Here is a 55,988-nt window from a genome sequence, read left to right on the forward strand (position 1 = left end):
GGCCGCACCGGCTATGACGCGCATCTGGGCGAGCGGGGCGTGAAACTGTCGGGCGGGCAGCGCCAGCGGATCGCGCTGGCCCGCGCCATTCTGAAGGACGCGCCAATCCTGGTGCTGGACGAGGCGACCTCGGCGCTGGACAGCGAGGTCGAGGCGGCGATCCAGGCGGCGTTGGAGCGGGTGATGGAGGGCAAGACGGTGCTGGCGATCGCGCACCGTTTGTCGACGATTGCCCAGATGGACCGGATCCTGGTGATGGACCAGGGCCGGATCGTGGAACAGGGCAGCCATGACGCGTTGCTGGCGCGCGGCGGCATCTATGCCGGGCTGTGGGCGCGGCAATCGGGCGGTTTCCTGGGCGAGGCGGCGGAGTAGGCATGACCCTGCGCATGGCGGCGATGGTGGCGGGGCTGGGCCTGTTGGGCCTGAGCCTGATCCTGCCGCCGCCCGTGGGCATGGAGGTGCAAGCCTGGCGCGTGGCGGGCCTGGCCGCGCTGATGGCACTGTGGTGGCTGAGCGAGGCGGTGCCGCTGGCCGCGACCGCGTTGTTGCCGCTGGCGCTGGCGCCGCTGATGGGGCTCGCGGGGCTGGGATGGGTTGCGAGCTACTACAGCGATCCGCTGATTCTGCTGTTCCTGGGCGGGTTCCTGCTGGCGCGCGGGATCGAAGGCTGGGGGCTTCACCGGCGGATCGCCGGCGCGCTGGTCGGGATCGCGGGGCGCAACCCGACGGCGGTGCTGGGCGCGGTGATGGGGGCGACGGCATTCCTGAGCCTGTGGATCAGCAACACCGCCTCGGCCATGGTGATGGCGCCGATCGCGGCGGGCGTGGCGCGCGGTCAGGATGTGCGGTTTGGTGCGGCGCTGCTTCTGGGGGTGGCGTTTTCGGCCACGATCGGCGGCATGGGATCGCTGATCGGCACGCCGCCGAACGCGATTTTCGCGGCCTATGCGACGCGGTCGCTGGGCATCGAGGTGGGGTTTGCGCAATGGGCGGCGGTGGGCCTGCCGGTGGCGGTGGTTCTGCTGGTGTTGGCCTGGGCGGTGCTGGCCGGGGCAACGCCGGGCGTGCGCGGCGTGGCGGTGAACGTGCCCGAGCGGCGTGCCGCCGACTGGAGCCGTGGCGAGCGGCGCATGGCGGTTCTGGCCGGGCTGACCGCCGCCGCCTGGATCGCGCGGCCCTTCGTGGAGCGGCTCTGGCCCGGTCTGGGCCTGTCGGATGCCGGGATCGCCATGCTGGCGGCGGTGCTGATGTTCGTGCTGCCCTCGGGAGAGGGCGGGCGGCTTCTGACATGGGAGCGGGCGGCGGGGCTGCGCTGGGACATCCTGATCCTGGTGGGCGGTGGCCTGGCGCTGGCGGGGCTGATGGACGAAGCGGGTCTGGTCGCCTGGATCGGCGCGCGGGCCGAGGGGCTGGCGGGCTGGCCGGTGCCGGTGATCGTGCTGGTGATCGCGGCGCTGATCGTGGGGCTGGGCGAGCTGGCCAGCAATACCGCGATGGCAGCGATTTTCCTGCCGGTGGCGGGGGCGATGGCCGCGGCGATGGGGGTGGACCCGCTGCAGGTGCTGCTGCCGGTCGCTCTGGCGGCCTCGGTGGGGTTCATGCTGCCGGTGGCGACGCCGCCCAATGCCATCGTTTTCGGCCACGAGGCGGTGACCCGCGCGGCGATGCTGAAGGCGGGCGCGCCGCTTGACCTGATCGGGATCGTGGTAGCGGCGGGGCTGGGCCTGACGCTGGGGCCCCTGGTGTTCTGAGGCTTGCAGGCCACGCGGTGAGCGCGCATGATCGCCCAAAAGGGAGGAGCCCATGGCACGCAAGGTCATCATCACATGCGCCGTCACCGGCGCGATTCACACCCCTTCGATGTCGCCGCACCTGCCGGTGACGCCGGAGGAGATCACCGAGGCCGCGGTGGGTGCGGCCGAGGCCGGCGCCGCGGTGGTGCACCTGCACGCGCGCGACCCGCAGACCGGCAAACCCGACCAGAGCGCGGAAGCCTTCGAGCCCTTCCTGAAGGTGATCAAGCAGCGCTCGGACGCAGTGATCAACATCACCACCGGCGGGTCGCCCTTCATGACGGTCGAGGAGCGCGTGAAACCGGCCGAGACCTTCGCGCCCGAGGTCGCCTCGCTCAACATGGGGTCGATCAATTTCGGGCTATTCCCGATGCTGGAGCGGTTCACCGAGTTCGAACACGAGTGGGAGCGCGAGCATCTGGAGAACAGCCGCGACCTGGTGTTCCGCAATTCGTTCAAGGAAATCGAATACGTGCTGCGCACGCTGGGCGACAAAGGCACGCGATTCGAGTTCGAGTGCTATGACATCGCCCATCTCTACAACCTGGCGCATTTCCTCGATCGCGGGCTGGTCAAGCCGCCTTTGTTCGTGCAGTCGGTGTTCGGCATCCTGGGCGGGATCGGCGCGCATGAAGAAGACGTGCTGCACATGAAGCGCACCGCCGACCGCCTGTTCGGCGATCAGTACCAGTGGTCGGTGCTGGGCGCGGGCAAGAACCAGATGCGGATCGCCTCGCTGTCGGTTTCGATGGGGGGCAACCTGCGCGTGGGGCTTGAGGATTCGCTCTGGGCCGGGCCGGGCAAGCTGGCGGAGTCGAACGCCCAGCAGGTGCGCATCGCGCGCGAGATCGTCGAGCGCATGGGCCTGGAGATTGCCAGCCCCGACGAGGCGCGGGCGCTTCTGGGATTGAAGGGCGGGGACAAGGTGGCGTTCTGAAACCCGCTTGACGCCTGCGGTGATTCCGCCTAAAGACCGCGAACGGAATTCGGGGCGCTGCGCCAGCGGCGCCCGTTTGCATTGTCGGGGCCGGGGCCTCGGCCCCGAGACAAAATGAGGATGAACCCATGTCGCGCGTCTGCGAACTGACCGGTAAAGGCCCGATGACTGGCAACAATGTCAGCCACGCCAACAACAAGACCAAGCGCCGTTTCCTGCCGAACCTGAATGACGTGACGCTGCAGTCGGAAACGCTGAACCGCGGTATCAAGCTGCGCATTTCGGCATCGGCGCTGCGCTCGGTCGATCACCGTGGCGGGCTGGACGCCTACCTGATGAAAGCCAAGGATGGCGAGCTTTCGGCAAACGCGCTGAAAGTGAAGAAAGAGATCCTGAAGGCACAAGCCTCGGCCTGATCTTTTTCGGAACGGTTTGTTGAGCGGCCCTGCCTGACCGGCGGGGCCGTTTTTTGTGCTGCGGATTGCCCCCCTGGATGCCGCCCCCGGACGCCGCCCACCCACCCGCCCCGGCATCCGGGGGCGGCAGGGTGCCTTTGTCGATCGTTGATACGCTCCTGTCGCTGGGCCAATGAGTATTTTTGCCAAGAAAGAGCCTGAATCTGGCCGGTCTTTCTTGGGGAAAATACTCCGGGGGGAGCGTTCGAAATGCCTGGCATTTTGAACCTGGGGGGCTGGCCCCCCATGCGCCGGGCGAGGATGCGCGATCTGGCGGCGTTTTGTCACTTTATCCCATCGCAACAGGGGCATATATCGGCGCCATGAGACGGAGATTGCGCCCCATCCTGGGCCTCGTGCTGGCGCTGATGCTGGCATTGACGGGCCAGAGCATGGCGGTGGCGCGGGGCATGCCCGACGCCGCCGGCCAGATCGTGCTGTGCACGGGCGCGGGGCCGATCTCGGTCATGGTGGATGACGAGGGCAATCCCGTAGGCCCGTCGCATATCTGCCCCGATTGTGCGTTGTCGCTGTTCGCGATGGATGTGAGCCTGCCACTGGTGCCCGCACGTCCCCTGGGCAAGGGGGTCAGGCTGCGTCCGGATGGCGCTTACGGGACGGTATCGTTCGATGTGCCGGGTGCGCGGGCGCGGGGGCCGCCTGTTCGCGCCTGACTGCACCCAAGACACAAGAACCATCCCCATTATCCAAGTTTCAAAGGAGAGACGCGATGTCTTTCAAATCCCGTATGCTGGCGGCCGTGGCCGCTGCGAGTTTCGCCCTGCCGGCCTTTGCCGAGGGCATCATGGTCAATGATCCTTATGCGCGCGCATCGTCGATGATGTCGAACTCGGGCGCGGCGTTCATGACGATCATGAACCATACCGGCGCGGCCGACCGGCTGATCGACGCGAAATCGGACGTGGCCGAGCGCGTCGAGCTGCACACCCACCAGGAAGACGCCAATGGCGTGATGAAGATGATCCATGTCGAGGAGGGCTTCGAGCTGCCCGAGGGCGGGATGATCGAGATGAAGCGCGGCGGCAAGCATGTCATGTTCCTGGGCATTACCGATCCGTTCGAGCAGGGCGACATGATTCCGCTGACGCTGGTCTTCGAAAAGGCGGGCGAGGTGCAGGTCGAAGTGCCGGTCGACCTGGAGCGCAAGCCGATGCACGGGCAGATGGACCACAGCAACATGAACAAGGAAAACAGCTCGGACTGATCCCGGGTTCTGCTGACCGAGAGGGCGCGTCGGGCAGCTGGCGCGCCCTTTTTTATGGGGATAGCAGGCTGTCGACCCACGCGGGCACCACCTGCGAGGCCGGGCCGAAGCGGGTTTCGGCGAACGCGGAGACGACGGAGGAGGGTTCGAGATTGAGCTCGACCGTGTGGGCGCCGGCGCGGGTTGCGAGATCGACGAAGCCGGCAGCCGGGTAGACCTCACCGCTGGTGCCGATGGCGGCGAAGATGGCGCAGCCGGAAAGATGCGCCATGATCGCGTCCATGTGGTAGGGGATTTCGCCGAACCAGACCACGTCGGGCCGGGTGGCCGGGGCGGCGCAGGCCGGGCAGGGATCGGCGGTGTTCATCACCGCGGGCGCGGGCCAGCGGTGGCCGCAGGCGGCGCAGAGCGCCTGGTCGAGCTGGCCATGCATGTGAATGACGTGGGCCGCACCGCCGCGTTCATGCAGGTTGTCGACATTCTGGGTGACGATCACCACTTCGCCGGGATGGTCACGCTCCAGTCGGGCGAGCGCGGCATGCGCGGCGTTGGGCGCGGCCCCGGCGCAGTTGGCGCGCCGCGCGTTGTAGAATTCGTGCACGAAATCGGGATTGCGGGCGAAACCCTCGGGCGTGGCGACCTCTTCCAGATCGTATTTCGTCCAGAGGCCGTCGACATCGCGGAAGGTGCCCAGCCCGCTTTCGGCCGAAATGCCGGCGCCGGTGAGGATGACGATCTTGTCGTGCATGATCTGGTTCCCTTGTGCCTTGGCCAACAGTCTAGGCGGCGCGGAGCGGGAAGAAAACAGCGCCCTTGCCAGCGGGCGGGGTTTGGCAGAAGGTCGGCGCCATGTTGCAGACCGGGCCGATCCTGTTCAGTTTTCGCGGAGTTCTTGGCATCACCATCGAGGTAGGCCAGACCCTCGTCATGCTGATCGCTCTGCTGGCGGTTCTGACGCTGAGCGCGGGGGCGGATGCGGTTTGGGTGATCACGCTGCTGGCGATGATCCTGGCCATCATCTACCTGCATGAACTGGGCCACGCCTGGGCCTGCCTGGTCCAGGGCGTGCCGGTGCGGCGGATCGTGCTGCATGGCGGGGGCGGGTTCTGCGAGCAGGCCCGGGCGGGCAGCCGCCATGAGCAGGAACTGATCGTGGTAATGGGGCCGCTGACCAACCTGGCGCTGTGGGCCATTGCTTCGCTGGCGGCGCAGTGGGTCTGGGACAATGGAACCGGCGCCGGGGCGCTGGGCCATTACCTGTCGCTTTTCGCCGTGCTGAACCTAGCGTTTTTCATCTTCAACCTGATTCCGGTGCAGCCGCTCGATGGCGGGCGGCTGTTGTATCTGGTGCTGCTCAGGGCCGTTGCGCGGCCCCGCGCGGTGCGGATCACAGGGGCGGTGGGGCTGATCTTTGCGGTGCTGTGGTGGCCTGCCTTGCTTTATGTCTTTCTGAGCACGGGGTGGCTCTTGCTGTTCATGCCATCCATTGCATTGCACCTGCGGATGATGCGGGGCCAGATCACGATCTAGGAGGGGAAATGCGGGTTCTGTTTGTCTGTCTGGGAAACATTTGCCGGTCGCCGGCGGCCGAGGGTGTGTTTCGCGCCCAGGCGGGCGATGTGCACGAGATCGATAGCGCGGGTACGGCGGGCTGGCATGTGGGCAAGCCGCCCTACGGGCCGATGCAGGCCGCGGCGGGCGCACGCGGCATCGACCTGTCGGGCCTGCGCGCGCGCCAGGTCGGGCGCGCCGATTTCGACCGGTTCGACCTGATCATCGGCATGGATGACAGCAATATCGCCGATATCGAGAGGCTAAGGCCGGCAGGCAGCGAGACGGACGTGCGGCTGTTTACCGATTTCGCGCCGGAAACCGGGATGGGCGAGGTGCCTGATCCGTATTATACCCGCGATTTCGAAGGCGCGCTGGACCTGATCGAGGCGGCGGCGCGGGGATTGAAACAGGCATTGGAGGGGCGCGGATGAAACCGGTTGGAATCCTGGGGGGCATGGGCCCCGAGGCAACGATCCTTCTGATGCAGAAGGTCCTGGGCGCGGTGGATGCGAAGGACGACGCCGACCATGTCCCGCTGATCGTGCATCAGAACCCGCAGGTGCCAAGCCGCATCGCCGCGCTGATCGAGGGGACGGGCGAAAGCCCGGCGCCGGTGCTGGCGCAGATGGCGCGCGATCTGAAGGCCGCCGGTGCGCAGGCGCTGGCGATGCCCTGCAACACGGCGCATGCCTACAAGGACGCCCCGGCGGGCGAGGGGCTGCCGTTCCTCGACATGATCGAGTTGACGGCAGCGCGGCTGAAAGGCCGGGTGGGCATGCTGGCCTCGCCGGCGGTGCGGCGGGCGGGCGTGTTCGACGCAGCCTTTGCCGCGCGCGGGATCACCGCGCATTGGGCCGAGGAAGAGGCGCTGCTGCAGCTGATCCGCGACGTGAAGGCGGGCCGGGGCGAGGCGCGCGAACTGGTGCGGATCGCCCAGAGCATGCTGAGCGAATGCGACATGCTGCTGGTGGCCTGCACCGAGCTGTCGCTGATGACCGGCGCGCTGGAGGGGATGCCCTGGGTGGATAGCCTGGATTGCCTGGTGGACGAGATCGTGGGGTTTGCGCGCGGCTGACGCCTAGCCCAGCCAGACGTCGAGAAACATCATCAGCATGAAGCCGAAGAGCAGCCCATGGGTGGCGCGGCTCTGATGTCCGTGGCGATGGGTTTCGGGAATGATCTCGTGGCTGATGACATAGAGCATCGCGCCCGCGGCAAAGGCCATGCCCCAGGGCAGCAGCACGCCCGAGACACTGACCGCGACAGCGGCCAGCAGACCGGTGACCGGTTCGATCAGCCCGGTCAGGGTGGCCACCCAGAAGGCGAAGACCCGGTTATAGCCCTTGGACAGGAGCGCCACGGCGACGGCGAGGCCTTCGGGTGCGTTCTGAAGCCCGATGCCGAGGGCGATCTGGGTGCCGGCGGCCATGTTGCCTGAGCCGAACCCCACGCCCACGGCCATGCCCTCGGGCGCGTTATGCAGGGCGATGGCGAAGATGAACAGCCAGATGCGCCGCAGCTCGGTCGCCTCGGGACCTTCACGGCCGGAGATGAAATGCTCATGCGGGAGATGCTCGTCGAGCAGCATGATGATGCCGGCGCCCAAGAGCACCCCGGCGACGGCGATGGCCGCGGGGATCGCGCCTTCGCCATAGCTGTCGCTGGCGATGTCGATCGCGGGCGCGAGCAGGGAAAAGAACGTCGCCGCCAGCATCACGCCGGCGGCGAAGCCCAGCATCATGTCGGTGGTTTTTCGCGAGACCGTGCGCCCGAAGAGCGCGGGCACCGCGCCCACTGATGTCATCATCCCGGCGGCGAGACTGCCGAAAAAGCCGAGGAGGATGAGGTTCATGGTCTGGCGGTCCCTTGATGGCGCGGATCAGCGACAGGCGCTTTCGGCGCGTTCGGCATAGTCCTTGTAGTGCTGCCAGAAGGCTTCGTGATGGCTGCTGTCGGATTGGCGGATTTCCTGGGCGCGGTGCGGATCGCCGTAGAAACCGACCGCGAGACGCTGGTCAGAGGCGGAAAGCGTTCCATTGGCCACGGCCTGGATACAGCCGCACAGCTCACGCGACCGCGCCTTGCGATCCGAAGCCAGGCAGGCCTGCTGGATCGGGCCGGTGGCAAACGGCCGGGCCACGGGGGCCGCGGCGACGGGCACCGGCGCGCCGCTGGGGGTTCTGGTGGCCGGCGCGATAACGGCCTGGCCCGAAGGCACGGAAAAGGTCTGCGGCGCGGGGGCGCGGCCGACCTTGCGCTTGGCCTGGTGATAGCCGCCGCCGCATCCGGCCAGGGCCAGGATGATGATCAGGGAAACGATGTGGCGCATTGCTCGGTGCCTTTGGGTTTTGCCGCGATCATGGCGGAAATGGCGGGGAAATTCAATCATCCGCTGGTGGCTGTGGCGGGGTGCGACCGAGGGGCGCTGCCCCTCGGGCTCCCCGGGATATTTGAGGCAAGATGAAGGGCCGGGTTGACTCGAATCGCGGAACGGGGCGAGCCTGACTGGGCGATCAGTCAGTTTTCGCGGGAGGGGGAGTGGCACAGCAGTCGGCAGCACAGGCGCGCGAGGCGCAGGGCGGGGCGCGGTTCGATGCGATCCTCGATGCGGCGGAGCATGTGTTCGCCAGTTCGGGCTATGACGGGGCGGCGCTGCGCGAGATCGCGGAGCGCGCCGGCGTGGCGCAGGGGCTGATCCACTATCATTTCGGCAACAAGGCGCGGCTGTTCGAGCGGATGGTGGCGCGGCGCTCGGGCCAGATCAACGCGGCGCGGGCCGCGCGGCTGGCGACGCTGACGGCCAATGGGGCGTTGCGGCTGGAGGAGATCGTCGAGGCGTTGTTTCGCCCGACGATCGAGGCCGGGCTGGAACTGGCCGAGGGTGGCGGTGGTTTTGCCCGCATCCTGGTGTCGATGGCCAATTCGACCGATCCGCTGGCGCGCGAGATGACCGAGACCCATTACGATCCGATCGCACGCGACTATATCGCCGCGCTGGAGGAGGCCGAGCCGAAACTGGGCCAGGCCGATGCGGTCTGGGCCTACATGTTCGCGATCGGGGTGGGGATGACGATGATGGCCAAGACCGGGCGGCCGAAGCGGCTGTCGGGGGGGCTGTGCGACGATGGCGATGCCGATGCGATGCTGGCGCGGATCGTGCCGTTCATCTGCGGGGGCATCCGCGCGCTGGTGACGGATTGAGACTGAAAAAGAAAACTCTGGGAGGAGATGGAATGAAAGACCTGATAACCAAAGGCGTGGCGCTGGCCGCGCTGGCGCTGGGGGGCGTGGTGGCAGCACCGGCCGCGCAGGCCGACGATTTCAACGTGACCATAGTGGCGGGCCACCCGCCGGTGTTCCGCTGGGTGAAACATGCAAGCCAGACCTTTATCCCGGCGGTGAATGCCGCGCTGGAGGGGAGCGGGCATTCGATCACATGGTCGGAGCAATATGGCGGATCGCTGGCCAAGGTGGGCGACGAGCTGGAAGCGGTCGAGGAGGGACTGGCCGAGATCGGGCTTGTGTCGAGCCTTTTCGATCCGGCGAAGCTGAGCGTGCAGAACGTGACCTATTTCACGCCCTTCGTATCGAGCGATTCCACGGCCGTCAGCACCTGGATGGACGAGCTGCAGCACACCAATGCCGACATGCAGGCGACCTGGGCGGAAAACGGGCTGCACTACCTGGGCGGCGGTATCGGGATCGACGATTACCTGCTGATGACGACCTTTCCGGTCAATTCCATCGACGACCTGGACGGCCACAAGATTGCAGCGCCGGGCCCGGCGGTGAACTGGCTGGAAGGTACCGGCGCGGTGGGGGTCAGCGGCAACCTGACCACCTATTACAACGAGATCAAGACGGGCGTGTATGACGGCGTGATCGTTTTCGCGAGCGCGGCCCTGCCCGGCAAGCTGCACGAGGTGGCGCCCTATATCACCAAGGTGGGGTTCGGCGCGCAATACGCGGGCGGGCTGGCGGCGAATGCCGATTGGTTCGACGATCTGCCGGCCGAGGTGCAGGATGCACTGATGGCCGGGGCCAAAGCCGATGCCGAGGCCTATCAGAAGGATCTCGATGCCTCGGTCACCAAGTTCCTGGCGATCATGCAGGAGCAGGGCGCCACGGTAACCGAAGTGGACCAGGCCTTCCGCGAGCGCTGGGCCAACGGCATGGACAACGTGGCGAAGCTCTGGGCCGAGAAGCTGGATGGCGAGGGCAAGAACGGCACCGCGGTCCTGAAGGCCTATATGGACACGATGCGCGCCGCGGGCGCGACGCCAGTGCGCAACTGGGATCAGGAGTGATCCGCTGGCGGCCCCGGGCCCGGCCCGGGGCGCATCATCCGAAAAGGACATGACGTGAGCGATCTGTCGGCAGATGAGGGCGGCGGTGCAGACCTGCCCGGCTGGTTCCGGGCCATCCGGGCGGCTGTGGACGCGGTTACCGGCGCGCTGAACGTGGCTGGCACGCTGCTGATCGTGGCGATCATGCTTTTGGTGAATGCCGACGTGATTGGCCGGGGCGCCTTCGATGCGCCGATCTCCGGCGTGCCTGAGATGGTGTCGATGTCGATCGTGGCCATCGTCTTCCTGCAGGTGGCGCAGACATTCCGCAAGGGGCGGCTGACGCGGACCGAGCTGCTGCTGGGTTGGCTGGAGCGGAGGAGCGCGCGGGGGCGGCAGGCACTGGAGCTGCTGTTCTCGGCAGGGGCGATCCTGCTGGTCTGGCAGATCATTGCCGCGTCCTGGCCTCTCTTCGAAAAGGCCTGGCGGCGGGGCACCTACGAGGGCACGATCGGGGATTTCACCGCGCCGATCTGGCCGGTGAAACTGATCATCATCGTGGGGTGCGTCGCGCTTTTCGTGCAGCTGATCCTGCACGGGCTGGCCGCGCTGATCCGGCTGGTGAGAGGGGACACGGAATGAGCCCCTTTGAGATCGGGTTGGCGAGTTTCGGCGCCATGGTGGTGATGATCTATGCCGGGTTCTGGGTGCCGTTTGCCCTGATGCTATCGTCCTATGTCGGCGTCTGGGCGATCAAGGGATCGCCCGTGCTGGCGGGCAAGCTGTTGGCCTTGGCGGCGGGCGAGACGATTTCTTCCTACTTCTTCGGGGTGGTGCCGCTCTTTGTGCTGATGGGCTATGTCGTCAGCGTGACGGGCATGGGGCGCGATGCGTTCGATGTGGCCAACCACCTGTTCCGGCGGCTGAAGGGCGGGCTGGGTATCGGCACGGTGGGCGCGAACGCGATTTTCGCCGCGATCACGGGAATTTCCATCGCCAGCGCCGCCGTCTTCACCCGGATCGCGGTGCCCGAGATGATCCGGCACGGATACGACAAGCGCTTTGCCGTGGGGGTGGTGGCCGGGTCGAGCGTGTTGGGCATGCTGATTCCGCCCTCGCTTCTGCTGATCCTTTACGGGCTTCTGACCGAGCAGTCGGTGGGAGACCTGTTCATTGCCGGAATCATACCGGGGATCCTGCTCGCGCTGGCCTTTGGCCTGGGCATCTGGCTGACCGCGCTGTTCTGGCCCGCGCGGCTGGGCGCGGGCGTGGCCGCAGACCAGGTGGAGAGCGACCTGAGCCCGGGCGGGGTGGCAGCGAAGGGGCTGCCGATTGCCCTGTTGATCGGGCTGGTGCTGGGCGGCATCTATGGCGGGTTCTTTACCCCGATCGAGGCGGGCGCGGTGGGCGCGCTGGGCGCGATCGTGATCGGGGTGGCGCGGCGGCAGCTGACCTGGGCCGATTTCTGGCAGGTGCTGACCGATACCGGGCTGGTGACGGCGGCAATCTCGTTCCTGATCATCGCGGCGCAGATGTACAGCCGGATGCTGGCGCTGTCGGGGGTGCCGGCGGGGTTCGGCAATTTCGTGGCCGGCGCCGAGATCGGATACTGGGGTGTGATCCTGGCCTATGTGGCGCTGGTCGTACTGATGGGGGCGATCCTTGATTCCAGTTCGATCATGCTGATCCTGGTGCCGCTGATGCTGCCGGTTGTGACCGGCATGGGGGTCGATCTGATCTGGTTCGGGATTGTCACGGTGATCGCGGTCGAGGTTGGGCTGTTGACGCCACCCTTCGGCATATCGGTTTTCGTGATCAAATCGGCGCTGGATGACCCCGGGATTTCGCTGGGCGATATCTTTCTTGGCGCGGCGCCGTTCGCGCTGATGATGCTTGTGGTGCTTGCGCTTGTTCTTGCTTTTCCGGCGCTTGCGACCGGTTTGTTATGAGGCGACGGGTGAGACGATTTTTCCTGCGAAAAATCGGGGCCCGTCGTGAGACGTTGAGAAAACAGGGAAGGAGCCACCCATGGCCAGACGTTTCGTTGATATCTCGGTGCCGCTGGAAACCGGTATCGTCTCGGACCCGCCGATCATGCTGCCCGAGATCGAATACATGACGCATGAGCAGACTGCCGAGCAGGTCATGGCGTTCTTTCCGGGGCTGAAGAAAGAGGACCTGCCGGGCGGAGAGGGCTGGGCGGTGGAGCGGCTGACCATCGCCACACATAACGGCACGCATCTGGATGCGCCCTATCATCACCATTCGACCATGAACAACGGCGAGCGCGCGATCACCATCGACGAGGTGCCGCTGGAATGGTGTTTCAATCCGGGCGTGAAGCTGGATTTCCGGCACATGGAGGACGGCTATATCGTGACGCCGGGAGATGTCGAGGCGGAGTTGAAGCGCATCGGGCACGAATTGCAGCCCCTCGACATCGTCGTGGTCAACACCAGCGCAGGCGATCATTACGGCCAGCCCGATTACCTGATGAAAGGCTGCGGCATGGGGCGCGATGCCACCATGTACCTGCTGGAGCGCGGCGTGCGCGTGACCGGCACGGATGCGTGGAGCTGGGACGCGCCCTTTGCGCTGACCGCGCAGGCCTATGCCAAGAGCCACGATCCGGGCATCATCTGGGAGGGCCACCGCGCCAGCATGGAGATCGGGTACTGCCACATGGAAAAGCTGTCGAACCTCGACACGCTGCCGGGTGACGGCTTCGAGATTTCCTGCTTTCCCTACAAGATCAAGGGCGCGAGTGCCGGGTTCACCCGGGCCGTCGCCATTTTCGAGGAGTAAGACATGCGGCTGGGCACGGTATTTTACGGCGGCAGGGTACGGGTGGTCTCGCCGCTCGAGGATGGGCGTCTTCTGGATCTCGACCGTGCGGCGGAACTGGCGCGTTACGAGACCGACACCTTCACCAACATGCAGCGCGTCATCGACGAGGGCGATTACGGGATCGAGCAGGCCGCGCACCTGCTGCGCCGCGCCAATAAGCGCGCGATCATCGACGCGGACGAGGCGATTTTCCTGCCGCCGCTGATGCCGGTGCAATACCGCGATTGCCTGGTGTTCGAGGAGCATTTGATCAACTGCCTGAAAGGCTTTGGCGAGGCCGATCCGCAACTGCCGCCGGTCTGGTACGAGCAGCCGATTTATTACAAGGGCAACCGGATGAGTTTCATCGGCCACGAGCAGGAGGTGATCTGGCCCTCTTATGCCGAGTTCCTGGATGTCGAACTGGAAATGGCCATCGTGGTCGGCAAGCAGGGCAAGGACATCAAGCCCGAGGACGCCGAGGATTACATTTTCGGCTACACGATCCTGAACGACGTCTCGGCGCGGGATGCGCAGATGCGGGAAATGCCGGGCCAGTTGGGCCCGGCGAAGGGCAAGGATTTCGATACCGGAAATATCCTGGGGCCGTGGATCCTGACGGCGGACGAAGTGAAACACCCCGTGGCGCTGGACATGGAGCTGCGTGTGAATGGAGAGCGCTGGGGCGGCGGCAATTCCGGCCAGATGCAGCATGATTTCGGGGCGATCCTTGCGCATATCTCGGCCTCCGAGACGATCTATCCGGGCGAGGTGATCGGCTCGGGGACGGTGGGCACGGGCTGTGGCCTCGAGTTGGGCCGGCGGCTCAGCCCGGGCGATGAGTTCGAGCTGGAAATCGAGAAGATCGGCGTGCTGCGCAACCGGATTGTGAAGCCCTGAGCCCAGCCGATTGCCGCCCTCGGACGGCTCCCGCCCACCCGCCCCGCCGCCCTCGGGCGGCAATGGGGCGCGCGCGTTTTGCCATGGGCGCGGCGTTGCCGTGTCACTTGAGTATTTTTGCCAAGAAAGAACCGGGTGGCATTCTGTCTTTCTTCCGGGAGCATGCGCTCTGCGGGGTTGGCTGCCCGGACGGATGCGGAAAAGATTTTGACTCGACTCAGGAACCGCTCATACCATTTGCATACCAACGATAATTAAACGTGGTCCGACAGGGGGCCAGACATAGGTGTAGCGTGGAATATCATGCGCCGGAGACTCTGGGCGATGCCCTGGATATCCTGTCCCGTGGCGGCGTGACGGTCGTGGCGGGGGGAACCGATTTCTACCCGTCGATGCGGCCTGGAGGGCCGCGGGGTGATCTTCTGGACATCACGCGGGTCGCGGGGCTGCGCGGGATTGCACGGCAAGCCGGGGGCTGGCGTATCGGGGCCGCGACGCGCTGGTCGGAGATCGCGCGGGCGGACCTGCCGCGTGCTTTTGACGGGTTGAAGGCGGCGGCGCGGAAGGTGGGCGGGCTGCAGATCCAGAACGCCGGCACGGTGGCGGGTAACCTGGTCAATGCCTCGCCCGCCGCGGATGGCGTGCCGCCGCTCCTGACCCTGGGGGCGCAGGTGGAAATTGCCGGACCCGGTGGCACGCGACGGGTGGCGCTGGAAGAATTTATCACCGGGGTGCGGCAGGTCGCGCTGGACCCCGGCGAAATGGTGGTCGCGGTGCACATGCCCGAGCCGCCCACGGATGCCGCGGGCGCGTTCTGCAAGCTCGGGAGCCGGGCGTACCTGGTGATTTCTATTGCCATGGTCGCGGTGGTTCTGGGCCGCGACGAAGAAGGCCGTATCGATCATGCGCGGGTGGCCGTGGGCGCCTGTTCGCCGGTGGCGCGACGGCTGCCCGCGTTGGAGGCGGCGATGATTGGCGCGCGGCTGGAGGAGTTGCGCATCGACCCGGCGCACCTGGCGCCTCTGTCGCCGATCGATGATGTGCGCGGCAGCGGGGCCTATCGGCTGGAGGCGGTTTCCGAGCTGATCGGCCGGGCGCTGCGGGAGGCGGCACATGGATAAGCGGCTCGGTATGACATCCTTCCGGCTGAATGGCACCGAGGTCGAGATCCTGCCGCGCCCGGGCGAGCGGTTGTCGGAGGCGTTGCGCGACCGGCTGGGCGCACGCGACGTGAAAGTGGGCTGCAACGCGGGCGATTGCGGGGCTTGCACGGTTCTGGTGGATGGCGCGCCGGTTTGTTCGTGCCTGATGCCGGCGCAGCAGGCGGCGGGGAAAACGGTGGAAACCCTGGCCGGGCTGGTCGCGGGCGAGCCGCTGGCGCGGGAATTGGGCCGCCGGTTCGAGGGGCAGGGGGCGGCGCAATGCGGGATCTGCACCCCGGGCATGATGGTCTCGGCCGTGGCGCTCTTGCGCGAGGTTCCGGAGCCCGATGAACGGCAGGTGATGGACGCGTTGGGCGGCGTGCTATGCCGCTGCACTGGCTATCGCAAGATCATCGACGCGGTGATGGGGCACGCGCCCGGGGCCGTGGTCGATGCGCAGGGGCATACCCGGGCGGCGATCGAGAAGCTGGACGGGCGGCGCAAGGTAGACGGCACCGAGCAATTCGGCGACGACGTGGCGCCGGCGGACGCGCTGGTGATCCGGGTGGTGCGCAGCCCGCATGCCCATGCGCGGTTCACCCTTGGTGACCTGGACGGGTTCGCCCGGGCCGAGGGGTTGGATGCGGTCCTGACGGCCAGGGACGTGCCAGGGCTGAACCTTTATGGCACGATCCCGGGCTTCATCGACCAGCCGGTCTTTGCCGAAGGCGTCGCGCGGTTCCGGGGCGAGGCGGTGGCCGCCGTGGTCGGCGCGCCCGACGTGGTGGCGCGCTTTGATCCGGAGCGGTTCCCCGTAACATGGGAGCCGCTGGAGGATGCGCAAACCATTCCCGAGGCCATGGCGCCGGGCGCGCCGCTGCTGCACGAGGGGCGCGACGGCAACGTGATGTGCGGCGGCTTTGTCGCGCATGGCGATGTGGAGGCCGCGCTGGAGCGGGCCGATGTGGTGCTTGAGGGGCGGTTCGAGACGAGTTTCGTGGAACACGCCTATATCGAGCCCGAGGCTGGCTTCGCGCAGGTGGTGGATGGCCGTGTCGAGGTGCATGCCTGCACGCAGGCCCCGGTGATGGATCTCGATACGCTCGAAACCGTTCTGGGCATGGATCGCAGCCGGATTAGGGTCGTGCCGACGGCGACGGGGGGCGGGTTCGGCTCGAAACTGGATGTGTCGGTGCAGCCCTATCTGGCGATCGCGGCGTTGAAGGCGGGTCGGCCGGTGCGTATCGCCTATGAGCGGACCGAGTCGATGCAATCGACGACCAAGCGGCACCCGGCCGACATGACGGTGCGGATCGGTGCGGGCAGGGATGGCCGCATCAGCGGGCTGCGGTTTGACGGCCTTTTCAACACAGGGGCCTATTCCAGCTGGGGGCCGACGGTGGCGAACCGGGTGCCGGTGCATGCCTCGGGGCCCTATCGCGTGGCCGATTACCGGGCCGAGGCGAAGGGGATTCACACCCACTGCCCGCCCTCGGGCGCGTTTCGCGGGTTCGGCGTGCCGCAGGCGGCGGTGGCGCAGGAGAGCCTGTTTGACGAGTTGGCCGATACGCTGCGCATCGACCGGCTGGAGTTCCGGATCCTGAACGCGCTGGAAAACGGCGTGCCCACGGTCTGTGGCCAGGTGTTCGAGCAGGGCGTGGGCATCAAGGCCTGCCTTGAGGCGCTGCGGCCCGCGTGGGAGGCTGAACGGGCCGAGGCGGCGCGGGTGAACGCCGCCGGCGGGCCGGTGCGGCGCGGCGTGGGCGTGGCCGCGGGCTGGTATGGCTGTGGCAATACCTCGCTTCCCAACCCTTCGACCATCAAGGCGGGGGTGCGCGGCGATGGGCAACTGGTGCTGCACCAGGGGGCAGCCGATATCGGGCAGGGGGCCAACACGGTGATCGCGCAGATCTTTGCCACCGCGCTGGGCGTGCCGGTTACGGCGCTGGAGCTGGTGGGCGGGGATACGGACGTGACGCCGGATGCCGGCAAGACCTCGGCCTCGCGCCAGACCTTCGTGACGGGCAATGCCGCGCGGCTGGCGGGCGAGGCGATGCGGGCCGAGATCCTGCAGCGCGCGAATGCCGGGCCCGAAGCGGAGATTGTTTTGCGTGAGGCTGGCATCGAGGTTCGGGATGGCGACCGGGTGCAGGTGATCGACCTGGCCGCGCTTGAGCCGGACGCGGAAGGCTATGTTCTGCGCGTGGCCGAGACCTATGACCCGCCGACGAAACCGCTGGACGAGAACGGGCAGGGGGTGCCTTACGCCCAGTTCGGCTATGCCGCGCATCTGTGCGTTCTGGACGTCGACACGCGGCTGGGCACGGTGAAGCCATTCAAGTTCGTCGCCGCGCATGATGTGGGCCACGCGGTCAACCCCCTTCTGATCGAGGGGCAGGTGGAAGGCGGCATCGCGCAGGGGCTGGGCATGGCGTTGATGGAAGAATATCTGCCCGGGCGGACCGAGAACCTGCATGATTACCTGATCCCTACCATCGGGGATATGCCGCCGGTGGAGACGCTGATCATCGAGGAGCCCGATGCGCACGGGCCTTATGGCGCCAAGGGGTTGGGCGAGCATGTGCTGATCCCAACCGCACCGGCGATATTGAACGCGATCCGCGATGCCACGGGGGTGCAGATGCAGCGGCTGCCGGTGACGCCCTCGCGGCTGCGCGCGGCATTGAAGGAGGCGGGGGGATGACGAATTTTCTGCGAAAATTCGAGGGGGGAGCCTGGCATGCGTGAGAGGCCGGAGAAGATCCGCTGCGATGCCTGTCCGGTGATGTGTTACATAGCCGAAGGCAAGCCCGGCGCCTGTGACCGCTATGCCAATCATGGCGGCGAACTGGTACGGCTGGACCCGCTGACCATCATCGAGAGCACGTCCGAGAGGTTGGTGCCGTTCCTGAAGACGGACGAGGCGGGCGATTGGGATGGCGACATCATCCAGGGACATCGCCGCTTCGTTACCGCCGTGGGGGCGGGCACGACATATCCTGACTACAAACCCGCGCCCTTCATCGTGAGCCAGGAGATCGAGGGCGTCGACATGGTCACCGTGGTGACCGAGGGGATCTTTTCCTATTGCGGAGCGAAGGTGAAAATCGACACCGACCGCCATATCGGCCACGAGCGTGACGTGGTGCGCGTGGATGGCGAACCGATCGGCCATGTGATGACCAGCGAATACGGATCGAAGATGCTGAGCCTTGGCGGGGTGGAGCACCTGACAGGCGGCAGCAAGCGCGAGGGGCGCGTGACCTGCGACGCGCTGATGGCGCTGTGCAACCGCGAGCCGGTCGAGATGGTGATCGGCGAGGAGAGCCACGCCGTCACGGTGGTGGTGCAGGCCGGCGAGGCGCCGATCATCGACGGCGAGCAGGAGCGGCTGATGCGGGTGGGCTGCGGTTCGGCCGCGATCGGCATGTTCGCCAAGCAGTGGCACGAGATCGTCGACGAGGTGGTGGTGGTCGATGACCATATCACCGGGGTGCTGAGCGAACATCAGGCCGGGCAGGTTCTGGGGGTGAAACCGACGGGCATCAAGATCAAGGGCCGCCGCTCGACCCCTGGGCGCTATTTCCAGGTGGCCGAACCGGGGCGTGGCTGGGGCGGCACGGATATCGAGGATCCGCTGACCATCCTGGGCGAGTGGAAGAAAAACGTGGCCTGGCCGGGATTGCGGCTGTTCATGGTGTCCACTACGGGCGAGCAATGGGCCTATTACGAGCTGGACGCAGACCTGGTGCCGCGGGCGGCCGAGGCGCCCGAGGCGGTGATGGCCAGCGCCGGGCGGATCGCGGAAAACTGCGAGCCCTCGGTTTGTTCCGTGCTGTTCATGGGCGGCGCGGGCGGCAGCCTGCGCGCCGGCGTGACGGAAAACCCGGTGCGGCTGACCCGCTCGGTCCGCGAGGCTCTGACCAAGGTCAGCTGTGGCGGGGCCGAGGCCTATGTCTGGCCCGGTGGCGGGATCACGGTGATGGCGGATGTGATGGAGATGCCCTCGAATTCCTTTGGCTATGTGCCGACGCCGGCCATTGTCGCACCGATCGAGTTCACCATGCGGGTGAGCGATTACGCCGATCTGGGCGGGCATGTCGAGGAAATCCGGCCCGCCGATACCGTGGTGACCGAGAAAGTGCGCAAGGTGGAGCCGGGCGCATCGCGGCATGATCCCACCGCCAAGGGGCATTATCGCTGGGGGGACAAGGGATGAGCTTTTCCGCCGCGATCCTGCCGGGCGGGCGGCTGCACCTGCAGCACGGGCCGATTGACCTGGTGATCGGCTGCGATGGCGATCGCGCGCGCGCCTTCGCGGCGGCAAGGGCGGCGTTCGAGGGTGTTCTGGAAGGCCTGGTCGGCGAATTGGAGCTGTTGCAGCAGGCATGGCGGGCTGAAAGCCCGCCCTACGGTGCCGTGGCGCAGCGCATGTGGCGGGCCGTCGGGCGACATCGCGGGTTTGTCACGCCGATGGCGGCGGTGGCGGGCGCGGTGGCCGATCACGTGCTGGCGGGGATGCGCGCGGGCGCCGATCCGCGCCGGGCCTATGTGAACAATGGCGGTGACATTGCTCTGTGGCTGGCCAATGGCGAGCGGTTTCGCGTGGCGATGGCGGGCACCGGCGGCACGGCCGAGATTTGCGCGGCGGACGGTATTGGTGGCATTGCGACCAGCGGCCAGGGCGGGCGCAGCCTGTCGATGGGTATCGCAGGGAGCGTGACGGTTCTGGCCCGTGACGCCGCCGCGGCGGACGTGGCCGCAACGCTGATCGCCAATGCGGTGGACCTGCCCGGGCATCCTGCGATCCGCCGGGCGCCGGCCAGTGAGGTGCGGCCGGATACCGATCTCGGCGAGCGTCCGGTCGTTACGCATGTGGGTGCCTTGGCGCGAGAGGATGTGGACATGGCGCTGGACCACGGCGCGCGGACGGCCGGTGATATGAAAGACCGGGGCCTGATCGCGGCCGCGGCGCTGAGCCTGCGCGGGGAAACGCGCACCGTGGGCGCGGGAAATTTCATCAAAGGGAGGGTGCTGACGCATGCCTGAGGTCAAGGTGAGGAAGATGATCACGTCGCTGGAGGAGATCTGGCACGAGGGCGGGCCGAGGGCCGAGAAGCCCTATTGCCGGGCCTGGGCGCTGGCGGTGATCGAGAACCCATATGCGGGGCGCTATGAGCCCGAGATCCAGCCCTTCATCGACGACCTGCGTCCGTTGGGGCTGGAAATGGCGCAGAAGCTGATCGACATGCTGGGCGGCAAGGAAAACGTGGAAGGCTATGGCAAGGGCGCCATCGTCGGCGAGGGCGGCGAGATCGAACATGGCGCGCTGTGGCATGCGCCGGGCGGATACGCGATGCGGCAGCTTCTGGGTGCCGATGCCTCGAAGGCGATCGTGCCCAGCACGAAGAAGGTGGGCGGCGTTGGCGCGCGACTGGATGTGCCGGTGACGCATGTGATGGCCTCCTACGTGCGCAGCCATTTCGACGCGATCGAGGTGGGCTGCACCGACGCGCCGCGCGCGGGCGAGATCGCGCTGGCGCTGGTGATGACCAACGGCGCGCGCGTGCATTCGCGCTCGGGCGGGCTGGAGGCCTGGGACATCAAGGGAGAGGATGGGCTGAGATGAAGGCGAAGATCAGGAAACTGGTGGTCACGGTCGAAGAGACGCTGAAGGAGATGGGCCGCGAGATCACGCCGCCCACGCGCAAGGCGGTGGCGGTGGCGGTTATCGAGAACCCGTTTGCGGGTCGCTACGAGGAAGATCTGAGCGAGCTGATGGAGATCGGTGCCGAACTGGGCGGGCTATTGGGCGAGCGCTGTGTCAATGCGCTGGATATCGAGCCGGGCGATGCCGAGAGCTATGGCAAATCGGCGATGGTGGGAGAGAAGGGCGAGCTGGAACATGCCGCCGCGATCCTGCACCCGAAACTGGGCGCACCGCTGCGGCAGGCGGTCGAGAAAGGCGCTGCGCTGGTGCCGTCCTCGAAAAAGATGGGCAGCCCTGGGCAGGTGCTGGACGTGCCGCTGGGCCATAAGGACGCGGCCTATGTGCGCAGCCATTTCGACGGGATCGAGGTGATGCTGAACGATGCGCCGCGCGCGCGCGAAATCATGGTGGCCGTGGCCGTGACCGACAGCGGCCGGCCCCTGCCGCGCGTGGGCGGCTTGACGGCCGACGAGGCCGAAGGGAAAGATGGTTTGAGGTGAGCGGGGGCGCATCCCCCTAAATATCCAAGGGATAACAACAACATAATTCAATGAAATTCACTGTCAGGGAGAAATGACATGAAACTGGTACGACGCAAGATACTGGGCGCGCTGGCGGCGCTGCCGATGCTGGGGATGATCCCCGCGGGGGCGCAGGCGCAGGAAAAGATCGTGATCGGCGAGATCAATTCCTACACCCGCCTGCCCGCCTTTACCGAGCCCTACAAGAAGGGCTGGGAACTGGCCGTTGAGGAGATCAATGCCGCGGGTGGCGTCAACGGCGCGATGCTGGAGGTGATCAGCCGCGATGACACCGGCGATCCCGCCACCGCCATCCGCATTGCCGAGGAGCTGACCTCGAAGGAAGGGGCGGTGATGCTTTTTGGCACGTTCCTTTCGAATATCGGCCTGGCGGTGGCGGATTTCGCCAAGCAGAAGGAAGTGCTGTTCCTGGCATCCGAGCCGCTGAGCGACGCGATCGTATGGTCGAAGGGCAACAAGTACACCTATCGGCTGCGCCCCTCGACCCACATGCAGGCGGCGATGCTGGCCGAACAGGCCGCAAAGCTAGGCAAGAAGAAATGGGCCACGGTGGCGCCGAACTATGCCTATGGCAAGGACGCCGTGGCGGCCTTCAAGGCTGAGCTGACCAAGCTGCAACCGGATGTTGAGTTCGTGGAAGAGCAATGGCCGCCGGTCTTCAAGATCGACGCCGGGTCGACCGTGCGGGCGCTGGAGGCGTCAAAACCCGACGCGATCTATAACGTCACCTTCGGCGGCGACCTGGCCAAGTTCGTGCGCGAGGGCAGCCTGCGTTTCCTCTTCGAGGATCGCCCCGTCGTGTCGCTCCTGTCCGGCGAGCCGGAATACCTCGACCCGCTGGGTGGCGAAGCGCCCGAGGGCTGGATCGTGACCGGCTATCCCTCGACCGATATCAAGACGCCCGAGCACGAGGCCTTTGCCGCGGCCTATATCGCGAAATGGGGCGAGGCGCCGAAAACCGGTTCCATCGTCGGCTATAACTCGGTCCTGGCGATCAAGGCGGCGCTGGAAAAGGCCGGGTCGACGGAGACCGAAGCGCTGTTGGCGGCAATGGAGGGGCTTGAAGTGGCCTCGTCGCCCACCGGGCCGTTCATGTTCCGCGCGGCCGATCACCAGTCGACCATGGGGGCCTATGTCGGCTTCACCGCGCTGGTCGACGGCAAGCCGAAGATGGCGGACTGGTTCTATGCCGATGGGGCGAAATACCTGCCCAGCGAAGAAGAAGCGGCCAAGCTGCGCCCGGCGGAGTAAGGCCGAAAACAGGATCGGGGCGGCCTGAACCGCCCCGATTTTTCTGCGAAAAATCGCGCACTGACGGGGACGGGCGAAATGGGTTTTTATGTTGCGCAATTGCTGACCGGGCTGGCGAACGCCTCGTCGCTGTTCCTGATCGCCTGCGGATTGTCGATCATTTTCGGGGTCACGCGGATCGTGAATTTCGCGCATGGCTCGTTCTACATGGTGGGGGCGTACCTGGCCTATACCATCGTCACCACGCTGGATGGCGGCATCTTCGGCTTCTGGTTCGGGGTGGTCGTGGCGGCGGTGATCGTGGGCCTTCTGGGGCTCTTGGTCGAGGTGACGATCCTGCGACGGATCTATCACGCGCCCGAGCTCTTTCAACTGGTGGCGACCTTCGGCGTGGTGCTGATCATCCAGGATGCCGCTCTGGCGATCTGGGGCGCCGAGGACCTGCTGGGCCCGCGCGCGCCGGGGCTGGACCGGGCAGTGCGGATCATGGGCGAACCGATCCCGGAATACGACCTGGCATTGATCCTGATCGGGCCGCTGGTGCTGGCCGGGATCTGGCTGGTGTTTCATCGTACGCGCTGGGGCGTTCTGGTACGCGCGGCCACGCAGGACCGCGAAATGGTGGGTGCGCTGGGGGTGAACCAGGCGTGGCTCTTCTCGGCGGCGTTCGTGCTGGGCGCGGCGCTAGCGGGGCTGGGCGGTGCGCTGCAAATCCCGCGCGAGGCGGTCAGCCTGCAGATGGACCTTTCGGTGATCGGAGATGCCTTCGTGGTGGTCGTGATCGGCGGGATGGGCAGCGTGGCGGGCGCCTTTGTGGCGGCGGTGCTGATCTCGGTTCTGAACGCCTTTGCCATCCTGATCTTTCCGCAGATCTCGATCGTGCTGCCCTTTATCGTCATGGCGATCGTTCTGATCGTGCGGCCCTATGGCCTGTTCGGCAAGGAGGGCAGCGAGCACGGCGCGCCGTCTGAGCCCGAGCAGCCCCTGCGGCTCTTGTCCTCGCGCGCGACGATCGTCGTGATGGCGCTGGTCTTTGCGCTGGCCGCCAGCCCGGCGGTGGTGAGCGATTTCACCACGATCCTGCTGGTCGACGTGATGGTCGCCACGCTTTTCGCAGTGAGCCTGCATTTCATGATGGGGTTGGGCGGCATGGTCAGCTTTGGCCACGCTGCCTATTTCGGCGTGGGCGCCTATGCGGCGGCGATGGCGGTGAAGTTCGCCGGGCTGCCGATGATACCGGCGATGCTGATAGGGCCCCTGGGCGCGGCGGCGGCGGCGCTCTTCTTCGGCTGGTTCTGCGTGCGCCTGTCGGGCGTATACCTGGCGATGCTGACGCTGGCGGCGGCGCAGATCCTGTGGGGTGTGACCTTTCAGTGGCAGGATTTCACCGGCGGGGATGACGGGATCCTGGGCGTGTGGCCCGCGAAATGGGCCAGCAGCGACCGGGTCTATTTCTATATCGCTTTCGTGCTGTGCGTCGGTGGCATCTGGTTTCTGCGGCGGGTGGCGCATTCGCCTTTCGGATATGGCCTTCGCGGCATCCGCGACAGCGATGTACGGGCCGAGGCGATCGGGATGGACGTGAAGTTCCATCAATGGATGGGGTTTGCCCTGGCCGGCGGTTTTGCCGGGTTGGCCGGCGTTGTCTTTGCCTTTTCCAAGGGGTCGGTCTTTCCCGACGTGCTGGGCATCGGTCAGTCGGTCGATGGGCTGATCATGGTGCTTCTGGGTGGCATTCACGCGCTGGCCGGACCGATCTTTGGCGCGGGCGTCTTTGTTCTGATCGAGGATTGGGTGAGCCGGCTGGATTACTGGCGCTTCATCTTCGGCGCGATCATCCTTGTGGTGGTGCTGCTGGCGCCCGACGGGGTGGCGGGCGGTGTTGACCGGCTGTTGCGCGCGGTTGGGCTGCGCCGGGAGGAACGGGCATGAACGTTCTTGAGGTGCGCGGACTGACCAAGAGCTTCGGCGGGCTTGTCGCGGTCGAGGATGTGTCCTTTGACCTGGCCGCGGGCGAGTTCCTGGCGCTGATCGGACCGAATGGTGCGGGCAAGACGACCTGTTTCAACATGGTCAATGGTTACCTGCGGCCGGATCGCGGTTCGGTCGAACTCGAGGGGCGGGAGCTGATCGGGATCAAGCCGCGGCGGATCGTGCGGATGGGGGTGGGGCGGACGTTCCAGATCACCCGGACGTTCCTGTCGATGACGGTATTGGAGAATGTCCAGATGGCGCTGATTAGCCATCACCGGCGGATGTACGACATTTTCAGCCGCGCAACGCGGCTTTATCGCGACGAGGCGATGGCCCTGCTGGAACTGGTGTCGATGCAGGAGCAGGCCGGGCGGGCCTGTTCGGAACTGGCCTATGGCGATCTCAAGCGGCTGGAACTGGCGATCGCGCTGGCGCCCGACCCGGCGCTTTTGCTGATGGATGAACCCACGGCGGGCATGGCCCCGAGCGAGCGGGTGGCGCTGATGGAACTGACGGCGCAGATCGTGGCCGAGCGCGGGGTGAGCGTGCTGTTCACCGAGCATGACATGGATGTGGTCTTTGCCCATGCCCATCGCATCCTGGTGCTGAACCGCGGCGCGCTGATCGCCGAAGGTACCGGCGACGAGATCCGCGAGAACGCACTGGTGCAGGAGGTATACCTGGGCGGCGGCACGGTGTTTGCAGCGGCGGAGGCGCGCGATGCTTGAGGTAAAGGACCTGACCGCGCGCTATGGCCGGGCGCAAATCCTGAACGGCGTATCGCTGAAGGTGGGCGAGAACGAGGTCGTGGCGCTTCTGGGGCGCAATGGCGCGGGCAAGACCACGACGATGAAATGCATCATGGGGCTGGTCGACCAGAAAACCGGCGAGATCACCTATGACGGCCAGTCGCTGATGCGAAAGGCCCCGCACATGATCTGCCGCGCCGGGATCGGCTATGTGCCGGAAGAGCGGCGGATTTTTCCCGACTTGACGGTTCTGGAAAACCTGGAAGTCGGGCGGCGGCCGCGGCGCGAGGGCGCACCGGAATGGCAGCTGGAGCACCTGTTCGAGCTTTTCCCGAACCTGGCCGAACGGCAGGGCAACCTGGGCAAGCAGCTGTCGGGCGGCGAACAGCAGATGCTGACAATCGCGCGGACGCTGATGGGCAACCCGAAGGTGGTCTTGCTGGACGAGCCAAGCGAGGGCATCGCACCGGTCATCGTTGAGCAGATGGCACGGGTGATCAAGGAGTTGAAGGCCGAGGGGCTGTCGGTGCTTCTGAGCGAGCAGAACCTGCATTTCGCGCGGGCGGTGTCGGACCGGGCCTGCATCATCGAGAAGGGCACCCTGCGCTATGAAGGCGGGTTTGACGATCTCGATGCGCATCCAGAGATCAGCCAGAAATACCTGGCGGTCTGAGGCGATGGCGAAAGATCCGTATATCCTTGACGATCAGGTGGGATACCTGATGCGGCTGGCCAGCCAGCGCCATGCAGCGATCTTTCAGGCGCATACGCTGGAGGGGCTGACTGCGATGCAGTTTGCCGCCCTGGTGCGGATCGGCGAACAGGGCAAGGTTTCGCAAAACCGGCTGGGCCGGCTGGCGGCGATGGATGTGGCCACCATCAAGGGCGTGGTGGACCGGCTGCGCCAGAAGGGCCTGACGCTGAGCGAGCCCGATGCCGAGGACAAGCGGCGCATGCTGATTTCGCTTTCGCCCGAGGGTGCAGCGCTTTTGGAGCGCATGACCGAGGTAGGCCGCAAGGTGACCGAGGAAACCTTGCAACCGCTGCGTGCCGAAGAGCGCGCCGTATTTCTGGATTTATTGCGCAAGCTGACATGAATTTCGGTGACGGAATACCCGGACCGGCACGTATGAATTCATAATGATCGAATGAAGGAGGCAGCCATGCCCATACCCTATACCCGTGCCCAGATTCGCCTGCACTGGCTGGTCTTTATCCTGATCGCCCTGCAATACGTGCTGCATGAACCCATGTCCGAGGCCTGGGACGTGATCGAGGACGGTGGGAGTGTTGCCTTCGATCCGCTGGTCTTTGTGCACGTCGCGGGCGGCATGCTGATCCTGTTGCTGGTGGTGCTGCGGATCGGGTTGCGCCTGCGCGTGGGTGCGCCACCCCTGCCCGCCGAGGAACCGGCGGCGATGAAGATGCTGGCGCACGTGACCCATCTGGGGCTTTACGTTCTGATGATCGGCATGCCGGTCAGTGGTGCGGTTGCTTGGTTCGGCGGGGCCGAGGCCGCGGCCGAGGCGCATGAGGTGATGCGGGCGATCCTGTTGGCGCTGGTGGCGCTGCACGTCGTCGGCGCGCTGTATCATCAGTTCGTGCTGAAAACGAACCTGATGAACCGGATGCGCACGCCGGGTAGGGCGGGTTGACGACGGCACACAAGGCTGGGCGGGAAAAGATACCTCGCCCACACATGTTTTTCTGATGCAGATCAAGGACAACGATCCCGGTTCGAAGCAGACTGCCGTGTGAACGTGCGAGGCATCGAAACGAAAGGGTATTGCGATGTTGGTTCTGGCTCTTGTTATGCATCTTTTCCTGGGCGCGACCCTTGCCGGCAGCGCCATGGTGGTCGCGTTGACCATGGGCATGACGACGATGAAACCGCTGCTTCTTGCGGCGCTGATCGGCTATGTGATCTCGATTCCGGTCAGCTGGTACGCGGCCAAGGCGGTTTACAACAACGCCTGAGCGGGTTCAGCCGATCGCGTTCAGCCAGCCGCGCACGGCGGCCTCGAATTCGCGCGGTTTGTCGGCGTGAAGCCAATGGCCCGCGCCGGGAATCTTCGCAAATCTGGCCGCAGGGAACAGTTCCTTGATGCGCGGGCGGTATTCCTGCGTGACATAGTGTGACTCGGTCCCGGAAAGAAACAGGGTCGGGCCTTCATACGGGCCGGTGATTTCTGCCGGGAATGACAGGATCTTGTCCATATCGCGGGCCAGCGTGTCGAGATTGAAGCGCCACCGTTGCGCCTTGATGTCCAGCGATTGCAGAAAGAACGGCACCAAAGCGGGGTCGTCAACGAGCGGGGCAAGTTGGGCGGCGGCGTCCGAGCGCTTCTCGACCCGTGATAGATCGACCTTGCGCATCGCCTCGATGTACTGGATTTGCGAATGGCCATAGGACACCGGCGCGATATCGGCGACGGTCAGGCTGGTGACCAGCTCAGGCCGGCTCAGGGCCAGAACCATCGCGGCCTTTCCACCCATCGAATGGCCCAGCACGTCGGCGGGTCCGTCGAGTGTTTCGATTACCTCGGCCAGGTCCCGGGCCAGTTCAGGGTAGCTGTGCGTGTCATACCAGGGCGAATGGCCATGGTTGCGCATGTCCACCGCGATCACGTGGCGTTCATCCGAGAGACGTTTGGCGATCACGCCCCAGTTCCGGCCCGAACCATAGAGCCCGTGCGCAATCAGAAGCGGTGGCGCATCGGTTGGGGTTCCGTGAGTGATCGTGTTGAGCATGCGGGCTTGATACAGCGCGGTTTTGCGGGGGGCCAGCGCCAAGTTGTTGAGCCCCGCCGCCCGCACGGATAATCTGGCGCGCGGAGGATCGAAGATGACCGAGTCGGCAACGCTTGCTAGGATGACCGATGAACTCGAAGCCCTGCTGGGCGAGAAGCTGGGTCTGCGCAAGGGCGATGTTCCGGCGCGCGTGGCGCGCGCTGGCCGCCGCCTGCCGAAGTGGGTGCACCGCGATGCGCGCCTGATCGGCGAGGCCCTGGCGCTGGGCGCGCATCCCAAGCTGGCCCGCCGTATTGATCTGGCCAGAGTGCAAGCCGCGCATCGCCGTATCAAGGCGCATCTCAAGGAGATCGATCCGAAGGACCGCCGCAAGGGCGCAATCCTGAACCTGCTGGGCAGCCTGTCATTCAATCTTCTGCTTTTCGCGGCGCTTGTGATTGGTTTCCTGAAGTGGCGTGGCCTGATCTGACGCATCACCGCGCACGGCAAAAGAAACGGGCCGGCGCAATGCACCGGCCCATTTTGTCTCTCACGGGTTTGCGTTACTTGCGTACGAAAGCGTCGCGGAAGCCTGCGCTGCGCGCCTTGCCGAGCGCGCCGCCGATCTGGTCGCCGCTAAAGGGACCGGCCATGACGATCCGGTACTCGCGTCCGCCCTTGGTGTACTTGCCCATCCGGACCGGCAATCCCAGCTTCTGCAGGCGTGCCGCGCTGCGTTGCGCGTTGGCCGCATCACCGAAGGTGCCAACCTGGACGTAGCGCCCTGCCTGTGCCGTCGCGGCGGGTTTGCGTGGGGTTGTCTTTGTCGATACGCGGGCCGCGGCGGGTTTCGATTTACGGAAGAGGCTGCCAATCGTGCGGGTTTCCCGCAGCGGCCCCTTGGTCGAGATCGAGTATCCTGCGTCCTGCATTTCAGCATAGGTGTGGTAAGGGTATTTCAGCCCCGGGTAGAGATGCGTGACGACGCGGCCGGTTTCGCGTTCATAAAGCCTGCGCGGTACCGTGTTGGTCCAGGCCAGGCCGCTTTTCAGCACACCGTCGATCGTCTGATGCGCGCGCTTGGGGTTCAGGCGGTCATCGTCCCAGGCAGCGCGGTATCCTTTGGGGATCTTCAGACCTTCGCCGTTCAGGCGCGCGGCCTGCTGCTGCTTGTAGACATGCAGCGGCACGATGCGCGTGTTGGGCGGCAGATCGCTGGCCTTCACGCGCCGGGTCGTGCCGCGTGTCGCAGCAGGCTGCGGCGCCGGCACCGTGACGGCAACGGGTTGGCGGCGCACGACCCGTTTCTTCACCGTAACCGGTTTGCCGTTACGCATGACGATCACGTCTTCGCGGCGGATGACGTTGCCGATCGGAGCAGTCTGCGACCCGCAGCGCACGACGCCGGATTCGCGGCCGACACCTGCGTAATAGCGGCTGATGCCTGTGACATTCGTACAGTCGGTGACTGCCACCTTGCGTGTGATCCTGCGCGTCTTCTGCGGGACGGCGGCCGGAGCCGGGGCGGGCGCGGCTGCAACCGCGGCGGGGGCCGTTGCCCTGGGGGCAGCTGCAGTCTTGCGGGTTGCGCGCGCCGGGGCCGGCTTCGGTGCGGTGGCGCGGCGCGGTGCGGGCTTGGCTTCAGGCTTTGGCGCGGGTGTGGCGGCTGCGGCCTCGGCGGGCTTGGCCATCGGGCGCACCGTGGGCGCCGGTTCCGTTTCGGGCTGTGCCTGCGCCGTTTCGGTCTCGGCCGGTGCGGTGATTTTCTCGGCCTTGTCCAGGCGGTTCTCGTCGGGTTTCGGGGCTTCCGTCTTTGCGAATGTGGGCTGATAACCGCACAGGACGCTGCGGTCGCGCGACACGCGCGGCACCCAGTTCGTCAGGCCGTCGATACCGGCGCGGATGTAGACGCAGCCGCGGCTGTCGACGTATTGTTTGCCTTTGAAGGACGCGGGCGGGAACTCGGCCGGGATGTCGGCGTCGCGCAGCGACTGGGCGTTGGCGGTGGAGAGTGCCATTGTCGCGACAGCAGCACCAATTACGATATATCTCTGGATCTTCATGACTTGCCCCCACAAGATGTGGGGGTGACTGTGCCAAATCTGGACTAACGAGTAAAGCGCGTTTCCGTTAACGCAACGGTCGAGCCACAGGTTTTTTCGCCGAAAACGTCAAAGGTTAACGCCACTGCACGGTCGAAATCCGGGGGGTGACATGCGTGCACCGGCCGGCTGACATCCGGCTGCCGCTGGAAAAGCCGCGGGTTAACGCGCGTTAAGGTTAATTCATCGTACGGTTGTCCGCCTGCGCCTGCGGGGCGGGCGCGAAACCGTCAGGTCAGCGCGGCCCAGAGCGCGGCGGCGGCCAGGTAGATCACGATGAGCGAGCCGATGGTGTAGAAGGTCGCGCGAACCTCGTGCGATTGCGCGGTGGCATAGGCCCAGAAATGCCCCAGCCGTGCGGCGACAAAGCCGAAGAACAGCGCCTGCGCCAGCCACAGAGCCGGATCGGCCACCACGAAGAGCAGGCCGGCGAAAAGAAAGCCGGGGATGTTTTCCAGATCATTGCGATGCATCCGGCGCGACCGGTCGACATAATCGTTGATCTCCAACTGGTCCGGGCTGGGCGCCGTGTTCAGCAGGCCCGGTCTGAGGTCTTCGGGGCTGACCATGCCCGAGCTGGTCTTCATCATCCGGTAGACCGTCATCCAGCCCTGTCCCATCAGCTTCAGCACCATCAATGCGGCGGCGATCACGTAGGCTTCGAACACGGGGTTCTGCAGGCTGAGCAACGTCATGTCGGTGGCATCCTTCGGATTCGGTCTTTACTTACCGTTGGTAAGTGAAATAACTTACCGGTGGTAAGTGTGTCAAGCGAGCGCCCGGATGACCCAGCAGAACACCAAGGCACGGATTGTCGAGATCGCCCGCGAGATCATGGTCACGGACGGCGTGGCGGGGCTGTCCTTTGATGCCATTGCCCGCCGCCTGGGCCGGTCGAAGCAGGCGGTGCTTTACTGGTATCCGAGCAAGCGCGATCTTCTGGCCGCGCTGTTTCTGCCCGCGCTGGAGGCCGAGGCCGACGTGGCCATCGCTGCGCTGGAGGGCGTGACGGGACGGGCGGCGGCCATTGGCGCCTTTGTCGATGCGGTGGCGCGGTTTCACCTGGCCGACCTCGAGCGGTTCCGGATGATGTACCTGGCGCCGCAGATGACGCCACAGCGCCAAGACGCGCCATCGCTGAAAGACGAGGTGCACCCGGTGACCGACAGGCTTTACGCGGCGCTGGCCCGGCACCTGGACGGCGACCGTGCCGGGGCGCTGGCCGTTCATGCCGCCGTGCTGGGGCTGGTGATGATGTTCGCGCTGGCCGATGCGCTGAACGACCCGCTGAAACACGGCGCGGGGGATGCCATCGCGGCGCTCAAGGCGCGATTGTCGGCGTAGCGCCTTATTTCGTGCCGAACATCCGGTCGCCCGCGTCACCCAGGCCGGGAACGATATAGCCCTTTTCGTTCAGGCGTTCATCCAGCGCGGCGGTGACGATGGGCACATCGGGGTGCGCCTCTTTCATGCGGGCGACACCTTCGGGCGCGGCCAGCAGGCAGAGGAAGCGGATATTGGTGGCGCCGGCCTGTTTCAGCCGGGTGATGGCGGCGGCCGAGCTGTTGCCGGTGGCGAGCATCGGATCGACGGCGATGACCAGCCGCTTGTCGAGTTGCTCGGGCACCTTGAAATAGTATTCGACCGGTTGAAGGGTTTCTTCGTCGCGGTAGAGCCCGATGAAGCCGACGCGGGCCGAGGGGATGAGCTCGAGCATACCGTCGAGCAGGCCGTTGCCCGCCCGCAGGATCGACACCAGCGCCAGCTTGCGCCCGGCGATCACCGGCGCGTCCATCTCGCACAGGGGCGTTTCGATGGATTTCGTGGTCATCGGCAGTTCGCGGGTGACCTCGTAGGCGAGCAGAAGGCTGATTTCGCGCAGCAGCTGACGAAAGACGGCGGTGGAAGTATCCCGCTCGCGCATGATTGTCAGCTTGTGCTGGACCAGAGGGTGATCGACGATGGTCAGGTGCTGTTTCATGTGGCCTCCAGTATCTTCTGCACGCGGGCGCGGGTGCCATCGTCGCAGAAGGAAGCGGCGAGGGCGTTTCGGTTCAGTTCGGCGAAGTCCTCTTCGCCCCAGCGGTAGGCCCGGGCCAGTTCTTCGTATTCACGCGTCATCGAGGTGTGAAAGAACGGTGGGTCATCGGTGGATATGGTCACCTTTACCCCGGCCTCGCGCAGCTTGGCCAGAGGGTGGGTGGCGAAAGACGGGAAAAGCCCGAGCGCAACGTTCGAGCCCGGGCAGACCTCGAGCGTGATTTCGCGTTCGGCGAGGATGTCGATCAGCGCGTGATCGGCATGCGCGGCGACACCGTGGCCAATGCGCTCGACCTGCAGGTCGCGCAGCGCCTCGCGAATGCTTTCGGGGCCGCCACATTCGCCGGCATGGGTGGTGAGATGCAGGCCCGCTTCGCGCGCGCAGTCGAAGGCCCAGGCGTAATCGCCCTGGCGGCCCACGGTTTCATCGCCGCCCATGCCGAAACCGCGGATGAAATCGCCTGCGGTTTCGGCGGCGCAGAGCGCGATGGGTTTGGCCGCGTCGGGGCCGAAATGGCGGATGCAGGTGATGATGCCGCGATGGATGATGCCGTGGGATTTCTCGGCCTCGGCCGCGGCGTCCTCGATTTCGGCCAGGTAGTCGCGCCAGGCATGCAGATCGCCGCCGCCGCAGAAATCGGGCGAAAGGAAGGTTTCGATGTAGACCACGCCGTTCTCGGCGGCCTGTTCCAGCGCGGCAGCGGTGAGCCGGCCGTAATCGCGCGGGGTGGTGAGCACCGAGGTCGCGGCCTCATAGACCTGCAGGAAGTGGGTGAAGCCGTGGAAGGCATAGCCGCCTTTTTCGGTGAAGATGCGCGAGATGTCGATGGACTTTTCCCGCGACAGGCCGCGGATGAACGAGGGCGGCGCCGCGCCTTCGAGATGCAGGTGAAGTTCGAGTTTGGAGACATCGCGCCAGCTCATAGGAAGCTTAACCCTGCGCCGCGTTCGGCAAGGCCGAGGTGATCGGCCAGGCTGGCGCCGATATCGGCAAAGCCGACATGGCCCAGGCTGCCCGTGCCGCGCCCGGCGATCAGCACGGGCGCGCGTTCGCGGGTGTGGTCGGTGCCCACCCAGGTGGGATCGTTGCCGTGATCGGCGGTGATGAGCATCATGTCGCCGGTGCGCAGGCGCGGCAGCAGGCGGGCGATTTCGCCGTCGAACCATTCCAGCGCGCGCGCATAGCCGGCCACGTCGCGGCGGTGGCCGAAATTGGTATCGAATTCGACGAAATTGGCGAAGGTGAGCGACCCGTCGGCGGCGCTGTCGATGTGGTTCGCGAGGCAGTCCATCAGCTCGGCATCGGTGCCCTTGCAGCTGCTGCCCACCCCGCGCATCGAGAAGATATCGCCGATCTTGCCCACGGCGTGGGTGTCGCGCCCCGCCGCCTGCGCCCAGTCAAGGAGCGTGGGCGCGGGCGGCGCGATAGCGAAATCGCGGCGGTATTTCGTGCGGGTGAACTGGCCGGGCTGGCCCACGAAGGGGCGGGCGATGACGCGGCCCAGTTTCAGCGCGTGAAACTGCGGCGCGACGGTTTCACAGAGCTGCAGGAGCCTGTCGCGGCCGAAGGTTTCTTCGTGCGCGGCGATCTGGAGCACGCTGTCGACCGAGGTGTAGACGATGGGCCAGCCGGTTTTCATGTGCTCGGCGCCGAAACGCGCAATCACCTCGGTGCCCGAGGCGTGGGCGTTGCAGAGCGTGCCATCGGTGCCCGCCGCCTGCCGGATGAGGGCGAGCAAATCATCGGGGATGGCGGGCTGCGTGTCGGGGAAATAGTGCCAGTCCCAGGGCACCGGGACGCCGGCGATTTCCCAGTGGCCCGAGGGCGTGTCCTTGCCGCGGCTGGCCTCAGTCGCTGCGCCCCAGAGGCCGGTGGTGGCGGGTGGCAGGCCGGAGTCGAGGCCGGAGGCGAGTTTCACGGCTTCGCCCAGGCCGAGCGCGGCGAGGGTGGGGATGTGGAGCGGGCCCGCGCGGCCCGTGTCGGCCCTGCCGCGCGCGCAGGCCTGCGCGATGTGGCCCACGGTGCAGGCCCCGGTATCGGGGGTGGAATTGTTGAAATACTGCGCCGCGTCCGGCGCGCCGCCGATGCCCACGGAATCCATCACGATCAGGAAGGCGCGCGGCATCAGCCGATCCTTTCGTGGATGAGCGGCGGGGTTTCGGGGGCCGCGGAGCCGATGGTGATGGCGGCGAGAAGTTCGGCCTCGGCCCGGGCGGCGGCGTCTTCGCGCGCCGCGTGGATGCGGGCGAGGGGCTGGCCCCTGGCCAGTTTCGTGCCGAGCGGCAGCAGGTCCGAGAGGCCCACCGAAGGGTCGATCACGTCGGTTTCCACCTGCCGCCCACCGCCGAGGCCCACGACGGCGAGGCCAAGCGCCTCGCCGTCATAAGCGGTGATGTGGCCCGCGCGGGGGGCTGTGACTTCGCGGATCACGGTGGCCTCGGGCAGGAAGCGGGACCAGTTTTCGACAAAGCCGAGCGGGCCGCCCTGGGCCGCGACCATGCGGCCGAAGGCCTCGGCCGCGCGGCCGTCGCGGATGCTGGCGGCGATGGCGTTGGCGCCGTTCTCGACGTCATCGGCCAGCCCGGCATTGGCCAGCAAAACGCCGCCCAATGCCGCGCAGAGCTGCACCAGCGGGCCGCTACCGCCGCCGGTCAGCGTGCGCATCACCTCGGCCACTTCGAGCGCGTTGCCGAGCGAGGGGACAAGCGGCTGGTTCATGTCCGAGATGATTGCGGTGGTAGGGCAGCCCGCGGCATTGGCGGTGTCCACCAGCGACGTGGCCAGCGCGCGGGCGTCCTCGGGCGTTTTCATGAAGGCACCCGAGCCGACCTTGACGTCGAGCACCAGCCCTTCGAGCCCGGCGGCGAGTTTCTTGGACAGAATCGAGGCGGTGATGAGATCAAGGCTTTCGACCGTGGCGGTCACGTCGCGGATGGCATAGAGGCGCTTGTCGGCCGGCGCGATATGGGCCGAGGCCGAAACAATGGCGGCGCCGGCATCCGAGACCACGCGGCGAAAGCGCGCCTCTTCAAGATCGGTGGTGAAGCCGGGGATCGCTTCGAGCTTGTCGAGCGTGCCGCCGGTATGGCCCAGCCCCCGGCCCGAGATCATCGGCACATAGGCGCCGCAGACCGCGAGCGCCGGGGCCAGAAGGAGCGAGACGCAATCGCCCACGCCGCCGGTGGAATGCTTGTCGAGCACGGGTTTGTCGAGAGACCAGCCCAGCACGTCGCCGCTGTCGCGCATCGCCAGCGTGAGCGCGACGCGGCCTTCCTCGTCGAGGCCGTTCAGGAGTGCGGCCATGGCAAACGCCCCGGCCTGCGCGTCTGATACACCATGATCGGCCAGCCCCCGGGCGAACCATTGCAGTTCGTCCCGGGTGGGCGTTTCACGGTCGCGCAGCTTGGCGATGATGCGCCGCGCGTCCATCAGCGGTCCATGTGGCTCTGATCGAAGGCGGCGGGCAACAGATCGCCGATGGTGACGGTCATGCTATCGCCGCTGGTGGTGGTCATGGTGACAGGCACGTCATGGCGGGCGAATTCGGCCAGTTTCTGGCGGCAGCCGCCGCAGGGCGACACGGGGTGCGGGGCATCGGCGATGACCAGCGCCTCGGTCAGCTCGGTTTCGCCGGCGGCGATCAGTGCGGCGATCGCGCCGGCCTCGGCGCAGGTGCCTTCGGGATAGGAGACGTTTTCGACGTTGCAGCCGGCATAGACCGTGCCCGAGGCGCCCCGCACCGCCGCGCCGACCTTGAAATGCGAATAGGGGGCATAGGCGTTTTCGCGCACTTCGCGCGCGGCATGAAGAAGATCGTCGCTCATTCGTCTACCTGTGTTTTGAATTCGCCGGGCAGCGCGACCTGAAGCAGTTCCAGATCGTCCGAGGGGGCGGAGAGGCGCGTTTTCATCCCCGGCGGGATAACGAAGGCATCGCCCTGTTGCAATTGATGCGGGTCGCGGCCTTCGCCCTCCAGCGTGACGGTGCCGGACATCACGTAGGTGAAGTGAATGTCTGCATCGTGGCTGGTCCAGTGCGGATCGCCCGCGCCGGGGCGCAGCACCCAGACGCCGGCCACGTTGCGGGTGTTTTCGGCAATGGTGGTGTCGCGGGCAATGAAGCCGGGCAGGGGGGCGGGGCCCCACTCGGCCTCCTTGCCGATGTTGTGGACGAATTTCTGGCCATCCCATTCGCGCTCGGGGCGATAGTCGGGGGTGGGCAGAGTCATCTCGTGGTCGATCTCGGTGATGTGCTCGGCAGGCACGCCGATCTCGATCACCTGCAGGTTTTCGCTGGCCTCCATCACCCGGTGTCGGATCTCGGGCGGCTGGATGAAGCAATCGCCGGCATAAAGGCGGCGCATGCCACCCTGGTCTTCGTAGAGCACGTCAACCCAGCCGGAGACGCAGAAGATGAGCTGAAAGCCGACCTTGTGATAATGCACCATGTCGGGCACCGGGCCGGCATCGGGAATGCGGATATGCGAGGCGATGATCGACCCGCCGAGCCGGTCGGGAATAAGGTCGCGGTACTGCATGCCGGCGCGGCCGATGATCCAGGGAGCTTCATCGGCAAGGCGGCGCACGACGAAGGAATGCAGCGTGGCAGGCACGACGAGCGGCGGGTTCAGCTCCTCGATCTCGATCCTGGTGCCGTTGGGCGCGGTCAGGCTGCGCTGACCATCGGCGAATCCCCCGGGATCGTCGGTAAGGATGCGGATCGTGCCGGGGGCTTCGGGCGCGTCTTTTTCGATGCGCAGGCGCAGCCCGTGGCCGGAAAACACCGCGATGCGCGGGGAATCGGCGGGATAGATCATGTCCATCCGCATGCCCAAGGTTTTGGTATAAAAGGGAATATCGTCGCGGACATCCTGCGTTGGCAGGCGAATTTCGGCGCGTGTTTCTGTCATCGTGTCACCCTCTTGGGCGCCAAGTCTGGGCCGGGTTTTACCCAATTGCAAGACGGCGGTGAGGGTGTTGGAATGAAACAGGCGCTTTCCAGCGTCGAAGAAGTAGTTTAATACTAAACTAATGCCGAAACCGCGAGGCCACACATGTCGTCCGACCCCAAGGAAACCCTGCGCCAGGCGGCGCTGTTCTATCACGAGCACCCCAAGCCCGGGAAGCTGGAGATCCGGGCGACGAAGCCGCTGGCCAACGGGCGCGACCTGGCCCGTGCCTATTCCCCGGGCGTGGCCGAGGCGAGCCTGGAGATCGGGCGCGATCCGGCCAATGCGGCGCGCTATACCGCGCGCGGCAACCTGGTGGCGGTGGTCTCGAACGGCTCGGCGGTGCTGGGGCTGGGCAATATCGGGGCGCTGGCCAGCAAACCGGTGATGGAGGGCAAGGCGGTTCTGTTCAAGAATTTCGCCGGGATCGATTGTTTCGACATCGAGGTGAACGAGCCCGACCCCGAGCGCCTGGCCGATATCGTCTGCGCGCTGGAGCCGACATTCGGCGCGATCAACCTGGAAGATATCAAGGCGCCGGATTGCTTCATCGTCGAAAAACTGTGCCGCGAGCGGATGAACATCCCCGTCTTTCACGACGACCAGCATGGCACCGCAATCGTGGTGGGCGCGGCGGCGACCAACGCGCTGCACGTGGCGGGCAAGCGGTTCGAGGAGATCAAGATCGTGTCCACCGGAGGGGGCGCTGCGGGGATTGCCTGTCTGAACATGCTGCTGAAGCTGGGGGTGAAGCGCGAAAACGTCTGGCTGTGCGACATTCACGGGCTGGTCTACGATGGCCGCGACGTGGACATGAACCCGCAGAAGGCGGCCTATGCGCAGAAGAGCGATCTGCGCACGCTCGATGAGGTGATCACGGGGGCGGACCTGTTCCTGGGCCTGTCGGGGCCGGGGGTTCTGACGCCCGCGATGGTGGCGAAGATGACTCCGCAGCCGATTGTCTTTGCGCTGGCCAACCCCACGCCCGAGATCCTGCCGGAAGAGGTGAAATCGGTGGCGCCGGATGCGATCATCGCCACCGGGCGCAGCGATTTTCCCAACCAGGTCAACAACGTGCTGTGTTTCCCGTTCATCTTTCGCGGCGCGCTGGACGTGGGCGCGACCGAGATCAACGACGAGATGCAGCTGGCCTGTATCGAAGGGATCGCGGCGCTGGCGCGCGCGACGACCAGCGCCGAGGCGGCAGCGGCCTATAAGGGCGAGCATCTGACCTTTGGCGCCGAGTACCTGATCCCCAAGCCGTTCGATCCGCGCCTGGTGGGCGTAGTTTCAAGCGCGGTGGCGAAGGCCGCGATGGAAAGCGGCGTGGCGACCCGGCCGATTGCCGATTTCGACGAATACCGCGAATGCCTGAACCAGTCTGTTTTCAAGTCCGCGCTGCTGATGCGGCCGGTTTTCGATGCCGCGCGCACCGCCAGCCGCAAGATCGTGTTCGCCGAGGGCGAGGACGAGCGCGTGCTGCGCGCCGCGCAGGCGATCCTGGAGGAAACCACCGAAACGCCCATCCTGATCGGTCGGCCCGAGGTGATCGAGCGGCGCTGCGAGCGCGCCGGGCTGGCGATCCGGCCGGGGCGCGACGTGGCGATCGTGAACCCGGAAAACGACCCGCGCTATCGCGATTATTGGGGCAGCTATCACACCCTGATGGCGCGACGGGGCGTGACGCCGGATATCGCGCGGGCGATCATGCGCACCAACACCACCGCCATCGGCGCGGTGATGGTGCATCGCGGCGAGGCCGACAGCCTGATCTGCGGCACGTTCGGCGAATATCGCTGGCACCTGAACTACGTGTCCCAGGTTCTGGCGCAGGGTGGCCTGCGCCCGCATGGCGCGCTGAGCATGATGATCCTGGAGGACGGGCCGCTCTTCATCGCAGACACGCATGTCTATTCCCTGCCCACGCCCGAGCAACTGGCCGAGATCGCGATTGGTGCGGCGCGGCATGTGCGGCGCTTCGGGATCGAGCCGAAGCTGGCGCTGTGTTCGCAATCGCAGTTCGGTAACCAGGCCGAGGGCTCGGGGCAGAGGCTGCGCGCGGCGCTGGAGATCCTGGACAGCGCGCCGCGCGATTTCGCCTATGAGGGCGAGATGAACGTGGATGCGGCGCTGGACCCGGAGCTGCGCGAGCGGCTGTTGCCCGGCGGGCGTCTGGAGGGGGCGGCCAACGTGCTGATCTTCGGCCATGCCGATGCGGCCTCGGCCACGCGCAACATCCTGAAGATGAAAGCCGGGGGTCTTGAAGTGGGGCCGATCCTGATGGGCATGGGCAACCGCGCCCATATCGTAACGCCGTCGATCACGCCGCGCGGGTTGCTGAACATGGCTGCGGTCGCGGGCACGCCGGTGGAGCATTACGGGTAAGGCAAGATCAGAGTGGGGTAAGCGTGCCGCGAATGATGTCCTTGCGGCCGCTCCGCCGGATGTCGGTCACCTGAACCTGGTTGCCGGTGATCCAGTCGATGCGCTTGCAGTCGTTGTCCTTGGGTGTCTCGCCATCGAAAATGCAAAGCGTCTGACCGCGCACCTGCCAATTTTGGGAAGAGTCAAAGAAGCGTGATGGTTTGCCATCTGCCGTGGCCGACATCCTGGCGATGCCGTTCGGCTGCAACGCGGCAAAAAATACGACACCGGGCATTTCCGCCGCTTCCGGGGGCGCGAAGCTAAGTATTTGGCCCGAAAGGCGGGCGTGCAGGGTCTTGCCCGTCAGAACCTCGGCACCTTCGGGCCGGGGCATGCAAGCAGACAGGGTAAAGATGGCGAGGGCCGGAATTCCAAGGCGCATGGTATCTACCTTCTCAGGGAAATGATTTGAAATATGCCTTAGCCTGCGAAAACAAGGTGATTCTGTCAAAAAGCCGGAGGTTGAATCTCGCGCGGGATTTGCAAATTCCCCGGATTTGAAAAACCGGACTGCAAAGCCGTAAACGATTTGCAAAATTAGCTGGTGGCCGATTGCAAATCATGCAAATTTTTTGCGGCCATCTGCCGCGTCTGGCGGGAACGGACTTGCCCGGACAGGCGCCGCGCGCATATGAGAGCGCCAAGCATAGGAGGAGTATGCCATGGGATACCGCGAAATCTATGACGCCTGGAAGGCCGACCCCGAAGCGTTCTGGATGGAGGCCGCAGAAGCGATTGACTGGGACAGGAAACCCACGAAGGCGCTGACCGAGAAGGGCGACAACCTGTATGAATGGTTCGCGGATGCCGAGTGTAACACCTGCTGGAACGCGGTGGACCGGCACGTGGAGGGTGGCCGCGCCGATCAGGCGGCGATCATCTATGACAGCCCGATCACCGGCCGCAAGGAAACCATCACCTATGCCGAGCTGAAGGATCGCGTGGCGAGCCTGGCCGGGGCGCTGCGCGCCAAGGGCGTGGACAAGGGTGATCGCGTGATCATCTACATGCCGATGGTGCCGCAGGCGCTTGAGGCGATGCTGGCCTGCGGGCGCATTGGCGCGATCCATTCGGTGGTGTTCGGCGGCTTTGCCGCGAACGAGCTGGCGGTGCGGATCGACGACGCGCAGCCTAAGGCGATCATCGCAGCCAGCTGCGGTCTGGAGCCCGGCCGGGTGGTGAAATACAAGCCGCTTCTGGACGGCGCGATTGATATCGCCAAGCACAAGCCCGAGTTCACCCTGATCCTGCAGCGCGAGGAAGAGGTCGCCGATCTGATCCCCGGCCGCGATTTCGACTGGGTCGAGGCGGTCGAAGCCGCCGAGCCCGCCGATTGCGTGCCGGTCGAGGGCAATCACCCCTCCTATATCCTTTACACCAGTGGCACGACGGGCCAGCCCAAGGGCGTGATCCGGCACACCGCCGGGCAGCTGGTGGCGCTGAACTGGACGATGAAGAACATCTACAACGTCGACCCCGGCGAGGTGTTCTGGGCCGCGTCCGATGTGGGCTGGGTCGTCGGGCACAGCTATATCGCCTATGCGCCGCTGATCCATGGCAACACCACCATAGTGTTCGAGGGCAAGCCGGTGGGCACGCCCGATGCCGGCACCTTCTGGCGGGTGATTTCCGAGCATGACGTGAAGAGCTTTTTCACCGCGCCGACCGCGTTCCGCGCCGTGAAGCGCGAGGACCCGAAGGGCGATTTCGTCAAGAAATATGACCTGAGCGGGCTGCGCGTGGTCTATCTGGCCGGCGAACGGGCCGACCCGGACACGATCGTCTGGGCGCAGGATCAACTGGGCGTGCCGGTGATCGACCACTGGTGGCAGACCGAAACCGGCTGGGCCATCGCCGCGAACCCGGTGGGCATCGAGCTGTTGCCGGTGAAGCTGGGCAGCCCGTCGGTGCCGATGCCGGGCTATGACGTGCAGGTGCTGGACGAGGGCGGCAACCCGATGCCGGCCGGGGAGCTGGGTGCGATCGCGGTGAAACTGCCGCTGCCGCCGGGCACGCTGCCGACGCTGTGGAACGCGCCCGAGCGGTTCCAGAAAAGTTACCTCAACACCTTCCCGGGTTACTATGAGACCGGCGATGCAGGCATGATCGACGAGGACGGATACCTTTACATCATGGCGCGTACCGATGATGTGATCAACGTGGCCGGCCACCGCCTGTCGACCGGCGGGATGGAAGAGGTTCTGGCCAGCCATCCGGACGTGGCCGAATGCGCGGTGATCGGGGTGAGCGACCAGTTGAAAGGCCAGTTGCCGGTGGGCTTTTTGTGCCTCAACGCGGGCTGCAACCGCCCGCACGAAGAGGTCGTGGCCGAGGTGGTGAAGCTGGTGCGCGAGAAGATCGGCCCGGTGGCGGCGTTCAAGCTGGCCGTGGTGGTGGACCGGCTGCCCAAGACGCGTTCGGGCAAGATCCTGCGCGGCACGATGGTGTCGATTGCCGACGGGTCGGACTGGAAGATGCCAGCGACGATCGACGATCCGGCGATCCTCGACGAGATTACCGAGGCGCTGCAGACAATCGGCTACGCCAAGTGAGTGAGAGGCCCGGGGCAATCCCCGGGCCTTTTTCGTGACGTCCTGCTTGACGGGCGCGGCGCGGCGGGCTCCTCTGCTACGGCAGAGGAGGACCCCCATGACCACATCGCGTATTCCCGGTTTTCACAATCTGACCCGCGAGGAGCGGCTGGCCAAGGTGGCCGAGCTGGCGGAGCTTGACGATGCGCAGGTGGCGCATCTGATGGCGGCGGCCGCGCATGACGGCGAGCTGGCCGATCACCTGAGCGAGAACGTGATTTCGGTGATGGCGGTGCCGCTGGGCGTGGCGACGAACCTGGTGGTCGACGGGCAGGACGTTCTGGTGCCGATGGCGAGTGAGGAAAGCAGCGTTGTCGCGGCGGTGTGCAACGGTGCAAGGGCCTGCCGCGAGGCGGGCGGAGTGATATGTGAGGCCGACGATCCCTGCATGATCGCGCAGGTGCAGGTGACCGGGCTCGAGGACCTGTCGGCGGCGCAGGCGGCGGTGCAGGCGAAGAAGCAGGAAATCGCGGCCGCGTGCGATGCCTGTGACCCGATGCTGGTGAAACTGGGCGGCGGGTTTCGGGACCTCGAGGTGCGGATCGCCGGGCCGTTCCTGGTGGTGCACCTGATCGTCGACGTGCGCGATGCGATGGGCGCGAATGCGGTCAACACCATGGCCGAGCGCCTGGCGCCGAAGCTGGAGGAGTGGACCGGCGGCAAGGTGGGTTTGCGCATCCTGTCGAACCTGGCCGACCGGCGGCTGGTGCGGGCGCGGGCGACCTGGCCGGCCAGGGTGATCGGCGAAGACACGGTGGACGGGATCATCAGCGCCTGGCAATTCGCAGCGCATGACCCCTATCGCGCGGCAACACATAACAAGGGGATCATGAACGGGGTGTCGGCGGTGGCGCTGGCCACCGGCAACGACACCCGCGCGCTCGAGGCAGGCGCACATGCCTTTGCCGCGAAGGACGGCTATGGCCCGCTGACGCGCTACTGGAAAGAGGGCGCGGACCTGGTGGGCGAGATCGAGATGCCGATGCCGGTGGGCATTGTCGGTGGCGCCACGCGGGCGCACCCCACTGCGCAGGCGGCACTGAAGATCATGGGCGCTGCCACCGCCGACCGGCTGGGCCGGGTGATGGCGGCGGTGGGGCTGGTGCAGAACTTCTCGGCCCTGCGGGCGCTGGCCACCGAAGGCATCCAGCGCGGCCACATGGGCCTGCACGCACGCAACCTGGCGATCGCCGCGGGCGCGACCGGCGAAGAGATCGACCGGGTGGCGGCGGAAATGATCGCGCGGGGCGAAATCCGCGAGGACGTGGCGCGCGAAATCCTGGGCTGAGCAAGCCGAATTTTCTGCGAAAATTCGCGGGCGCGGCGCCTGATTTTTCGCAGAAAAATCGTGGTTTCAGACGAATTGTTCGCGGATCAGGCGCTCTTCCAGGCCGTGGCCGGGATCGAAGAGCAGCCGGTGCGCGACCGAGGGTTCGGACTGGATTTCGACCGACTCGACATAGAGCACCGAGCGGGAATCGGCATCGGCCATGACGGGCCGTTTTTCATGTTCCAGCACGTCGATGCGCACATGCGCGGTTTTCGGCAGCAGCGCGCCGCGCCAGCGGCGCGGCCGGAAGGGTGCGATCGCGGTGAGCGCCAGCACGTCCGAACCGATGGGCAGGATCGGCCCATGCGCCGAGTAGTTGTAGGCGGTCGAGCCCGCCGGCGTTGAGACCAGCGCGCCGTCGCAGACCAGCTCTTCCATGCGCAGCCGCCCATCGACGGTGATGCGCAGCTTGGCCGCCTGCGGGCCCATGCGCAGCAGCGAGACCTCGTTGATGGCAAGCGCTTCGTGCAAGGTGCCATCGGCGCGGGTGGCGCGCATGCTGAGCGGGTTGATCACCGTCTCCTCGGCCTCGGCCAGGCGTTGGCGCAGGTCGGTCTCGGAATATTCGTTCATCAAAAAACCGACGGTGCCGCGGTTCATGCCATAGACCGGCGCATCGAGATTCTGCGTGCGGTGCAGCGTGTGCAGCATGAACCCGTCGCCGCCCAGGGCCACGATCACGTCGGCCTGCTCCTCGGGCACGTTGCCATAGCGGCCGGTCAGCGCGGCGCGCGCGGTCTGCGCAACCGGCGCATCCGAGGCGGTGAAGGCGATCTTGATCTCAGGTTCGGCCATGTTTCCCATCGGCGCAGCGGTGTCGGATCGGAGCGGATGTTCATCACCTGCACGATGAAGGCCGCGCTGGCAAGCGGAATGGTCGCATTGAGGCCTTCCCGCCCATGGTGCAATGCATTAGGAGAACGCACAACACAACGCGCAAACAGTCAACGACGGAGATTTGCCCCATGTCGAACCCCGGCTTTTTCACCGAGAAGCTCGAGAGCCGCGACCCCGAGATTTTCGAGGCCATCGAAAAGGAGCTGGGCCGCCAGCGCGACGAGATCGAACTGATCGCGTCGGAAAACATCGTCAGCGCCGCCGTGATGGAAGCGCAGGGCAGTGTGATGACCAACAAATACGCCGAAGGCTACCCGGGCCGGCGCTATTACGGTGGCTGCCAGTTCGTCGACATCGCCGAGAACCTGGCGATCGAGCGGGCGAAAGAGCTGTTCGGCTGCGGTTTCGCCAACGTGCAGCCCAACTCGGGCAGCCAGGCCAACCAGGGCGTCTACCAGGCGCTTCTGCAGCCCGGCGACACGATCCTGGGTATGAGCCTCGATGCCGGTGGGCACCTGACCCATGGCGCCGCGCCCAACCAGTCGGGCAAGTGGTTCAACGCGGTGCAATACGGCGTGCGCAAGCAGGACAACCTCTTGGACTATGACCAGGTCGAGGCGCTGGCCAAAGAGCACCAGCCGAAGCTGATCATCGCCGGCGGCTCGGCCATTCCGCGCCAGATCGATTTCGCGAAGATGCGCGAGATCGCCGACATGGTGGGCGCCTACCTGCATGTCGACATGGCCCATTTTGCCGGGCTGGTCGCGGCGGGCGAACACCCCAGTCCCTTCCCGCATGCGCATGTGGCCACCACTACCACGCACAAGACGTTGCGCGGCCCGCGCGGCGGCATGATCCTGACGAATGACGAGGCGATCGCCAAGAAAGTCAACTCGGCCATCTTCCCCGGCATCCAGGGTGGCCCGCTGATGCACGTGATCGCCGCCAAGGCCGTGGCCTTCGGCGAGGCGCTGCGCCCGGAGTTCAAGACCTATATCCAGAACGTGGTGACAAACGCCCAGGCGCTCTCCGACCAGCTGATGAAGGGGGGCCTTGATATCGTCACCGGCGGCACCGACACGCATGTTCTGCTGGTCGATCTGCGGCCCAAGGGCGTGAAGGGCAACGCCACCGAAAAGGCGCTGGGCCGCGCGCATATCACCTGTAACAAGAACGGCGTGCCGTTCGACCCGGAAAAACCGACGATCACCAGCGGCGTGCGTCTCGGGTCGCCCGCGGGCACCACGCGCGGCTTCATGGAGGCCGAGTTCCGCCAGATCGGTGACTGGATCATCGAGGTGGTCGACGGGCTGGCCGCCAATGGCGAAGACGGCAACGGCGCGGTCGAGGACAAGGTGAAGGCCGAAGTGGCCGCGCTCTGCGCGCGCTTCCCGCTTTATCCCGAGCTGTGAGGAAAGGTGGGCTGAAGCCCACCCTACGAATTTCGGAGGGGCCACCGCAGTTGCGGTGGCCTTTTCTTTTGCCGCGCGATAGCGTTTCGCCCGGATAGGACGGAGAGAGCTCATGCCCCTGATTTCAGACGATCTTCTGACCCAGATTCGCGACCGCTTCGCGCATGTGGAGACCTGCCCCTTCCAGGGGGAGCGGGTGTTTTTCGAAAATGCCGGCGGGGCGCTCACGCTGAAATCGGTGGTCGAAACCTCGGCGGTCTACGCCGCCATCCCCGACAACCAGGGCCGCGACAATCCCGCCAGCCATGCCTTGGTGGACGTGATCGCGCGGGCGCGGGCCGACATGGCCGACCTGATGAATATCGACGAAGGCCAGTTCTTCGTCGGCGAAAGCGGCACCGAGCTGCTCTTTCGCCTGATTTCCGCGGCCTGCCTCTCGGCCGGTGGCGGGCGGGTGCTGGGCTCGACGCTGGAACACCCGGCCTCGCGCAGCGCCGCCGCGCGCTGGGCGGGGATCGCCGGAATGGACCATGTGCTGGTCGCCCATGACGATGCCACGGGCACGGTCGGGGTGGAGCATTACGCGCCGCAGATCACGCCCGACACGCGGGTGGTGACGATCCTGCACACCTCGCCGGTGACGGGCATGGGGGTGGATGTGGCGGCGATCGCGGCCGCGATCCGCGCGGTCAGCCCCGGCTGCCTGATCATCGTCGACGGCATCCAGCACGCGGCGCATGGGCGCATCGACCTGGCTGAGCTTGATGTCGATGGCTACGTGATCTCGCCCTACAAGATGTTTTCGCGCCACGGCTATGGCCTGGCCTGGGTGTCGCCGCGGCTGGAATCGGTGCCGCATAACAACCTGCTGAACGGTCCGGAAAAGAACTGGGAGATGGGCACGCGCGATACCGGGTCCTATGCCACCTTCTCGGACGTGGTCGGCTATCTCGACTGGCTGGGTGGGGAGGTGTCAGGCGAGAGCGACCGCCGCGCCCGCATCCGCGCCGCCGGCGCCGCGATCCACGACCACGAGGCGCGCCTGACCGAGGCGATGATCCACGGTACCGGCAACCTGCCGGGGCTCGCGCAGATGGAAAAGGTGGGCCTCATCGGCGGCGTCGACAACCCTGCGAGAGAGGGGCTGGTGTCGCTGACGGTCGACGGCGTGGCGGCCGCCGATGTGGTGGCGCGGCTCAACGCCGAGGGGGTGCGCACGCACTTGCGCAAGGCCGACCACTATTCCGGCAATGTGCTTGACCCGCTGGGGCTTGATGGCTGCGTGCGGGTGTCGATGTGCCATTACAATTCCCTGGCCGAAGTGGCCCGGTTCCTGTCGGTGATGCAGGATATCGCCGGCTGAACTGCGGACCTGACCCACCGCGACCTATGTGTGGATCGACAGGGCGCGCATTTGAGTATTTGGACCAAGAAAGAGCATGGTCGCGAGAGCCGCGGCGCACCTGGTTCTTTCTTGGCAAAAATACTCGATTGGCCCGAGATGTCTGGCTGCGCAGGTCTTTCGCGAAAGCGCCTGCCATGATGCGAGCGCGGGGCCGAGGCGTCAGCCGAGGCCCCGCCCCGCCGCGACGCGCGTCAGCGCGGCGCAAAACCTCGTCTCAGTCGCGTGTACCGGCGAAGCGGGTTTGCCACTCTTCGCGTTGTTCGTCGGTGATTTTCGAAAACAGGTTGTCGGGCACGTCGAAATGGTGGCCCGCGGGCAGTGCGCCGAGGGCCGTGGCCACGTCATCGGGCCAGCCGGTATCGAGCGTGTTCATCGCCGAGAAGAGCCGCGCGGCGGCATCGGGGATGAACGGTGCCGACAGAACCGCGTAGAGCCGGATCAGGTTCAACGCCAGCCGGATCTGCATCGCCGCCCGCGCCTCGTCTTCCTTGAACGTGGCCCAGGGCGCGGCCTCTTGCAGGTATTCGTTGCCCGCCGACCAGATCGCGCGCAGCTCATGCGCCGATTTGCGCACCTCCATCGCTTCCATGTTCGCCTCGTAGGCGCGGATGCGCGTGGTCAACTCGTCAATCAGCGCCTGTTCGCGTGCCCCCATCTCGCCGCCCTCGGGCACGTTGAGGCCGAATTTCGAGCGGCAGAACTTGGTCACGCGGCTGACGAAATTGCCCAGCACGTCGGCCAGGTCCTTGTTCACGCCGCTCTGGAAGCTTTCCCAGGTGAATTCCGAATCCGAGGTTTCCGGCACGTGGGACAGAAGCCACCAGCGCCAGTAATCGGCCGGCAGGATTTCCAGCGCCTGGTCCATGAACACGCCCCGACCGCGCGAGGTGGAGAACTGGCCGCCGTCGTAGTTGAGGTAATTGAAGCTCTTAATGTAATCGACGAGCTTCCACGGCTCGCCCGAGCCGAGGATCGTGGCCGGGAAGCTGAGCGTGTGGAAGGGCACGTTATCCTTGCCCATAAACTGGGTATAGGTCACGTCGTCCGCGCCCTTGTCGGTGCGCCACCAGCGTTCCCAGTTGTCGCCCTTGTTCGCGTTCACCCATTCCTGCGCGCAGGCGATATATTCGATCGGCGCGTCGAACCAGACGTAGAAGACCTTGCCCTCCATGCCCGGCCAGTCCTCGTCGCCGCGTTTGACCGGGATGCCCCAGTCGAGATCGCGGGTGATCCCGCGATCCTGCAACCCGTCGCCATCGTTAAGCCATTTCTTGGCGATCGATGTGGTCAGCACAGGCCAGCCTTCGCGCGTGTCGATCCACTCTTCCAGCTGATCCTTCATCTTGGATTGCAGCAGGTAGAGGTGCTTGGTCTCGCGCATCTCGAGGTCGGTGGCGCCCGAGATCGTGGAATGCGGGTTGATCAGGTCCACCGGATCGAGCTGCTTGGTGCAGTTGTCGCACTGGTCGCCGCGCGCGCTGTCATAGCCGCAATTGGGGCAGGTGCCCTCGATATAGCGGTCAGGCAGGAAGCGGCCGTCGGTGGGCGAATACATCTGTTTCTCGACCACTTCGCCGATCAGCCCCGCCTCGTAGAGCCTGGCCGCGAAATGCTGGGTCAGCTTGTGGTTTTCCGGGCTCGAGGAACGGCCGAAATGATCGAAGGACAGGCGGAACCCCTCGGCGATCTGGGCCTGCACCAGGTGCATCTCGGCGCAATAGTCGGCGACGTCCTGCCCGGCCTTGGCGGCGGCCAGTTCGGCGGGCGTGCCGTGCTCGTCGGTGGCGCAGAGAAACAGTACCTCGTTGCCGCGGGCGCGCTGGTAGCGGGCAAAGAGGTCCGCCGGCAGCTGGCTGCCCACGAGGTTGCCGAGGTGCTTGATCCCGTTGATGTAGGGGATCGCGGAGGTGATGAGGTGGCGTGCCATGGTCGGCTCCGGGGTGTCTTGGGTTTCGCGCCCCCTTTAGACCATCGCGTGGATGAGTTCTAGCGCTCGCGCGATTTGCCGAAGAGGCGGCCGACGAGGAACGATGTGCGCGGCGCCCAGACATAGGCGGTACGGGTCTCGGGCGCGGCGCGCACGCGCATCCGGGTCAGGCCGAAAACCACCAGGACGATATGGCCCACCGCGATCATGACGAAAAGCGCCGGCGGGCCAAAGGCCTCCATCAGCCACGAGGCGAGGTAGGGCGCGGCGATGGCGCCCACGGCGAACCAGAACATCAGCGCCGCCGACAGTTCGACCCGTTCATGGGATTCGGCAAAGTCATGCGCGTGCGCCGCCGAGATCGAGTAGATCGGGAAGGTGGTGAGCCCGAAGATCCCGGCATTGAGCATGATGCCCGTGGTCGAAAGGCCGGTCATCAGCGCGGTGGCCGCACAGCTGGCCACCGCCGCCAGCGACATGCCGATCAGCACCCAGCGCCGGTCGAACCGGTCGGCGAGCCATCCCACCGGGTACTGCGCCAGCGCGCCACCCAGCACGAAGGCGGCAAGAAACCAGGCGATCTGGTCGGTGACGAGGCCCACCTCCTGCCCGTAGACCGGCCCGACCATCCGGAACGAGGCCGAAGAAAGCGCGGCGACCACCACGCCGGCGGCGGCCAGCGGTGAGCGTGTGACGGCCAGCATCGGGTGCAGCCGCGGCGCATCGGGGGTTTCGGGCTGTTCGGTCCGCGTCAGGGTGAGCGGTAAAAGCGCCGCGCAGCACAACAGCGCCAGCAGGTTGTAGGAGACATAAGAGGCAGGCTCGAGCACCGAGATCACCAGCTGCGCCGCGAGCGAGCCGGTCATGTCCACCACCCGGTAGACCCCCATGGTGCGGCCGCGGGTTTCGTTGGTGACCTTCGCCTGCAACCACGCCTCGACCACGGTATAGCAGCCAGCGACACAGAAGCCCGAGGCGATGCGAAACAGCGCCCAGGCATAGGCGTCGATCACCAGGTAATGCGCCAGCAGGCCGATGGCGCCGGAGGCGGTGAAGGCGGCAAAGGCGCGCGAATGGCCGACCGAACCCATCAGCCGCGGCGCCCACCAGCAGCCGATGAAGAAGCCCAGGAAATGTGCCGAGCCCAGCATGCCGATCTGCGCCTTGGTGAAATCGAGCGCCAGGCCCGAGAGCGCATCGAGCGGCCCCACGCCTCCGGTCGACAGCTGCAGCAGCAGGACCGACAGGAACAGGGCAGCGAAGGAAATCAGCAGGCGCATACCCGGCACCTTGGCCCGTGCCGCGGGTCCCGGGCAAGTGGGGACGCGACAAACCGTGTCGCTTTCCGCCGCGCCACGCGCGGGGCGGCCAGATCCCCTGCTTCATCTGACCGCAAATACCTTCAGGGGGTGAATTGCGAAGCAAGAGGGGGCGCGAGCGCCCCCTGCCAAAGCAACCTGTGTGCCGAAGGCACGCCGTTCGAGAGCGTTCAGCCCAGAAGGCGCCGGGCGATCACCTGGGCCTGGATCTCGGCCGCGCCTTCAAAAATGTTCAGGATACGCGCATCGCACAGGATGCGGCTGATCTTGTATTCCAGCGCGAAGCCGTTGCCGCCGTGGATCTGCAGCGCGTTGTCGGCCGCGGCCCAGGCCACGCGTGCGCCCAGCAGTTTCGCCATCCCGGCCTCGAGATCGCAGCGGCGATCGTTGTCTTTTTCCCAGGCGCTGAAATATGTCAGCTGGCGGGCGACCATGATTTCCACCGCCATCATCGCCAGTTTCGAGGCGACGCGCGGAAACTCGATCAGCGATTTGCCGAACTGCTTGCGGTCCTGGGCATAGCGCATGCCTTCATCGAGCGCCGATTGCGCCACGCCCACGGCGCGGGCGGCGGTCTGGATGCGGGCGGCCTCGAAGGTTTTCATCAACTGCTTGAAGCCCTGGCCCTCGACCCCGCCCAGAAGGTTGTCGCCCTTCACGTGGAAATTGTCGAAGCCCAGCTCGTATTCCTTCATGCCGCGATAGCCCAGCACCTCGATCTCGCCGCCGGTCATGCCTTCGGTGGGGAAGGGGGCCTCATCGGTGCCCGGCGTTTTTTCGGCCAGGAACATGGAAAGGCCGCGGTGATCGGTGCTGTCGGGATCGGTGCGCGCCAGGAGCGTCATCACATGGGTGCGTGCGGCGTGGGTGATCCAGGTCTTGTTACCGGTGATGCGGTAGTCGTCGCCGTCCTTGACCGCGCGGGTGCGCAGGCTGCCCAGGTCCGAGCCGGTGTTGGGCTCGGTGAAAACGGCCGTCGGCAGGATCTCGGCGCTGGCGATCTTGGGCAGCCAGTATTCCTTCTGCGCGTCGGTGCCGCCGCCCTCGATCAGCTCGGCGGCGATCTCGCTGCGGGTGCCCAGGCTGCCCACGCCGATATAGCCGCGGCTCAGCTCCTCGGAGACGACGACCATCGAGGCTTTCGAGAGGCCGAAGCCGCCGTATTCCTCGGGGATGGTCAGGCCGAAGACGCCCATCTCGGCCAGTTCCTCGATCACCTCCATCGGGATGAGCTCGTCCTTGAGGTGCCATTCATGAGCGAAGGGTTCGACCTTTTCCACCGCGTAGCGGCGGAACTGTTCGCGGATCATCTCGAGCTCTTCATCGAGGCCGGTTGCGCCCACGGTGATCTCGGCGCTGCGCTCCTGCATCAGCGCAACCAGCGCCAGGCGCGCGGCCTGGGTGTTGCCCTTTTCGCAGAGCGTCATCACCTCGGGCGTCATCAGCGCGCGGGCATCGTCCTGCGAAAGGCCCATGTCCTGCAGGCGGATGATCTCGCCCTGGTTCATCTGCATGCCGCCGTAAAGCTGCCAGAGGTATTCGCCGAACGCGATCTGGTGAATCAGCTGCTCGACCTCGCCGAACTTGTCCTGGTCGCTGACCCGCTCGGCCCAGTTTTGCATCTGGCGCAGGGATTCGACATAGGTCGCCAGCCACGCGAGACCATGCGCCGCGCCCTGGTTTGCCTCCAGCAGGCCGGCCGAAACGCGGCCATCTGCGCTGACCATCCCGCGCACGGCGGTGGTGGCCTTGTCGAGGACGGCCTCGGCCGGGGCCACGGCAGCGGCGGTCAGGCTCAGAAGATCGGGCAGAAGAACGGTGTCGGTCATGGCGCTTTGCGAATCCTTGGGCATGAATCGGGTCCCCTTTTTGCTCACCCGGGGTGTTTAGTCATTTCGCAGGTGCAGCGCAACAAATATACCCTTGTGACCCTGCGTTTTGTTCATTTCTTGCGTGGATGATTTTGCGGGTGCAGCACGCGCCGGCAATGCTATGAGGGGGCATGGACACGCTCTTTGCCCTTGTAACCCCGACGGAACTGGCGCTGTGCCTGTCGATCACGCTCTTTGCCGGGGTGGTCAAGGGTATTGTCGGCTTTGCCATGCCGCTGATCATGATTTCGGGCATGGGCAGTGTGATCGCGCCGGAACTGGCGCTGGCGGGGCTGCTGATCCCGACGCTGGTGGGCAATGCCTGGCAGGGGTTCCGGCAGGGGCCGCGCGCGGCGCTGGGCTCGCTCCGGGCGTTCCGGGTGTTCATCATCGTCGGCGGCGTGATGCTGGTGGCCAGCGCGCAGCTGGTGCGCGCTATCCCGGCGCAGATGATGTTCATCCTGATCGGCGTGCCGGTGACCGTGTTCACGCTGTTGCAGCTGCGTGGCTGGCGCCCGCGCATCCCGGCCGCTCGCGAAACCGTGGCGCAGGCGGGCGTGGGGGCGCTCGCGGGTGCGATGGGCGGGTTTTCCGGCACATGGGGGCCGCCCACGGTGCTGTTTCTGACCGCGCTCGATACGCCCAAGCTCGACCAGGTGCGCATCCAGGGGGTGCTTTACGGACTGGGCTCGGTCGCGCTGGTGGGGGCGCATATCGGCTCGGGTGTGCTGCGCTGGGAAACGCTGCCCTTTGCGCTGGCCACGCTGGCCCCGGCGCTGGCCGGCATGTGGATCGGGCTGCACTTGCAGGACCGGATCGACCAGCGCCTGTTCCAGCGCGCCACGCTGATCGTGCTGATCTTTGCCGGGCTGAACCTGATCCGCCGAGGGCTGATGGGTTAGCGCCGCGCCATCGCCATCTTGATCACTTCCGGCACCACGAGGATCGGCAGGCACAGAAGGCCGATCATCTGCCAGTGCTCCCAGCCCAGCGGCGCCGTGCGCAACAGCGTTTGCAGCGGCGGCCAGTAGACGGCGGCCAGCTGCGAGGCCAGCATCAAGGCGAAGGCGAGGATCAGCCAGCGGTTCGAGAACCATCCCAGCGCGGTGCAGCTGCGGGTGAACGAACGGAAGGCGAAAACGCTGGTTTTTTCGAACAGGACGATGCCGGTGAAGGCGGCGGTGCGCGCCAGCGCTTCGCCCTCGGGCATGAGCGTATAGAAGATGTAGAGGCTGGCGGTGCCGGTATAGAGGCCGAAAGCGCAGATCATCAGGAAGGCGGGCCTATCGAGAATGCCCCTGTCGAGCGCGCGTGGGGGCACGCGCATCTGTTCGGGCGTGGCCTTTTCCAGCCCCAGCGCCAGCGCGGTGATGCCATCGGTGATCAGGTTCATCCACAGGATCTGCGTCGGCAGGAAAATGAGCGGCCCGCCGAAGGCCACGTTGGCTACGATCGCCAGAACCTCGCCCGCGTTCGAGGACAGCAGGTAGCGCACGAAGCGGCGGATGTTCTCGAACTGGCGGCGGCCCTCGCGGATGGCGGCGGCGATGGTGGCGAAATTGTCGTCGAGCAGGACAAGATCCGAGGCGTCCTTGGCCACGTCGGTGCCGCGGATGCCCATCGCCACGCCGATATCGGCGCGTTTGAGCGCGGGCGCGTCGTTCACCCCGTCGCCGGTCATGGCGACGATCTTGCCGCTGTCCTGCAACGCCTCGACCAGCCGCATCTTGTGCTGCGGCGCGGTGCGGGCAAAGAGCACGTTTTCCTGCAGCAGTTCCTTCAGCGCGGCATCGTCGATCTCGTCCAGCTCGGCTCCGGTGACCGCCCGGTCGATATCGAGCCCGATCGAGACGGCGATGGCACGGGCGGTGTTGGGATCGTCGCCGGTGATCATCACCACCCGGATGCCCGCGCGGCCGCAATCGCGGATCGCCTCGGCAACCTCGGCGCGCGGTGGGTCGATCAGGCTGGCCAGCGCGATGAACTCGAGATCCGTTTCCTCGGCGTCGTCGGTGCTGGCCGTCCGGCGCGCCAGCGCGATCACCCGGTGGCCCTGCGCCGTCATGTCGGTTTTTGCGTTCAGGATCGCCTGCCGCGCCGCCGCGTCCAGCGCGGCGCTGCCGCCGGGGCCGCGCCAGTGCGTGCAATGCTCCAGCACGGTTTCGGGCGCACCTTTCATCAGCAGCACGGTTTCGCTGTCGATCCTGCGCAGCACGCTCATCCGCTTGCGCTCGGACGAAAACGGCTTTTCATCCAGTGCGGGGATTTTCGGGATCGGGGTCCAGCCCTTGTAGGCGAGCGTCACCAGCGCGCCCTCGGTCGGGTCGCCGATCATCCGCCAGTCGGATCCTTCGCGCACCAGCGATGCGTTGGTGCAGCCAAGGGCCACTTCGAGCGCGGCGGCAAGATCCGCGTCGTCGGCATGGCGCACCGGGGCGCCGTTGCGCGTGATGCGCCCGGCCGGGTCATAGCCCGTTCCGCTGGCCTCGTAGGTCTGCCCGCCGATCCACAGGAACTGCGCGGTCATGCGGTTTTCGGTCAGGGTGCCGGTCTTGTCGGTGCAGATGACCGAGGCCGCGCCGAGTGTCTCCACCGCCTGCAGGTGCCGCGCCAGCGCGTTGCGCCGGGCCATCGCCGCGGCCCCAAGGGCAAGCGAGATGGTGACGACCGCCGGCAGGCCCTCGGGCACCACGGCCACGGCCATCGACAGGCCGACCATGACCATTTCGGTCACGCTGCGGCCCACGTAGATGCCGATGGCGGCAATCGCCGCGCCCACGCTGACGGCGGCAAGCCCCAACTGGCGGGCCAGCCGCTTGAGTTGTTGCGACAGGTGGGTCTCTTGTTCTTCGACCGAGCCAGCCATCACCGCGATCTGGCCGAAGGCGGTGCGCGCGCCAGTGCCGGTGACGATGCCCTCGCCGCGCCCGGCCACCACCGCCGTGCCCATCAGCAGATCGCCACGCCCGTCGGCGCCGCCCACGGATTTGTCGACGGGGAAGGATTCGCCGGTCAGCACGCTTTCGTCGGCGCGCATCTCCAGCGCGTTGGTCAGTGACAGGTCGGCCGGCACCCGGTCGCCCGCGCCGATCAGTACGAGATCGCCCGGCACCAGGTCGCGGGTGTCGATTTCCAGCGGCCGGCCATCGCGGATCACCTCGGCCCGGGCCGAGAGCATCTTGCGCAGGCCGGCCAGCGCCGTTTCGGCCTGCCATTCTTGGAAAAAGCCCAGCACGCCGTTCAGCACCACGACGAGCCCGATGGCGATGGCGTCGATCTTTTCGCCCAGCGCCAGCGCGATGACCGCGGCGGCGATCAGGAGCAGCACCAGCGTACCCGTGAACTGTTTAAGCAGGATCACCCAGGGCGGCGTCACGCGTGCCTCGGCCACGGTGTTGGGGCCGAACTCGGCCAGGCGCCGGGCGGCCTCCTCCGAGGTCAGCCCGGTCGTTTGCCGTATCGGGGCGGAACTGTCAGCCGACTCTGTCGTATCCGGTTGTGCCATGCGCACATATTATCCATCTCGCGGGCGGGCCGAATTGATTTCGGGCAAATGGCGGTGCGTGCGGTGGGGCGTTACCCGGTCGACCAGGCGCGCGGCTGGCGCATGCCGGCGATCTTGCAGGCCTGTTTGACATAGCCCTGCGGGAAAAGCGCATAGAGCGCATCCTTGGCCTGCGATTTCGTCAGCCCCGAACCATGGC

Annotated in this window: 55 protein-coding genes (2 of these 55 cut by a window edge); 36 read left to right on the top strand and 19 right to left on the bottom strand. The window is 66.0% G+C overall.

The features are described 5' to 3' along the window. From E0501_RS00530 to E0501_RS00555, 6 genes are all read left to right on the top strand, one after another. On the top strand, positions 1-375 hold the 3' end of the coding sequence (locus E0501_RS00530) for an ABC transporter ATP-binding protein (RefSeq protein WP_137699406.1). It extends 1,470 nt beyond the left edge of the window; 375 of the gene's 1,845 nt are visible here — the last part of the coding sequence; the start codon falls outside the window, past its left edge; it ends in the stop codon at positions 373-375. A 2-nt stretch (positions 376-377) separates the two neighbouring features. Next, positions 378-1,754 carry an SLC13 family permease gene (locus E0501_RS00535; RefSeq protein ID WP_137699407.1) on the top strand — a complete coding sequence of 459 codons (1,377 nt, stop codon included), beginning with the start codon at positions 378-380 and terminating at the stop codon, positions 1,752-1,754. Between the two features lie 52 nt (positions 1,755-1,806). Further along, complete coding sequence (locus E0501_RS00540) at positions 1,807-2,733, top strand: BKACE family enzyme (protein WP_137699408.1); 927 nt, start codon at positions 1,807-1,809, stop codon at positions 2,731-2,733. Positions 2,734-2,861: 128 nt separating this feature from the next. Then, the gene (gene rpmB / locus E0501_RS00545) at positions 2,862-3,149 is read left to right on the top strand and encodes a 50S ribosomal protein L28 (protein ID WP_137699409.1); all 288 of its coding nucleotides are present in this window, start codon (positions 2,862-2,864) and stop codon (positions 3,147-3,149) included. Between the two features lie 362 nt (positions 3,150-3,511). Continuing rightward, entirely contained in the window at positions 3,512-3,862 is a 351-nt protein-coding gene (locus E0501_RS00550) for a hypothetical protein (protein ID WP_137699410.1), read from the top strand. Positions 3,863-3,918: 56 nt separating this feature from the next. Beyond that, positions 3,919-4,413, top strand: a complete 495-nt coding sequence (locus E0501_RS00555; protein ID WP_137699411.1) for a copper chaperone PCu(A)C — start codon at positions 3,919-3,921, stop codon at positions 4,411-4,413. A gap of 52 nt (positions 4,414-4,465) precedes the next feature. Here E0501_RS00555 and E0501_RS00560 read toward each other — a convergent pair whose 3' ends face one another. Further along, positions 4,466-5,161 (bottom strand): NAD-dependent deacylase, encoded by a 696-nt coding sequence (locus tag E0501_RS00560; RefSeq protein WP_137699412.1) that lies wholly within the window; start codon positions 5,159-5,161, stop codon positions 4,466-4,468. A gap of 101 nt (positions 5,162-5,262) precedes the next feature. Here E0501_RS00560 and E0501_RS00565 point away from each other — a divergent pair, with 101 nt between their 5' ends. The 3 genes from E0501_RS00565 to cuyB are packed head-to-tail and all read left to right on the top strand — an operon-like array spanning position 5,263 to position 7,042. After that, positions 5,263-5,943 carry a site-2 protease family protein gene (locus E0501_RS00565; RefSeq protein ID WP_137699413.1) on the top strand — a complete coding sequence of 227 codons (681 nt, stop codon included), beginning with the start codon at positions 5,263-5,265 and terminating at the stop codon, positions 5,941-5,943. An 8-nt stretch (positions 5,944-5,951) separates the two neighbouring features. After that, positions 5,952-6,398, top strand: a complete 447-nt coding sequence (locus E0501_RS00570) for a low molecular weight protein-tyrosine-phosphatase (RefSeq protein WP_137699414.1) — start codon at positions 5,952-5,954, stop codon at positions 6,396-6,398. Continuing rightward, the gene (gene cuyB / locus E0501_RS00575) at positions 6,395-7,042 is read left to right on the top strand and encodes a cysteate racemase (RefSeq protein WP_137699415.1); all 648 of its coding nucleotides are present in this window, start codon (positions 6,395-6,397) and stop codon (positions 7,040-7,042) included. The genes E0501_RS00570 and cuyB overlap by 4 nt, the downstream gene beginning before the upstream one ends. A 3-nt stretch (positions 7,043-7,045) precedes the next feature. On the opposite strand, the gene E0501_RS00580 is transcribed toward cuyB, so the two are convergent. Together E0501_RS00580 and E0501_RS21435 are read right to left on the bottom strand one after the other, a co-directional pair. Next, complete coding sequence (locus E0501_RS00580; RefSeq protein ID WP_137699416.1) at positions 7,046-7,819, bottom strand: ZIP family metal transporter; 774 nt, start codon at positions 7,817-7,819, stop codon at positions 7,046-7,048. Between the two features lie 27 nt (positions 7,820-7,846). After that, positions 7,847-8,296: a hypothetical protein gene (locus tag E0501_RS21435; protein WP_235857715.1), complete on the bottom strand. Its 450-nt coding sequence runs from the start codon at positions 8,294-8,296 to the stop codon at positions 7,847-7,849. A 209-nt stretch (positions 8,297-8,505) separates the two neighbouring features. Here E0501_RS21435 and E0501_RS00590 point away from each other — a divergent pair, with 209 nt between their 5' ends. The 19 genes from E0501_RS00590 (at position 8,506) to E0501_RS00680 (ending at position 27,324) form a co-directional block, all read left to right on the top strand. Beyond that, a complete protein-coding gene (locus E0501_RS00590) occupies positions 8,506-9,168 on the top strand; it encodes a TetR/AcrR family transcriptional regulator (RefSeq protein ID WP_137699417.1) in 663 nt (220 codons plus the stop codon). A 32-nt stretch (positions 9,169-9,200) separates the two neighbouring features. Then, positions 9,201-10,274: a C4-dicarboxylate TRAP transporter substrate-binding protein gene (locus tag E0501_RS00595; protein WP_137699418.1), complete on the top strand. Its 1,074-nt coding sequence runs from the start codon at positions 9,201-9,203 to the stop codon at positions 10,272-10,274. Positions 10,275-10,328: 54 nt separating this feature from the next. Further along, a complete protein-coding gene (locus E0501_RS00600; protein WP_137699419.1) occupies positions 10,329-10,895 on the top strand; it encodes a TRAP transporter small permease subunit in 567 nt (188 codons plus the stop codon). After that, positions 10,892-12,202 (top strand): TRAP transporter large permease, encoded by a 1,311-nt coding sequence (locus tag E0501_RS00605; RefSeq protein WP_137699420.1) that lies wholly within the window; start codon positions 10,892-10,894, stop codon positions 12,200-12,202. The genes E0501_RS00600 and E0501_RS00605 overlap by 4 nt, the downstream gene beginning before the upstream one ends. Before the next feature lie 79 nt (positions 12,203-12,281). After that, positions 12,282-13,058 carry a cyclase family protein gene (locus tag E0501_RS00610; protein ID WP_137699421.1) on the top strand — a complete coding sequence of 259 codons (777 nt, stop codon included), beginning with the start codon at positions 12,282-12,284 and terminating at the stop codon, positions 13,056-13,058. A gap of 3 nt (positions 13,059-13,061) precedes the next feature. Then, a complete protein-coding gene (locus E0501_RS00615; RefSeq protein ID WP_137699422.1) occupies positions 13,062-13,979 on the top strand; it encodes a fumarylacetoacetate hydrolase family protein in 918 nt (305 codons plus the stop codon). Positions 13,980-14,272: 293 nt separating this feature from the next. Then, on the top strand, positions 14,273-15,100 hold the full coding sequence (locus E0501_RS00620; RefSeq protein ID WP_137699423.1) for an FAD binding domain-containing protein: 828 nt from the start codon (positions 14,273-14,275) through the stop codon (positions 15,098-15,100). Then, complete coding sequence (locus E0501_RS00625; protein WP_137699424.1) at positions 15,093-17,825, top strand: molybdopterin-dependent oxidoreductase; 2,733 nt, start codon at positions 15,093-15,095, stop codon at positions 17,823-17,825. The genes E0501_RS00620 and E0501_RS00625 overlap by 8 nt, the downstream gene beginning before the upstream one ends. 36 nt (positions 17,826-17,861) lie before the next feature. After that, the gene (locus E0501_RS00630) at positions 17,862-19,340 is read left to right on the top strand and encodes a 6-hydroxynicotinate reductase (RefSeq protein WP_137699425.1); all 1,479 of its coding nucleotides are present in this window, start codon (positions 17,862-17,864) and stop codon (positions 19,338-19,340) included. Next, on the top strand, positions 19,337-20,170 hold the full coding sequence (locus tag E0501_RS00635) for a UPF0280 family protein (protein ID WP_137699426.1): 834 nt from the start codon (positions 19,337-19,339) through the stop codon (positions 20,168-20,170). The genes E0501_RS00630 and E0501_RS00635 overlap by 4 nt, the downstream gene beginning before the upstream one ends. Further along, a complete protein-coding gene (locus E0501_RS00640) occupies positions 20,163-20,750 on the top strand; it encodes an amino acid synthesis family protein (protein WP_137699427.1) in 588 nt (195 codons plus the stop codon). The genes E0501_RS00635 and E0501_RS00640 overlap by 8 nt, the downstream gene beginning before the upstream one ends. Beyond that, positions 20,747-21,331 (top strand): amino acid synthesis family protein, encoded by a 585-nt coding sequence (locus E0501_RS00645; protein WP_137699428.1) that lies wholly within the window; start codon positions 20,747-20,749, stop codon positions 21,329-21,331. The genes E0501_RS00640 and E0501_RS00645 overlap by 4 nt, the downstream gene beginning before the upstream one ends. A 78-nt stretch (positions 21,332-21,409) precedes the next feature. Further along, entirely contained in the window at positions 21,410-22,624 is a 1,215-nt protein-coding gene (locus tag E0501_RS00650) for an ABC transporter substrate-binding protein (protein WP_205123435.1), read from the top strand. Positions 22,625-22,702: 78 nt separating this feature from the next. Continuing rightward, the gene (locus E0501_RS00655) at positions 22,703-24,556 is read left to right on the top strand and encodes an ABC transporter permease (RefSeq protein WP_137699429.1); all 1,854 of its coding nucleotides are present in this window, start codon (positions 22,703-22,705) and stop codon (positions 24,554-24,556) included. Then, positions 24,553-25,326 carry an ABC transporter ATP-binding protein gene (locus E0501_RS00660; protein ID WP_137699430.1) on the top strand — a complete coding sequence of 258 codons (774 nt, stop codon included), beginning with the start codon at positions 24,553-24,555 and terminating at the stop codon, positions 25,324-25,326. Before E0501_RS00655 ends, E0501_RS00660 begins: the two co-directional genes overlap by 4 nt. Beyond that, the gene (locus E0501_RS00665) at positions 25,319-26,020 is read left to right on the top strand and encodes an ABC transporter ATP-binding protein (RefSeq protein ID WP_137699431.1); all 702 of its coding nucleotides are present in this window, start codon (positions 25,319-25,321) and stop codon (positions 26,018-26,020) included. The genes E0501_RS00660 and E0501_RS00665 overlap by 8 nt, the downstream gene beginning before the upstream one ends. Positions 26,021-26,024: 4 nt before the next feature. Beyond that, the gene (locus tag E0501_RS00670) at positions 26,025-26,444 is read left to right on the top strand and encodes a MarR family winged helix-turn-helix transcriptional regulator (protein WP_137699432.1); all 420 of its coding nucleotides are present in this window, start codon (positions 26,025-26,027) and stop codon (positions 26,442-26,444) included. Positions 26,445-26,510: 66 nt separating this feature from the next. Beyond that, positions 26,511-27,002 carry a cytochrome b gene (locus E0501_RS00675; RefSeq protein WP_161594519.1) on the top strand — a complete coding sequence of 164 codons (492 nt, stop codon included), beginning with the start codon at positions 26,511-26,513 and terminating at the stop codon, positions 27,000-27,002. 136 nt (positions 27,003-27,138) lie between these two features. After that, on the top strand, positions 27,139-27,324 hold the full coding sequence (locus tag E0501_RS00680; RefSeq protein WP_137699434.1) for a CTP synthetase: 186 nt from the start codon (positions 27,139-27,141) through the stop codon (positions 27,322-27,324). Positions 27,325-27,330: 6 nt separating this feature from the next. Here E0501_RS00680 and E0501_RS00685 read toward each other — a convergent pair whose 3' ends face one another. After that, complete coding sequence (locus tag E0501_RS00685; protein ID WP_137699435.1) at positions 27,331-28,098, bottom strand: alpha/beta fold hydrolase; 768 nt, start codon at positions 28,096-28,098, stop codon at positions 27,331-27,333. A 94-nt stretch (positions 28,099-28,192) separates the two neighbouring features. Between E0501_RS00685 and E0501_RS00690 the strand changes: the two genes are divergently transcribed. Next, the gene (locus tag E0501_RS00690; protein WP_137699436.1) at positions 28,193-28,567 is read left to right on the top strand and encodes a hypothetical protein; all 375 of its coding nucleotides are present in this window, start codon (positions 28,193-28,195) and stop codon (positions 28,565-28,567) included. 73 nt (positions 28,568-28,640) lie between these two features. On the opposite strand, the gene E0501_RS00695 is transcribed toward E0501_RS00690, so the two are convergent. Further along, the gene (locus E0501_RS00695) at positions 28,641-30,140 is read right to left on the bottom strand and encodes an SPOR domain-containing protein (protein ID WP_137699437.1); all 1,500 of its coding nucleotides are present in this window, start codon (positions 30,138-30,140) and stop codon (positions 28,641-28,643) included. Positions 30,141-30,409: 269 nt separating this feature from the next. Next, a complete protein-coding gene (locus E0501_RS00700) occupies positions 30,410-30,874 on the bottom strand; it encodes an MAPEG family protein (RefSeq protein WP_137699438.1) in 465 nt (154 codons plus the stop codon). A gap of 88 nt (positions 30,875-30,962) precedes the next feature. On the opposite strand from E0501_RS00700, the gene E0501_RS00705 reads away from it, so the two are divergent. Continuing rightward, positions 30,963-31,523, top strand: coding sequence for a TetR/AcrR family transcriptional regulator (locus E0501_RS00705; RefSeq protein WP_137699439.1), 561 nt, complete (start codon positions 30,963-30,965; stop codon positions 31,521-31,523). 4 nt (positions 31,524-31,527) lie between these two features. On the opposite strand, the gene upp is transcribed toward E0501_RS00705, so the two are convergent. The 6 genes from upp to E0501_RS00735 are packed head-to-tail and all read right to left on the bottom strand — an operon-like array spanning position 31,528 to position 37,129. Continuing rightward, the gene (gene upp, locus E0501_RS00710) at positions 31,528-32,160 is read right to left on the bottom strand and encodes a uracil phosphoribosyltransferase (RefSeq protein ID WP_137699440.1); all 633 of its coding nucleotides are present in this window, start codon (positions 32,158-32,160) and stop codon (positions 31,528-31,530) included. Beyond that, positions 32,157-33,143, bottom strand: a complete 987-nt coding sequence (locus E0501_RS00715; RefSeq protein ID WP_137699441.1) for an adenosine deaminase — start codon at positions 33,141-33,143, stop codon at positions 32,157-32,159. Before E0501_RS00715 ends, upp begins: the two co-directional genes overlap by 4 nt. Next, positions 33,140-34,345, bottom strand: coding sequence for a phosphopentomutase (locus E0501_RS00720; protein WP_137699442.1), 1,206 nt, complete (start codon positions 34,343-34,345; stop codon positions 33,140-33,142). The genes E0501_RS00715 and E0501_RS00720 overlap by 4 nt, the downstream gene beginning before the upstream one ends. After that, on the bottom strand, positions 34,345-35,649 hold the full coding sequence (locus E0501_RS00725; protein ID WP_137699443.1) for a thymidine phosphorylase: 1,305 nt from the start codon (positions 35,647-35,649) through the stop codon (positions 34,345-34,347). Before E0501_RS00725 ends, E0501_RS00720 begins: the two co-directional genes overlap by 1 nt. Continuing rightward, a complete protein-coding gene (locus E0501_RS00730; protein ID WP_137699444.1) occupies positions 35,649-36,044 on the bottom strand; it encodes a cytidine deaminase in 396 nt (131 codons plus the stop codon). The genes E0501_RS00725 and E0501_RS00730 overlap by 1 nt, the downstream gene beginning before the upstream one ends. Next, positions 36,041-37,129 (bottom strand): cupin domain-containing protein, encoded by a 1,089-nt coding sequence (locus E0501_RS00735; RefSeq protein WP_137699445.1) that lies wholly within the window; start codon positions 37,127-37,129, stop codon positions 36,041-36,043. Before E0501_RS00735 ends, E0501_RS00730 begins: the two co-directional genes overlap by 4 nt. A gap of 144 nt (positions 37,130-37,273) precedes the next feature. Between E0501_RS00735 and E0501_RS00740 the strand changes: the two genes are divergently transcribed. Beyond that, positions 37,274-39,553, top strand: coding sequence for an NADP-dependent malic enzyme (locus E0501_RS00740; RefSeq protein ID WP_137699446.1), 2,280 nt, complete (start codon positions 37,274-37,276; stop codon positions 39,551-39,553). Positions 39,554-39,560: 7 nt separating this feature from the next. Here the strand turns inward: E0501_RS00740 and E0501_RS21310 are convergent, their stop codons facing one another. After that, positions 39,561-39,926 carry a hypothetical protein gene (locus E0501_RS21310; protein WP_137699447.1) on the bottom strand — a complete coding sequence of 122 codons (366 nt, stop codon included), beginning with the start codon at positions 39,924-39,926 and terminating at the stop codon, positions 39,561-39,563. 328 nt (positions 39,927-40,254) lie between these two features. Between E0501_RS21310 and prpE the strand changes: the two genes are divergently transcribed. After that, positions 40,255-42,144, top strand: coding sequence for a propionate-CoA ligase PrpE (gene prpE / locus E0501_RS00750; RefSeq protein ID WP_137699448.1), 1,890 nt, complete (start codon positions 40,255-40,257; stop codon positions 42,142-42,144). 97 nt (positions 42,145-42,241) lie between these two features. Beyond that, a complete protein-coding gene (locus tag E0501_RS00755; protein WP_137699449.1) occupies positions 42,242-43,471 on the top strand; it encodes a hydroxymethylglutaryl-CoA reductase, degradative in 1,230 nt (409 codons plus the stop codon). A 66-nt stretch (positions 43,472-43,537) separates the two neighbouring features. Here E0501_RS00755 and E0501_RS00760 read toward each other — a convergent pair whose 3' ends face one another. Next, positions 43,538-44,308: an NAD kinase gene (locus tag E0501_RS00760; protein ID WP_137699450.1), complete on the bottom strand. Its 771-nt coding sequence runs from the start codon at positions 44,306-44,308 to the stop codon at positions 43,538-43,540. Positions 44,309-44,478: 170 nt separating this feature from the next. Between E0501_RS00760 and glyA the strand changes: the two genes are divergently transcribed. Together glyA and E0501_RS00770 are read left to right on the top strand one after the other, a co-directional pair. Continuing rightward, on the top strand, positions 44,479-45,762 hold the full coding sequence (gene glyA, locus E0501_RS00765) for a serine hydroxymethyltransferase (protein WP_137699451.1): 1,284 nt from the start codon (positions 44,479-44,481) through the stop codon (positions 45,760-45,762). A gap of 112 nt (positions 45,763-45,874) precedes the next feature. Continuing rightward, entirely contained in the window at positions 45,875-47,125 is a 1,251-nt protein-coding gene (locus E0501_RS00770) for an aminotransferase class V-fold PLP-dependent enzyme (RefSeq protein WP_137699452.1), read from the top strand. A gap of 256 nt (positions 47,126-47,381) precedes the next feature. On the opposite strand, the gene metG is transcribed toward E0501_RS00770, so the two are convergent. The 3 genes from metG to E0501_RS00785 all read right to left on the bottom strand — a co-directional run bounded on the left by metG (position 47,382) and on the right by E0501_RS00785 (position 52,242). Then, positions 47,382-49,094 (bottom strand): methionine--tRNA ligase, encoded by a 1,713-nt coding sequence (metG, locus tag E0501_RS00775; protein ID WP_137699453.1) that lies wholly within the window; start codon positions 49,092-49,094, stop codon positions 47,382-47,384. Between the two features lie 59 nt (positions 49,095-49,153). Beyond that, positions 49,154-50,374 carry an MFS transporter gene (locus E0501_RS00780; protein WP_137699454.1) on the bottom strand — a complete coding sequence of 407 codons (1,221 nt, stop codon included), beginning with the start codon at positions 50,372-50,374 and terminating at the stop codon, positions 49,154-49,156. Positions 50,375-50,583: 209 nt separating this feature from the next. Next, positions 50,584-52,242 carry an acyl-CoA dehydrogenase family protein gene (locus E0501_RS00785; protein WP_235857716.1) on the bottom strand — a complete coding sequence of 553 codons (1,659 nt, stop codon included), beginning with the start codon at positions 52,240-52,242 and terminating at the stop codon, positions 50,584-50,586. A gap of 173 nt (positions 52,243-52,415) precedes the next feature. Here E0501_RS00785 and E0501_RS00790 point away from each other — a divergent pair, with 173 nt between their 5' ends. Next, positions 52,416-53,186 (top strand): sulfite exporter TauE/SafE family protein, encoded by a 771-nt coding sequence (locus E0501_RS00790; RefSeq protein WP_137699456.1) that lies wholly within the window; start codon positions 52,416-52,418, stop codon positions 53,184-53,186. Here the strand turns inward: E0501_RS00790 and E0501_RS00795 are convergent. Then, positions 53,183-55,789, bottom strand: a complete 2,607-nt coding sequence (locus tag E0501_RS00795) for a cation-translocating P-type ATPase (RefSeq protein WP_137699457.1) — start codon at positions 55,787-55,789, stop codon at positions 53,183-53,185. The two genes, E0501_RS00790 and E0501_RS00795, sit on opposite strands and share 4 nt — an antisense overlap. 71 nt (positions 55,790-55,860) lie before the next feature. Further along, positions 55,861-55,988, bottom strand: the end of a protein-coding gene (locus tag E0501_RS00800) for a TusE/DsrC/DsvC family sulfur relay protein (protein WP_137699458.1). It continues 238 nt past the right edge of the window; the window shows 128 of its 366 coding nt (coding positions 239-366); its start codon lies beyond the right edge, outside the window; its stop codon occupies positions 55,861-55,863.

Origin of the sequence: Marimonas lutisalis, assembly GCF_005434965.1 — a bacterium.
Lineage (GTDB): Bacteria > Pseudomonadota > Alphaproteobacteria > Rhodobacterales > Rhodobacteraceae > Marimonas_A > Marimonas_A lutisalis.

Coding starts and splice junctions, on each gene's coding strand:
- E0501_RS00535 (WP_137699407.1), top strand. CDS start 378: ATGACCCTGCGCATGGCGGCGATGGTGGCGGGGCTGGGCCTGTTGGGC.
- E0501_RS00540 (WP_137699408.1), top strand. CDS start 1,807: ATGGCACGCAAGGTCATCATCACATGCGCCGTCACCGGCGCGATTCAC.
- rpmB (WP_137699409.1), top strand. CDS start 2,862: ATGTCGCGCGTCTGCGAACTGACCGGTAAAGGCCCGATGACTGGCAAC.
- E0501_RS00550 (WP_137699410.1), top strand. CDS start 3,512: ATGAGACGGAGATTGCGCCCCATCCTGGGCCTCGTGCTGGCGCTGATG.
- E0501_RS00555 (WP_137699411.1), top strand. CDS start 3,919: ATGTCTTTCAAATCCCGTATGCTGGCGGCCGTGGCCGCTGCGAGTTTC.
- E0501_RS00560 (WP_137699412.1), bottom strand. CDS start 5,161: ATGCACGACAAGATCGTCATCCTCACCGGCGCCGGCATTTCGGCCGAA.
- E0501_RS00565 (WP_137699413.1), top strand. CDS start 5,263: ATGTTGCAGACCGGGCCGATCCTGTTCAGTTTTCGCGGAGTTCTTGGC.
- E0501_RS00570 (WP_137699414.1), top strand. CDS start 5,952: ATGCGGGTTCTGTTTGTCTGTCTGGGAAACATTTGCCGGTCGCCGGCG.
- cuyB (WP_137699415.1), top strand. CDS start 6,395: ATGAAACCGGTTGGAATCCTGGGGGGCATGGGCCCCGAGGCAACGATC.
- E0501_RS00580 (WP_137699416.1), bottom strand. CDS start 7,819: ATGAACCTCATCCTCCTCGGCTTTTTCGGCAGTCTCGCCGCCGGGATG.
- E0501_RS21435 (WP_235857715.1), bottom strand. CDS start 8,296: ATGCGCCACATCGTTTCCCTGATCATCATCCTGGCCCTGGCCGGATGC.
- E0501_RS00595 (WP_137699418.1), top strand. CDS start 9,201: ATGAAAGACCTGATAACCAAAGGCGTGGCGCTGGCCGCGCTGGCGCTG.
- E0501_RS00605 (WP_137699420.1), top strand. CDS start 10,892: ATGAGCCCCTTTGAGATCGGGTTGGCGAGTTTCGGCGCCATGGTGGTG.
- E0501_RS00610 (WP_137699421.1), top strand. CDS start 12,282: ATGGCCAGACGTTTCGTTGATATCTCGGTGCCGCTGGAAACCGGTATC.
- E0501_RS00615 (WP_137699422.1), top strand. CDS start 13,062: ATGCGGCTGGGCACGGTATTTTACGGCGGCAGGGTACGGGTGGTCTCG.
- E0501_RS00625 (WP_137699424.1), top strand. CDS start 15,093: ATGGATAAGCGGCTCGGTATGACATCCTTCCGGCTGAATGGCACCGAG.
- E0501_RS00630 (WP_137699425.1), top strand. CDS start 17,862: ATGCGTGAGAGGCCGGAGAAGATCCGCTGCGATGCCTGTCCGGTGATG.
- E0501_RS00635 (WP_137699426.1), top strand. CDS start 19,337: ATGAGCTTTTCCGCCGCGATCCTGCCGGGCGGGCGGCTGCACCTGCAG.
- E0501_RS00640 (WP_137699427.1), top strand. CDS start 20,163: ATGCCTGAGGTCAAGGTGAGGAAGATGATCACGTCGCTGGAGGAGATC.
- E0501_RS00645 (WP_137699428.1), top strand. CDS start 20,747: ATGAAGGCGAAGATCAGGAAACTGGTGGTCACGGTCGAAGAGACGCTG.
- E0501_RS00650 (WP_205123435.1), top strand. CDS start 21,410: ATGAAACTGGTACGACGCAAGATACTGGGCGCGCTGGCGGCGCTGCCG.
- E0501_RS00655 (WP_137699429.1), top strand. CDS start 22,703: ATGGGTTTTTATGTTGCGCAATTGCTGACCGGGCTGGCGAACGCCTCG.
- E0501_RS00660 (WP_137699430.1), top strand. CDS start 24,553: ATGAACGTTCTTGAGGTGCGCGGACTGACCAAGAGCTTCGGCGGGCTT.
- E0501_RS00665 (WP_137699431.1), top strand. CDS start 25,319: ATGCTTGAGGTAAAGGACCTGACCGCGCGCTATGGCCGGGCGCAAATC.
- E0501_RS00670 (WP_137699432.1), top strand. CDS start 26,025: ATGGCGAAAGATCCGTATATCCTTGACGATCAGGTGGGATACCTGATG.
- E0501_RS00675 (WP_161594519.1), top strand. CDS start 26,511: ATGCCCATACCCTATACCCGTGCCCAGATTCGCCTGCACTGGCTGGTC.
- E0501_RS00680 (WP_137699434.1), top strand. CDS start 27,139: ATGTTGGTTCTGGCTCTTGTTATGCATCTTTTCCTGGGCGCGACCCTT.
- E0501_RS00685 (WP_137699435.1), bottom strand. CDS start 28,098: ATGCTCAACACGATCACTCACGGAACCCCAACCGATGCGCCACCGCTT.
- E0501_RS00690 (WP_137699436.1), top strand. CDS start 28,193: ATGACCGAGTCGGCAACGCTTGCTAGGATGACCGATGAACTCGAAGCC.
- E0501_RS00695 (WP_137699437.1), bottom strand. CDS start 30,140: ATGAAGATCCAGAGATATATCGTAATTGGTGCTGCTGTCGCGACAATG.
- E0501_RS00700 (WP_137699438.1), bottom strand. CDS start 30,874: ATGACGTTGCTCAGCCTGCAGAACCCCGTGTTCGAAGCCTACGTGATC.
- E0501_RS00705 (WP_137699439.1), top strand. CDS start 30,963: ATGACCCAGCAGAACACCAAGGCACGGATTGTCGAGATCGCCCGCGAG.
- upp (WP_137699440.1), bottom strand. CDS start 32,160: ATGAAACAGCACCTGACCATCGTCGATCACCCTCTGGTCCAGCACAAG.
- E0501_RS00715 (WP_137699441.1), bottom strand. CDS start 33,143: ATGAGCTGGCGCGATGTCTCCAAACTCGAACTTCACCTGCATCTCGAA.
- E0501_RS00720 (WP_137699442.1), bottom strand. CDS start 34,345: ATGCCGCGCGCCTTCCTGATCGTGATGGATTCCGTGGGCATCGGCGGC.
- E0501_RS00725 (WP_137699443.1), bottom strand. CDS start 35,649: ATGGACGCGCGGCGCATCATCGCCAAGCTGCGCGACCGTGAAACGCCC.
- E0501_RS00730 (WP_137699444.1), bottom strand. CDS start 36,044: ATGAGCGACGATCTTCTTCATGCCGCGCGCGAAGTGCGCGAAAACGCC.
- E0501_RS00735 (WP_137699445.1), bottom strand. CDS start 37,129: ATGACAGAAACACGCGCCGAAATTCGCCTGCCAACGCAGGATGTCCGC.
- E0501_RS00740 (WP_137699446.1), top strand. CDS start 37,274: ATGTCGTCCGACCCCAAGGAAACCCTGCGCCAGGCGGCGCTGTTCTAT.
- E0501_RS21310 (WP_137699447.1), bottom strand. CDS start 39,926: ATGCCCCGGCCCGAAGGTGCCGAGGTTCTGACGGGCAAGACCCTGCAC.
- prpE (WP_137699448.1), top strand. CDS start 40,255: ATGGGATACCGCGAAATCTATGACGCCTGGAAGGCCGACCCCGAAGCG.
- E0501_RS00755 (WP_137699449.1), top strand. CDS start 42,242: ATGACCACATCGCGTATTCCCGGTTTTCACAATCTGACCCGCGAGGAG.
- E0501_RS00760 (WP_137699450.1), bottom strand. CDS start 44,308: ATGGCCGAACCTGAGATCAAGATCGCCTTCACCGCCTCGGATGCGCCG.
- glyA (WP_137699451.1), top strand. CDS start 44,479: ATGTCGAACCCCGGCTTTTTCACCGAGAAGCTCGAGAGCCGCGACCCC.
- E0501_RS00770 (WP_137699452.1), top strand. CDS start 45,875: ATGCCCCTGATTTCAGACGATCTTCTGACCCAGATTCGCGACCGCTTC.
- metG (WP_137699453.1), bottom strand. CDS start 49,094: ATGGCACGCCACCTCATCACCTCCGCGATCCCCTACATCAACGGGATC.
- E0501_RS00780 (WP_137699454.1), bottom strand. CDS start 50,374: ATGCGCCTGCTGATTTCCTTCGCTGCCCTGTTCCTGTCGGTCCTGCTG.
- E0501_RS00785 (WP_235857716.1), bottom strand. CDS start 52,242: ATGACCGACACCGTTCTTCTGCCCGATCTTCTGAGCCTGACCGCCGCT.
- E0501_RS00790 (WP_137699456.1), top strand. CDS start 52,416: ATGGACACGCTCTTTGCCCTTGTAACCCCGACGGAACTGGCGCTGTGC.
- E0501_RS00795 (WP_137699457.1), bottom strand. CDS start 55,789: ATGGCACAACCGGATACGACAGAGTCGGCTGACAGTTCCGCCCCGATA.